Here is a 56378-nt window from a genome sequence, read left to right on the forward strand (position 1 = left end):
GCCGGAGCCCCACACCCGGCGCAGCAGCGGCACGCCGAGGACCAGGACGCCCACGACCACGACCGCCGCCACGACCGCCGCTGCCGTGGCTCGGGTGGCCGGCTCGGACGCACGGTCCCAGATCCCACCCAGGCCGAGGAGTGCGACGACCGCGCCGTAGGGCGACTCGGTGTCCGGCGCGAAGGCCGCGACGCCCGACGCGTCGGAGGTGGACCGCACCGGTCCGGTCAGGGCCGCGACCACCCACGGGAGCTGCAGCACCAGTCCCCCGGTGGCCACCACCGCCGTCCGGCGCAGGTGCGGGGCGCACGCCACGACCAGGCCGGCCACCGCGAGCAGTCCGCCGGTCGGCGTGAGGGACGCGAGCGCGGCCCAGGCGACGGCGGCCGCGAGGTCGACGACGCGGCCGCGGGCCCGGTAGCGCATCGCGGCGGCCACCAGCCAGGGCAGCGCGGCGCACCCGAGCAGCAGGGCCCACTGCCCGAGCGCGAGGCGCTCGACCACGTAGGCGTTCCAGACCGCGAAGCCGGACCCCGCGAGCTGGGCGGTGCGACCGAGCGGGCGCACCAGCCGGGCGACGCCCCACCCGAGCAGGGCGAGGGTGAGCGGGAGGACGACCCGGGCGAGCACTCCCCCGTCGACCACGTGGGTGAGGGCGGCGACGGCTGCGTCGAGCGGCACGGCGCGGGGCGCCACGTCACCGAGTCCCCACGTGGCGTCGGTGAAGGGCTGGCGGGGCACGAAGACGAGGTCGCGCGCGAGCGGGTGACCCCCGCGGAGGTAGAGCGGGAGGCAGAGCAGCAGGGCCAGCGCGAGGGGCCACGCGAGCACCGCCCGGTCCTGCCACGAGGGCGCCGCCGGTGCTGCCGTTCCGGGGGTCGACGCCACGGCGCCAGCCTATGCTGTGCCGGATCCCTGACCCCGCCCGACGAGGACGCACGTGCCAGACCCGACCCTGCCGGTCCTCGACCTCGAGGCTGCGTGGGCGGCCGCGCAGCAGGTGCCCGGCTGGCTCACCGAGGCCCAGGCCGCCGACCTCTACGCCACCGCGCGGGCGGTCGCGCCCGCGCGCGTGGTCGAGATCGGGAGCCACCTCGGCCGGTCGACGGTCGTGCTGGCCGCCTCGGGCGCCGCGGTCACGGCGATCGACCCGTTCCCGGGCGACTGGCGCTACGGCCGCCCCGACACCGAGGCACGCCTCCGGGCCAACCTCGCCGCAGCGGGGGTCGCCGAGCACGTCGACGTCCGCGTCACCACCAGCCGGCAGGCGCGCGAGCAGTGGGACGAGCCGGTGCGGATGGTCTACGTCGACGGCAAGCACGACGTGTGGTCCTGCCTCGACGACCTGCGCTGGAGCAGGTTCCTCCAGCCGGGCGACGTGGTGCTGGTCCACGACGCCTTCTCGTCGCTGGGCGTCACCCTCGCGGTGCTGCGCGACGCCGTCGGCGGCAGCCGCCACCGCTACGTCTCCCGCACCGGCTCGCTCGCGCGCCTCGAGGTCGGCCGTCCCCGGCTCGCCGACCGCGCACGTGTCCTGCGCGAGCTGCCGTGGTTCGCCCGCAACCTCGTCGTCAAGGTGCTGCTGCGCCTGCGGGCGCGCCCGCTCGCCCGCCTGCTGGGGCACGACGACACCGCCGACCCCTACTGAGCGGACCCGTCCGGTGAACCTAGGATGCCGTTCGTGACGGCCCCGAGCAGCGCAGCCACGCGCCGCACCTTCGACGGCGGCGCGGTCGCCGTCGCCACGAGCGTGATGAACGTGGCGACCTACGGCTACACGATGGTGACCGCGCGGCTCGTCGGCCCGAAGGAGTACGGCGCGTTCGTCGCCTGCCTCGGGCTGACCCTCGTGGTGCAGGTCGTCGCCTACGGCCTGCAGGCCGCCGCCGCGCGCCGGATCGCCGTCGACGGGGCGAACGTCGCCGCGATCGAGCGGGTCGTCCTCGCCCTCGGGGCGAAGGTGTCCGTCCTCGTCGGGGTGGTCCTGCTGGCCGCCTCGCCGCTCGTCGGCCTGCTGCTCAACCTCGACGACCCGGTGCTCGCGGCGCTCGTCGGCCTCGCCGCCGTCCCGCTGACCTTCGCCGGAGCGCAGGCGGGAGTGCTCCAGGGCGAGAAGCGCTGGGGTGCGCTCGCGGCGTTCTACCTGGCCAGCGGTCTCCCTCGACTGGTCATCGGCACCGGCATCGTGGTCTGGCGTCCCGACGCGACCAGTGCGTTCCTCGGCGTGGTGGTCGGGCTCTGCTTCCCGGTGGCCGCCGGGTGGTGGGTCCTGCGCGGGCGCCGCACCGGACCGACCCCGCCCGACACCGAGCACTCGGCGAGGGCCGTGCTGGTCGAGGCGGCCCACAACATGCAGGCGCTCCTGGCCTTCTACGCGCTCTCGAGCGTCGACATCATCCTGGCCCGCCAGGTCCTGACCGAGCACGACGCCGGCCTCTACGCCGCCGGCCTGATCGTGACCAAGGTGATGCTGTTCCTCCCCCAGTTCGTCGTCGTGCTCGCCTTCCCGGACATGGCGACGGCCGACGGCCGCAACCGCGCCCTCGTGCGCAGCCTGGCGGTGGTCGGCGGGGTGGGAGTCGTCGCGGTCGCCGGGGCGAAGGTGCTGTCCGGCGTCGCGATGGTCTTCGTCGGCGGCGAGAGGTTCGCCGAGGTCGAGGGCTCCCTGTGGGTCTTCGCGGTCCTCGGCACCGTGCTCGCCATGCTCCAGCTCCAGGTCTACGCCGCGATCGCCCGCCAGGGGCGACGCGCCGTCGTCCTCGTCTGGGCCGCGCTGGTCGTGGCCGTGCTGGTCGGTCTCCGGGCCACGACGCTCGTCGAGCTGGTGGCGACCGTCGCCGCCGTCGACGCGGTCCTCCTGCTGGCCCTCGGCCTGCTGGGCTCGTGGGCGGGACGGCGTACGGCCACCACCGCCACGGTGCCGGTCCGGTGAGCACCTCCCGCGTGCGGGGCCTCCTCTCCGGCACCGGCGGCATCGTCGTCGGCACCGCCGTGATGAACGTGTGCACCTTCGGGTTCACCATCGTGGCGGCCGGGATCCTCGACACCGGGTCCTACGGTGCGTTCTTCGCCCTGCTCAACCTGCTCATGGTGGTCTCGGTCGTCAACATGGGGCTGCAGGCCACCGCCGCCCGTCGCATCGTCGCCGACCCGGCGTCGGTCGCGACCGTCGAGGCCTCGATCCTGCGCGTCGCCTACGCCACCTCGCTGGCTGTAGGGGCGGCGCTGCTGGTGCTGTCCCCCGCCGTGACCTGGCTGCTCCAGCTCGACTCGGTCGTGCCGGCGATCGTCCTGTCGGCCCTCGCCGTGCCAACCACGCTGATGGGTGCCCACGTCGGCATCCTCCAGGGCGAGAAGCGGTGGGCCGAGCTGTCGTGGGTCTACGTCCTGGCCGGCGTCCCGCGGATCCTCGGGCTGGCGGTGCTGTGGTGGCACCCGACCGAGAGCATCGCGCTGTTCGGCAGCGGGCTGGGCTACATCGCGCCGGTCGTGCTCGGCTGGTGGGTGCTGCGCCGGCCGCGGGTCCACGCCGACAGCACGGCGCCGGCGCGGGCGCCACGCGCACGTGAGGTGGTGGGCGAGGCGCTCCACAGCGCCCAGGCGCTGCTGGCCTTCTTCGCGCTGGCCAACGTCGACATCGTGGTCGCCCGGCACGTCCTCGACGACCACGACTCGGGGCTCTACGCCGTCGGCCTGCTGGTCGCCAAGATCATGCTCTACCTGCCCCAGTTCGTGGTGATCGTGATGTTCCCGTCGCTGGCCACCGCGACGCAGCGGCGACGGGCCGTCCTGCGCGGCACCACAGCGATCCTGGCGCTGGGCGCCGTCTGCACGACCGGCGTGGTGCTGCTCGCCGGGGTCGCCGCCGACGTGCTCGACAGCGGGAAGCTGCGCGCGGTCGAGGGCCACCTCTGGCTCTTCGCCGTGCTCGGCACCCTGCTCTCGGTGACCCAGCTCCTGGTCTACGCCACGCTCGCCCGCGAGGGGCGCCGATCGATCCTGCTCGTCTGGGTCGCCCTCGTCGCCGCCGTGGCAGCAGGGGCCGCCACGACCACCCCGACGCAGCTGCTCACCGTGATGATCGCGGTGACGACGGCGCTGACCGGTGTCCTCGTCGTCGCCAGCCTCCGCGCGGACCGCGCGGGCACGGAGCCCGACCGGTCAGTGGGCGGCGTCGTGCCAGCTGCGCCCCACGCCGACTGAGACGTCGAGCGGCACCGCGAGGTCGGCGGCGCCGCCCATCTCGGTGCGGACCAGCGCGGCGAGCGCCTCGGCCTCACCGGGCGCGACCTCGAGCACGAGCTCGTCGTGGACCTGCAGCAGCATCCGCGAGCGCAGGCCCTCCTCGCGCAGCGCCCGCTCGACGCCCAGCATCGCGACCTTCACCAGGTCGGCCGCGGAACCCTGGATCGGCGCGTTGAGGGCCATCCGCTCGGCGGTCTCGCGACGCTGGCGGTTGTCGCTGGTGAGGTCGGGCAGGTAGCGGCGACGCCCGAGGATGGTCTCGGTGAAGCTGGAGCGACGCGCCTCGTCGACGATCCCGCCGAGGTAGTCGCGCACGCCGCCGAAGGTCTGGAAGTACTCCTCCATCAACCCGGCCGCCTCGCCGGTGCTGATCCGCAGCTGCTGGGAGAGCCCAAAGGCGGACAGCCCGTAGGCGAGGCCGTAGTTCATCGCCTTGATCTTGGCGCGCTGCTCGACCGAGACGTCCTCGGCGGCGACCCCGAAGACGCGGGCGGCGGTGATGGAGTGGAAGTCCTGGCCGGAGCGGAACGCCTCGATCAGGAGCTCGTCCTCGGACAGGTGGGCCATGATCCGCATCTCGACCTGGCTGTAGTCGGCCGTCATCAGCGACTCGTAGCCCTCACCGACCACGAAGCCCTCGCGGATCCGGCGGCCGGCCTCGGTGCGGATCGGGATGTTCTGCAGGTTCGGGTCGGTGCTGGAGAGCCGGCCGGTCGCGGCGATGATCTGGTTGTAGGTGGTGTGGATGCGCCCGTCGGAGGCGACGGTCTTGAGCAGCCCCTCCACGGTCTGCCGCAGCCGGATCACGTCGCGGTGGCGCAGCAGGTGCTGGAGGAACGGGTGCTCGGTCTTCTCGAACAGCTGCTGCAGCGCATCGGCGTCGGTCGTCCAGCCGGTCTTGGTGCGCTTGGTCTTCGGCATGTCGAGCTCGTCGAAGAGCACGACCTGCAGCTGCTTGGGCGAGCCGAGGTTGATCTCCTTGCCGATCACGGAGTACGCGTCCTCGGCCGCGGCGCGCACCTGCTCGCCGAACTCGGCCTCCAGGCCCTCGAGGTAGTCGGTGTCGACGGCGATGCCGGTCTGCTCCATCCGCACCAGGGTGGCGATCAGCGGGAGCTCGACGTCGCGCAGCAGCGCGGTGCCACCGTGCTCCTCGACCGCACCGTCGAGGGCGTCGGCCAGGTCGAGCACGGCCCGCGCGGTCAGCATCGCGGCGTCGCTGGCGGTCGTGTCGTCGAGCGCGTCGAAGGTGAGCTGGTCGGCGTCGGCGGTGTCCTGGCGCAGCTCGCGCTTGAGGTAGCGCAGGGTGAGGTCGGCGAGGTCGTAGGAGCGCTGGTCGGGCTGGACCAGGTAGGCCGCGAGGGCGGTGTCGACCTCGAGGCCCTCGAGCTCCCAGCCGCGGGCGGCCAGGGCGAGGCTCGGGCCGTTGGCGTCGTGCAGCGCCTTGGGGCGCGCGGGGTCGGCGAGCCAGGCGGCCACGGCGGCGTCGTCGTCGGGACCGAGGTCGGCCGCGTCGATCCAGGCGGCGTCGCCCGACGCGGTCGCGACGGAGAGGGAGTGCACCTCGCCGGTCCCGGCCCGCCAGGTGCCGCCGACGGCCACACCGACGCGTACGCCCGCCGGCGCGTGCTCCTCGAGCCACGCCCCGACCTCGCCGGCGGCGAGCCGGCGGCCGTCGAGCTCGAAGCCCGACTCGGCCTCCACGGCGCCGTCGGGCTCGGGGTCGATCGTGTCGAGCAGGCGGGTGCGCAGCTCGCCGCGGAACTCCAGCTCGTCGAGCAGCTCGAGGCCGACCGTGCGGTCCCACGGCTGACGCCCGAGGTCACGGGGGTGGAGGTCGAGCGGCAGGTCGCGCACCAGCGCGTTGAGCTGGCGGTTGCGGATGACGTCGCCGAGGTGCTCGCGCAGCGCCTCGCCCTTCTTGCCGGTGATCTCGTCCGCGCGGGCGATCACGTTGTCGAGGCCGTCGTACTGGTTGATCCAGCGCGCAGCGAAGCCGGGGCCGACGCCCGGGACGCCGGGCAGGTTGTCGGAGGTCTCGCCGACGATCGCGGCAAGCTCGGGATAACGGTGCGGGGGCACGCCGTACTTCTCCTCGACCGCCTGCGGCGTGAGCCGCGCGAGGTTGCTGACGCCCTGCATCGGGTAGAGCACGGTCGAGCTCTCGGTGACGAGCTGGATGGAGTCGCGGTCGCCGGTGAGGACCAGCACCTCCATCCCCTCGGCCAGGGCCTCGGTGACGAGGGTGGCGATGATGTCGTCGGCCTCGTAGCCGGCGAGGTCGAGGTGGCGGATCGACAGCGCGTCGAGCATCCGACGGATCAGCGGCAGCTGGCTGCTGAACTCGTCGGGCGTCTTGTTCCGCTTGGCCTTGTAGTCGGAGTACTGCTCGAGCCGGAAGGTCTGGCGCGAGCGGTCGAAGGCGACCGCGACGTGGGTCGGGACCTCGTCGCGCAGCACGTTGACCAGCATCGAGGTGAAGCCGTAGACGGCGTTGGTGTGCTGGCCCGTCGCGGTGGCGAAGTTCTCCACCGGGAGGGCGAAGAACGCCCGGTAGGCCAGGGAGTGGCCGTCCAGCAGCAGGAGGCGGGGGCGGGACTCGTCGGTGGTGGGCTCGCTCGTCTCGGGCACCCGGCGACTCTAGCGGCCTCCTCCGACACCGACCGCGCGCAGCCCCGCTCCCCCGCGCGACACCCGGCGCGACACAATGGCGCCATGACCGACACGTCCGCGTCCCGCCCCGAGTCCCTCGCCGACCTCACCGTCGAGGAGCTGATCGCCTTCCTGCCCGAGGGCAACGGCCGGCTCAACGACAAGATGGGCGTCGAGCTCGTCGAGGTCTCGGCCGAGCGGGTCGTGGCCACGATGCCGGTGGAGGGCAACACCCAGCCGTTCGGGCTGCTGCACGGCGGCGCCTCGGTCGTGCTGGCCGAGACGCTCGGGTCGATCGGGTCGGCGATCCACGCCTACCCGCACAAGGTGGCGGTGGGCGTCGACATCAACGCCACCCACCACCGGTCGGCGACGTCCGGCCTCGTGACCGGGGTGGCCACGGCGGTGCACCTCGGGCGCAGCAGCACGTCCTACGAGATCGTCATCACCGACGAGCGTGGCAAGCGGGTGTGCACCTCGCGGATCACCTGCGCCCTGATCGACGCACCCGGCGCCTGACCCGGCACGACGGCCGGGTCAGCCGGCGACGCGCTCCCCGCGCCGCACCCGGCGGGCGGCGAGGACGCGGTCGATGCGCTGCTTGCTGCTCGCCGCCGGCGTCGCCTGGCGCGCCTTCGGCAGTCGGGCGCGCACCGCGCTCGTCGTGGCCGCGCGCAGCATCGCCTGGGGCGCGAAGGAGAGCCGCGCCATGAACCGGTTCGCGTCGCGCGCCTCCGCGGCCGCGGCGGTCTGGATGTGGGTGATGCCGTGCTGCTCGGCGAAGCGGCAGGCCGCCTCCATCAGCGCGCTGCCCACGCCCTTGCGGCGGAACTGCGGGAGGACGTGGGGCGAGACGGCGAGCACGGCCGGCTCGAGGTTGAGCGGGGTGAACGTCGTGGCCTCGAGGAAGACCGCGCCGGCGACCTCGCCGTCGACCTCGGCCACCGCGACCCACTGGTCGTCGCGCTCGGCCGCCGTCGCGACGATCCGGCCCACGTCGGCGAGCTGCTCGTCGAGCCCGCCGCGGCGCAGGATGTCGCTCCACAGCTCACGCAGCGAGGCCACGTCCCCGGGGCCTGCCGCGCGTACGGTCACCGGCGTCCGACTCATCGACCCACCATCCATGCACTCGACCACGTGGCCCCCCACCGGCCTGTCCCGGCGCCACACACGCGGGCGAGGATAGCGCCCGCGTCCCCCTCAGGCTACGCCGAGGTAGGCCTCCCGCACCGACGGATCGTCGAGGAGGTCGGCACCCGTGCCCGACTTCACGATGTTGCCGGTCTCGAGGACGTAGGCCCGGTCGCTGCGCGAGAGCGCCTGCTTGGCGTTCTGCTCCACCACCAGGATCGTGGTGCCCTGCTGCGAGATCTCGGTGATGATGTCGAAGATCTGCTGGATCAGCATCGGCGCCAGGCCCATCGACGGCTCGTCGAGCATGAGCAGCTTGGGCCGCGACATCAGCGCGCGCCCGATGGCGAGCATCTGCTGCTCACCACCCGACATCGTGCCGGCGACCTGCTTCTTGCGCTCGAGCAGCCGCGGGAAGAGACCGAACACCCGGTCGTAGTCCTCGTCGATGGCCGCCTTGTCCTTGCGGGTGTAGGCGCCCATGTTGAGGTTCTCGGTGACCGTCATGCCGGGGAAGATCCCGCGGCCCTCCGGGCACAGCACCAGGCCCTTGCGCAGCCGCTGGTCGGCGCGCAGCTTCGTGACGTCCTCGCCGTTGAACACGACCGAGCCCGCCGCGAGCCCGCGCACGCCGGAGAGCGCGCGCATCGTCGAGGTCTTCCCGGCGCCGTTGGCACCGATCAGCGAGACGACCTCGCCCTCGTTGACCTCCACGGTGATGCCGTGGAGGGCCTGGATCTTGCCGTAGTTGAGGACGGCGTCCTTCATCTCAAGCAGCATCGTCGGGCTCTCCCAGGTAGGCGGCGATGACCTTCGGGTTGCGGGCGACCTCGTCGGGGGTGCCCTCGGCGATCTTCTGGCCGAACTCGAGCACCACGATGCGGTCGGTCACGCCGAGGACCAGCTTCATGTCGTGCTCGATCACCAGGACCGTGTGCCCCAGGTCGCGGATCCGGCGGATGAGGCCCATCAGGTCCTCCTTCTCCGCCGGGTTGAAGCCGGCTGCCGGCTCGTCGAGGCAGATCAGCTCGGGCTCGGTGGCGAGCGCGCGGGCGATCTCCAGCCGACGCTGGTAGCCGTAGGGCAGGTTGCGCGCCAGCTCGTGGGCCCGGTCGGCGATGCCGACGAAGCGCAGCAGCTCCATCGAGCGCCGGCGACCGGCCCGCTCCTCGAGGGTGTGCCGGCTGATGCCGAACACCTTCGCCAGCGAGCGCCGCAGACCGCCCTCCGGCAGCTCCTCCTCCGACGGGCGGACCCGGTAGAGGCGGAACAGCACGCCGGGCACGCTGGAGCGGTGGCGGGCGTCGCATCCCACCATCACGTTCTCCATCGCCGACATCTCGGGGAAGAGCCGGATGTTCTGGAACGTACGGGCGATGCCGAGGTGGTTGATCTTGTGCGGCTTGGTGCCGGCGATCTCCTTGCCCTTGAACCGGATCTTGCCCTCGGTGGGGGTGTAGACGCCGGTCATCGCGTTGAAGCACGTCGTCTTGCCCGCACCGTTGGGCCCGATCAGGCCCAGGATCTCGCCGCGGCGGATCTGGAAGTTCACGTCGTTGAGCGCGACGACACCGCCGAAGCGCAGGGTGACGTGGTCGACCTCGAGCAGGGTCTCCCCCACCTCTCCCGAGGTCTCGATCGCGATCTGGTCGTGGTCGGACGTGTCGGGCAGCACCTCGGCGCCCTCGATCGTCGTCTGGCTCTGCTCAGACATCGGCCGCAGCCTCCTCCGCCTCGTGGCGTCGATCCTCGAACTCCCTCGCCCTGCGTCTGCTGGGCACCAGCCCCTGCGGACGCAGGATCATCACCAACACCAGCGCGACGCCGAAGGCGAAGGGCCGCCAGTCGACGAACTCGCGGAAGCGCTCGGGGAGGTAGGTGAGCAGGAACGCACCGAGCAGGGCGCCGTAGATGTTGCCGGAGCCGCCGATGACGACCATGGCGACGAAGAGGAACGACAGCTGCACCATGAACGCGTTGGGCTCGACGTACTGCTGCTTCGAGCCGAACAACAGGCCGGCCAGGCCGCCCAGGGTGGCGCCGATGGCGAACGCCCACAGCTTGAACTTGAAGCCGGCGACGCCCATGACCGCGGCCGCGTCCTCGTCCTCGCGGATGGCGAGCCACGCGCGACCGACCCGGCTGTTCTCCAGGCGGCGCGCCAGCCAGATGATGAGGATGAGGATCGACAGCGCCAGCCAGTACCAGCGCTCGGCGTCGATCGTGTTGAAGAACGCGCGACCGTCGATCTCCGGGCCGGGAGGCGTGGGCACGTTGATGATGCCCTTGGCGCCGCCGGTCACGTCGTCGAGGTTGCGCGCGGTGATGCGGATGATCTCGCCGAAGCCGAGCGTCACGATCGCGAGGTAGTCACCGCGCAGGCGCAGCGTCGGCGCCCCGAGGAAGACGCCTGCGACCAGCGACATGCAGATGGCGATCGGGATGCAGGCCGCGAACGGCACCGCCCACTCCTCCGACAGCCCGAACTTGCTCTGCATCGCCTGGACGACCGGCGACTCGGTCGAGCCGAACAGCGCGATCGAGTAGGCGCCGAGGGCGTAGAAGCCGACGTAGCCGAGGTCGAGCAGGCCGGCCAGGCCGATCACGACGTTGAGGCCGACCGCCACGATCATGTAGACGACGACGAGGAACAGCACGCTCGCCCAGTCCGAGCCGCTCGAGGTGAGGTCGGTGCGGATGTAGGCGAACGGCAGGATGTTGAGGTAGGGCAGGTAGAACGCGAAGGCGACCACGAGCAGGGTCGCCAGCCAGTGGAGCGGCTTCGGGGCGCTGTCCCACCGGTCGCGGATCCGGAGGCCGCGGTAGGCGGCTGCGATCTGGCTCATGCGCGTGCCTTTCCGAGGGACTCACCGAGCAGGCCGGTCGGACGGAACATCAGGATCACCACGAGGACCACGAACGCGTAGACGTTGGTCCAGCTGGAGTCCCAGACCGCCGAGGCGTAGACCTCGACGATGCCGAGGAACAGCCCACCCACGAGGGCGCCCCGGAGGTTGCCGATGCCGCCGAGCACGGCGGCCGTGAAGGCCTTGAGCCCGATGATGAAGCCGATGTCGAACTTCGTGATGTCGTACTGGACGGTGTAGAGCAGCGCGGCCACGCCGGCCATCGCACCGCCGAGCACGAAGACCAGCATGATCACGCGCTCCTGGTTGACGCCCATGAGCGACGCGGTGTCGGGGTCCTGCGCGACGGCGCGGACGCCGCGACCGAGGCGGCTCTTGTTCACGAACGTGTCGAGGGCGACCATCATCACGACGGCGCCGACGATGATCAGGATCCGGGTGTTGCTGACCGCGAGGTCGAGGCCCGGGATGGTGAAGACCGTCCTCGTCTCGAGGACCGACGGGATGTTGACCGTCACGCGGCCGAACGGCGGACCGAAGATCGCGCGCAGCACCTGGCCGAAGGTCTCGACGAGGACCATCGAGCAGCCGATGCCGGTGATCAGGAAGATGAGGGGCGGGGCGCCCTTCTTGCGCAGCGGGCGGTAGGCGATGCGCTCGACGGCGAGGGCGGTGCCTGCCGAGGCGAGCATCGCGGCCAGCAGCGCGAGGAGCGTGGCGGCGATGACCGTGCCCAGGCCCATGCCGGCGGTCGCGCCGATCACGGTGTAGACGCCCAGCACGGTCCAGGTGCCCACCATGAAGACCTCGGAGTGGGCGAAGTTGATCAGCTTCATCACGCCGTACACCATGGTGTAGCCGAGCGCGACGAGCGCGTAGATGGACCCGCGGGTGATGCCGTCCAGGGTGTGACGGTCCAACCCGCTGATCAGGGCGTCGAAGTCCACTCAGGGCCTCCCAGTCGTGGCCCCGTGGGGCCATGGAGCGGGGGCGGCCGGTCTCGGCCGCCCCCGCGGTGGTCGAACAGGTGCTGGATCAGCCCTCGGGCTTGACCTCGACCTCGGGCGTCAGCGTGCCGCCCTCGTTCTTGTAGGCCCAGTAGGAGACCTGGTCGGCGGGAACGTCGCCGTTCTCGTCGAAGGCGATCGACTTGCTGAGGCCGTCACCGGTGTAGTCGTTGACGAACGCCAGGACGTCCTCGCGGGTGCGGGCACCGTCGTCGAGCGCGGCCAGGAAGACGTTCATCGCGTCGTAGCCCTCGGCGGCGTAGGCGCCGGGAGCTCCGCCGAACTTCTCCTCGAAGTCGGCGGCGAAGGTGCTGTCGGCCTCGATCGGGGCGCAGGGGCACATCACGACCGCGCCCTCGCCGGCGTCGCCGACGGCCTTGCCGAAGTCGGCACCGTAGAGACCATCACCACCGACGAACGGGGCGTCGATGCCCGCGTCGCGGATCTGCTTGAGCAGCGGCGCGGCCTCGGCGATGTAGCCGCCGTAGAAGATCGCGTCGGGCTGGGCCGACTCCATCTTCGAGATGGTCGGGGCGAAGTCGGTCTGGCCGACCTCGGTCTTGTCGCGCTGCACCATCGCGTCGCCGAGGGTCTCCTCGACGCGGTCCGCGAGGGGCTCGCCGTAGGCCTCGGAGTTGTCGACGACGAAGACCTTGGAGGCGCCGACCTCGTCGAGGAGGTACTTGCCGATGGCCGCACCCTGGTAGTCGTCGTAGGGCACGAGACGGTGGAAGACCTCGACCGGGTCGTCCTGGGTGAGGTCGGTCGCGGTGGCCGACTGGCTGATCATCGGGACGCCGCCGTCCTGGTAGATCGTCTTGGTCGCGCGGGTCTCACCGGAGAACGCGCCACCGATGACGCCGATGAAGTTGTCGTCGCCGGCGATCTGGGTCGCGACCGGGGTCGCCTTGGCCGGGTCACCCTCGGTGTCGAACCGCTGCAGGGTCACGTCGCACTCGTCGTTGTCCCACTGGTCGAGCGCGAGCTCCGCGCCGTCGACCGACGGGATGACGATGCTGGCGTTCGCGCCGGACAGCGCGCCCATCGCCGCGATCTTGAAGTTGCAGTCGCCGCCGTCGGCGTCGCTGCCCCCGTCGGTGTCGGTCGTGCCGCAGGCGCTGAGCGCCAGCCCGGCCACCGCCGTCAACGCGACAGCCTGCCACGTCCTGGTCGAGCGGATCATGGATCCCTCCATAGCACTATGGGCTGTCCACCTCGGCAGCCTCGTGGCGGGAACCTAACACCCGCAATGTGGCGTGGGACACGAATAACGCCGCCGAATCGCGTGCCGTTGCCGTTTCGTGATCATCCGGTCTGTACCGGAAACGCAACCGAAACACGGCGTCACACCCGTGGAATCGTCGCGGAACGGGAGCGAACGGCGGAAAACGGGCTCGACCGGGCGGCTCGAGGAACGTCCCGGCTCCGAACGGCTCAGCCGCGCGTGGCACCGCCGAGGCCGGCCACCCCGTGCTCGACGACGCCGTCGGCGACCTGGCGCATCGACAGCCGCAGGTCCATCGCGGTCTTCTGGATCCACCGGAACGCGTCGGGCTCGCTGAGGCCGAGCTGCTCCTGCAGGACGCCCTTGGCCCGGTCGACCGACTTGCGGGTCGCCAGCGACTCCTGCAGGTCCGACACCTCGCTCTCGAGCACCGTGATCTCGGCGAACCGGCTCACGGCCATCTCGATGGCCGGCACCAGGTCGCCGCGCTGGAACGGCTTGACGAGGTAGGCCATCGCGCCCGCGTCCCGGGCGCGCGCCACCAGGTCGCGCTGGGAGAAGGCGGTGAGGATGACGACGGGTGCGATCCGCTCCCCCGCGATCACCTCGGCGGCGGCGATGCCGTCGAGCCGGGGCATCTTCACGTCGAGGATCACCAGGTCCGGCCGCAGCTCGCGGGCCAGCTCGATGGCACGCTGGCCGTCGGCGGCCTGGCCCACGACCTCGTAGCCCTCCTCGCCGAGCATCTCGGCGAGGTCCATCCGGATCAGCGCCTCGTCCTCGGCGATCACCACGCGGCGTACGGCGTCGGGGGCGGTGCTGGCGTCGGCGGGCTGGGTCACGGGCGCAAGGCTAGTTCGGATAGGGTTCCGACGCCGATTCCGCCCCGGTAGCCCAACGGCAGAGGCGATGCTCTCAAACAGCATTCAGTGTGAGTTCGAATCTCACCCGGGGCACTGTCAGACCTCGACGAGCGGTGCCCCAGCCACATTCCGGGCGCGCAGAACGTCGCTCAGCCACCGCCCACCCGCGCGCCGTACGCCGACACGCCCGTGGGCGGTGTCCCAGCCACGGTCCGGGCGCGCAGAGCGTGGCTCAGCCACCGCTCGAAGCGGGACTCGTCAGCGCCGGCGGTAGGCCGGGGCCACCTCGTTGATCGCGTCGCCCATCTTGTGGATGCGCATCGCGTTGGTCGAGCCGGGCAGCCCGGGCGGGCTGCCGGCGATCAGGACGACCAGGTCGCCCTCCTTGACCCGGCCGATGGCGAGCAGCGCCTCGTCGACCTGGCGCACCATCTCGTCGGTGTGCTCGACCTCGCCGGTCTTGAAGGTCTCGATGCCCCAGGTCAGCGACAGCTGGGAGCGGACCCGGTCGGTCGTGGTGAAGGCCAGCGCCGGGATCCTGCCGCGGTAGCGGGCCAGGCGGCGCGCGGAGTCGCCGCTGGCGGTGAAGGCGACGATGTACTTCGCGCCGACCGACTCGGCGACCTCGGCTGCGGCCTTGGCGATGATGCCGCCGCGGGTGCGGGGCGACCACGTGACGGCAGCCATGTGGGAGAGGCCGTGGTCCTCGGTCGAGGCGATGATGCGGGCCATCGTGGCGACGGCCTCGACGGCGTACTCGCCGACCGACGTCTCGCCCGACAGCATGACCGCGTCGGCGCCGTCGAGGACGGCGTTGGCGACGTCGGAGGCCTCGGCGCGCGTCGGGGCCGGCGCGGAGATCATCGACTCCAGCATCTGGGTCGCGACGATCGCGGGCTTGGCGTTGGCGCGGGCCTTGTCGACGAGCAGCTTCTGGTGGACCGGGACGTCCTCGAGCGGGCACTCCACGCCGAGGTCGCCGCGCGCGACCATGATGCCGTCGAAGGCGTCGATGATCGCGTCGATGTTCTCCAGCGCCTGCGGCTTCTCGATCTTGGCGATGATCGGGACCGAGACGCCCTCCTCGCGCATGATCGCGCGGACGTCCTCGGCGTCGGAGGCATGACGGACGAAGCTGAGGGCGACGAAGTCCACACCGATCCGCAGCGCCCAGCGCAGGTCCTCGGTGTCCTTCTCCGACAGTGCCGGCACGGAGACGGCCACGCCGGGCAGGTTGATGCCCTTGTTGTTGCTGACCTTGCCCGCCACGACGACCTCGGTCACCACGTCGGTCTCGTCGACCGACACGACCTTCAGCCGCACCTTGCCGTCGTCGATGAGGATCGGGTCGCCCTCGGAGACGTCGCCGGGCAGGCCCTTGTAGGTGGTGCCGCAGATGGTGCCGTCGCCCGGCACGTCACGCGTGGTGATGGTGAACTGCTGACCCCGCTTGAGCTTGTGCGGGCCGTCGGCGAACGTCTCGAGCCGGATCTTGGGGCCCTGCAGGTCGGCGAAGATGCCGATCGCGTGGCCCGAGTCGTCGGAGGCCTGGCGGACCATCCGGTAGACCGCCTCGTGGTCGGCGTACGACCCGTGGCTCATGTTGAGCCGGGCGACGTCCATCCCGGCGTCGACGAGGGCTCGGATCCGCTCGGGGGTGTTCACCGCGGGACCCATGGTGCAGACGATCTTGGCTCTACGCACGGGTCCACCCTAGCGGACGTTGGATCGTTCCAAGCAAGGGCTTCCCGCCGCGCCGGCAGCTGTGCCGGCGCGGCGGAACGCCTCAGACGGTCAGCGGGCGCTCGTGCGGCTTGATCGGCGCGGGGAGCGTCGTCGAGCCGGTGAGGAACGCGTCGACCGCGGCGGCCGCGCTGCGCCCCTCGGCGATCGCCCACACGATGAGGGACTGGCCGCGACCCACGTCGCCGGCGACGTAGACGCCGGGGACCGACGAGGCGTAGGAGGAGTCGCGGCGCACGTTGCCGCGCTCGTCGAGCTCCACGCCCAGCTGCTCCACGATGCCCGGCTGCTCCGGACCGGTGAAGCCCATCGCGAGCAGCACCAGCTGGGCGGGGATCGTGCGCTCGGTCCCCTCCACGGGCTGGAACTTCGCGTCGACCTCGACCAGGCGCAGCTCGGCCACGTTGCCGTCGGCGTCGCCGACGAACTCCTGGGTGGAGACCGCGTAGACCCGGTCGCCGCCCTCCTCGTGGGCCGACGAGACCTTGAACGTCATCGGGTACGTCGGCCACGGCTGGCCCGACGGCCGGTCCTCGCCCGGGCGCGGCATGATCTCCAGCTGCGTGATCGAGCGCGCACCCTGGCGGATCGAGGTGCCGAGGCAGTCGGCGCCGGTGTCGCCGCCGCCGATGATCACCACGTCCTTGCCGGTGGCGAGGATCTGGTCCTCGACCGTCTCGCCCAGCGACGCCCGGTTGGCCTGCGGCAAGAACTCCATCGCCTGGTGGATGCCGCCGAGCTCGCGGCCAGTGACGGGCAGGTCGCGCGCCTGGGTGGCGCCCATCGCCAGCACGACGGCGTCGTAGCGGGCGAGCAGCTGCGCGCCGGTGAGGTCGCCGCCGACGTCGACGCCGGCACGGAACACGGTGCCCTCGCGGCGCATCTGGTCCAGCCGTCGGTCGAGGTGCTTCTTCTCCATCTTGAACTCGGGGATGCCGTAGCGCAGGAGGCCGCCGATCCTGTCGGCGCGCTCGTAGACGGCGACCGTGTGGCCGGCGCGGGTGAGCTGCTGCGCGGCGGCGAGGCCGGCCGGGCCCGAGCCGACGACCGCGACGGTCTTGCCCGAGAGCCACTCCGGCGGCTGGGGGCGGACGTAGCCCGAGCCCCAGGCGCGGTCGATGATCGAGACCTCGACGTTCTTGATCGTCACCGGGTCCTGGTTGATGCCCAGCACGCAGGCGGTCTCGCAGGGCGCCGGGCAGAGCCGACCGGTGAACTCCGGGAAGTTGTTGGTCGCGTGCAGCCGGTCCATCGCGCCGTCCCAGTCGTCCCGCCAGACCAGGTCGTTCCACTCCGGGATGATGTTGCCCAGCGGGCACCCCTGGTGGCAGAACGGGATGCCGCAGTCCATGCAGCGCGCGGCCTGGGTGTTGATGATCGGCAGCAGGGCGCGCCCGATGCCGTCGGGGTAGACCTCGTCCCAGTCCTGCACCCGCTCGGCGACGTCGCGGCGCGAGGCGACCTCGCGGCCGTGCTTGAGGAATCCCTTGGGGTCAGCCATTCTCGGCACCTCTCTCCACGGGCGAGCGCCCGGAACTGCCCATCGTCGTGGTGTGGTCGCGCTCAGCCATGGAGGACCTCCATGATGCGAGCGTTCGCCTGGTCCTCGTCGAGACCGTCCGCGAGCGCGGCGGCGCGCGCCTCGAGGACCCGCTTGAAGTCGCGCGGCATCACCTCGGTGAAGCGCGGGAGCGACGTCGCCCAGTCCGCGAGCAGGGCCTGCGCGACGGCCGACCCGGTCTCCTCCGCGTGCTGGCGGACGAGCTGCTCGAGCTCCTCGGCCGCCTCGCCCTCGACGGGCGCGAGCTCGACGAGCTCGCGGTTGACGAGCGACTCGTCGAGGTCGAGCACGAAGGCGTAGCCGCCCGACATGCCGGCCGCGAGGTTGCGGCCGGTGGGGCCGAGGACGACCACGACGCCACCGGTCATGTACTCGCAGGCGTGGTCGCCCACGCCCTCCACGACGGCGCTGGCGCCGGAGTTGCGCACGCAGAACCGCTCCCCCGCGCGACCGCTGAGGAAGATCTGGCCCGACGTGGCGCCGTAGCCGATCGTGTTGCCGGCGATGATCTGCTCGGCGGCGTCGAACGTCGCGGCCCGGTCGGGACGCACGACGATCCGCCCGCCCGACAGGCCCTTGCCGACGTAGTCGTTGGCGTCGCCCTCGAGGCGCAGCGTGATGCCGCGCGGGACGAAGGCACCGAACGACTGGCCGGCCGAGCCGGTGAGGGTGATGTCGATCGTGCCGTCCGGCAGTCCCTCGCCCTTGTAGCGCTTGGTCACCTCGTGGCCGAGCATCGTGCCGACGGTGCGGTTGACGTTGCGGACCGTGACCTGCGCCCGCACCGGCTCGCCGGTCTCGAGCGCCGGGGCGGCGATGGCGATCAGCTCGTTGTCGAGCGCCTTGTCGAGCCCGTGGTCCTGGGCCTTGGTGCACCGCAGGTCCTGGTCCTCGAACTGCCCGAACTCACCGTGCGCCGAGGCCTGGTGGAGGATCGGCGTGAGGTCGAGGCCGGAGGCCTTCCAGTGGTCGACGGCCCCGGCGACGTCGAGCGTGCCGACCTGGCCGATCGCCTCGTCGAGGCTGCGGAACCCGAGCTCGGCGAGGATCTCGCGCACCTCCTGGGCGATGAACTCGAAGAAGTTCACGACGTAGTCGGCCTTGCCGCTGAACCGCTCGCGCAGCACCGGGTTCTGCGTCGCCACGCCCACCGGGCAGGTGTCGAGGTGGCAGACCCGCATCATGATGCAGCCGCTGACGACCAGCGGGGCGGTCGCGAAGCCGTACTCCTCCGCGCCGAGCAGCGCGGCGACGACCACGTCGCGGCCGGTCTTGAGCTGGCCGTCGGCCTGCACGACGATCCGGTCGCGCAGGCCGTTGAGCAGCAGCGTCTGCTGGGTCTCGGCGAGCCCGAGCTCCCACGGACCACCGGCGTGCTTGAGCGAGGTGAGGGGCGAGGCGCCGGTGCCGCCGTCGTGGCCGGAGACCAGCACGACGTCGGCGTGCGCCTTGGACACCCCCGCCGCGACCGTGCCGATGCCGACCTCCGAGACCAGCTTGACGTGGACCCGTGCCGACGGGTTCGCGTTCTTGAGGTCGTGGATCAGCTGGGCCAGGTCCTCGATCGAGTAGATGTCGTGGTGCGGCGGCGGGCTGATCAGGCCCACGCCCGGCGTGGAGTGCCGAGTCTTCGCCACCCACGGGTAGACCTTGTGGCCGGGCAGCTGACCGCCCTCGCCGGGCTTGGCGCCCTGCGCCATCTTGATCTGGATGTCGTCGGCGTTGGTGAGATACTCCGACGTCACGCCGAAGCGGCCCGAGGCCACCTGCTTGATCGCCGAGCGCCGCTCCGGGTCGTGCAGCCGGTCGGGGTCCTCGCCGCCCTCACCGGTGTTGGACTTGGCGCCCAACCGGTTCATCGCGATGGCGAGCGTCTCGTGCGCCTCCTGGCTGATCGAGCCGTAGGACATCGCGCCGGTGGAGAACCGCCTGACGATCTCCGAGACCGGCTCGACCTCGTCGATGTCGACGGGCTCGCGCCCGGATCCGGCGGCGTCCTTGAAGGTGAACAGTCCGCGCAGGGTCATCAGCCGCTCGGACTGCTGGTTGACGCGGTCGGTGTACTGCTTGAAGACGTCGTAGCTGCCCGAGCGGGTCGAGTGCTGGAGCCGGAAGACCGTCTCGGGGTCGAACAGGTGCGGCTCGCCCTCGCGGCGCCACTGGTACTCGCCACCGATGGTGAGCTCGCGGTGCGCCGGCGAGATGCCGCCACGGGGGTACGCCACGGCGTGCCGGCGCGCGACCTCCTCGGCGATCGTGTCGAGCTCGATGCCCCCGAGCTTGGAGGTGGTGCCGGTGAAGTAGCGGTCGACGACCGTCTGGGACAGCCCGACCGACTCGAAGATCTTGGCGCCGGTGTAGGACGCGACCGTCGAGACGCCCATCTTGGACATCACCTTGAGCACGCCCTTGCCGAGCGCCTTGATCAGGTTGGCGACCGCCTTTTCCGGGTCGACCTTGACGTAGTAGGCCTCCCGCGCGAGGTCCTCGACCGACTCCATCGCGAGGTACGGGTTGACCGCGGCCGCGCCGTAGCCGACGAGGAGCGCCACGTGGTGGACCTCGCGGACGTCGCCCGCCTCGACCAGCAGGCCGACCTGGGTGCGGGTCTTCTCGCGGACCAGGTGGTGGTGGATCGCGCCGGTGAGCAGCAGCGACGGGATGGGCGCGAGCTCGGCGGTGCAGTGGCGGTCGGAGAGCACGATGATGCGGGCGCCGTCCGCGATCGCGGCCGACACCTCGGCGCACAGCTCGTCGAGGCGCGCCTCGAGCGCGGCTCCCCCGCCCTCGACCTCGTAGAGGCCGCGGACGATGTGGACCTGGAAGCCCGGCATGTCGCCGTTACGGTTGATGTGGCGGATCTTGGCGAGGTCGTCGTTGGAGAACACCGGGAACGGCAGCACGATCTGACGGCACGACGCGGGCGTCGGCTCGAGCAGGTTGGCCTCCGGGCCGATCGAGCCGGCCAGCGAGGTGACCAGCTCCTCGCGGATCGCGTCGAGCGGCGGGTTGGTGACCTGCGCGAACAGCTGGGCGAAGTAGTCGAACAGCAGCCGCGGCTTGTCGCTGAGCGCCGCGATGGGCGTGTCGGTGCCCATCGAGCCGATCGCCTCGGCGCCGGTGGAGGCCATCGGGCTGAGCAGCACCCGCAGCTCCTCCTCGGTGTAGCCGAAGACCTGCTGGCGCCGGGTCACCGAGGCGTGGGTGTGGACGATGTGCTCGAGGTCGTCGAGGTCGTCGAGCTGGATCAGCCCGGCGTGCAGCCACTCGTCGTAGGGGTGCTCCGCGGCGAGCTGGCCCTTGATCTCCTCGTCCTCGATGATCCGGTGCTCCTCGGTGTCGACGAGGAACATCCGGCCCGGCTGCAGCCGGCCCTTGCGGACGATCGTGGCGGGGTCGAGGTCGAGCACGCCGACCTCCGAGGCCAGCACGACGAGCCCGTCGTCGGTGACCCAGTAGCGGGAGGGGCGCAGGCCGTTGCGGTCCAGCACGGCGCCGATCTGGGTGCCGTCGGTGAAGACCACGCACGCCGGGCCGTCCCACGGCTCCATCAGGGTGGAGTGGAACTCGTAGAACGCGCGCCGCTGCGGGTCCATGTCGGCGTGGTTCTCCCACGCCTCCGGGATCATCATCAGCACGGCGTGCGGCAGCGAGCGGCCGCCGAGGTGCAGCAGCTCGAGCACCTCGTCGAACGACGCGGAGTCGGACGCGCCGGGCGTGCAGATCGGGAAGAGCCGCTCGAGGTCGCCGGGGATCAGGTCGCTCTCGAGGAGGGCCTCGCGGGCACGCATCCAGTTGCGGTTGCCCATGACCGTGTTGATCTCGCCGTTGTGGGCGATGAACCGGAACGGGTGCGCCAGCGGCCAGCTCGGGAAGGTGTTGGTGGAGAAGCGGGAGTGCACGACCGCCATCGCCGAGGCGACCCGCTCGTCGGTGAGGTCCGGGAAGACCTGGTCGAGCTGGTCGGTGGTGAGCATGCCCTTGTAGGCGAGGGTCCGCGAGGACAGCGACGGGAAGTAGACGTCGGTCTCGGACTCGGCGCGCTTGCGCAGGCAGAACGCGAGGCGCTCCAGCGCCATCCCGCTGACGCGGGCGCCCTTGCCCGCGACGAACAGCTGGGCGAACGCGGGCATCACGCTCTTCGCGGTGGCGCCGAGGGTCGAGTCGTCGACCGGCACCTCGCGCCAGCCGAGGACCGCGAGGCCCTCCTCGTCGGCGATCTCCTCGATCCGCTGGCGGGTCTTGGCGACCGCGTCGGCGTCGCCGGGCAGGAACGCCGTGCCGACCGCGTACGAGCGGGCCGGCGGCAGCTCCATGCCGGCGTCGCGGGTGACCTCGCGGAGGAACGCGTCGGGCACCTGCAGGAGGATCCCCGCACCGTCGCCCGAGTTGACCTCGGCGCCGGCGGCGCCGCGGTGGTCGAGGTTGCGCAGCGCAGTGAGCGCCTTGACCACGATGTCGTGGCTGGCCTCACCGGTGAGCGTCGCCACCATGGCGACGCCACAGGCGTCCTTCTCGTGGCGCGGGTCGTAGAGCCCCTGCGGAGGAGGGAAGCTCGGCGGGAACGCGTGCATCGACACTGGTTCTCCCGTCGTCAGTCTCGCCTCCGGTCCACGCGGGACCGGGGGGGCGAGGGGTGGGCACATCCGCTGGGGACGACGTTGGCCCGAGCACTGCGCAACCTATCACCGGCGCGACCGGCCGGCGCGCGACGTTTCAGGCCGTGGGATCGGCGGTCGAGCGCTCCTCCGCCTCGTCGGCGGCGGGCTCCTCCCCGAGCGGCGGCTTGGTCCGCACGACGTCCTCGCGGCCGGGGTGGCGCCGCGTCGACCAGAGGAAGTACGCCGTGGCGAGGACGAACAGGACGATCGAGGTCCAGACGTTGAGCCGCAGCCCGAGCACGTCGTTCATCTGCACCTCGTCGATGCGCATGTTCTCGATCCATCCGCGACCGGCGGTGTAGAGCATGACGTAGAGCGCGACCACCCGTCCGTGGCCGAGCCGGAAGCGACGGTCGAGCCAGATCAGCACCGCGAAGGCGGCGAGGTTCCACAGGCACTCGTAGAGGAAGGTCGGGTGGTACGTCGCGACGTCGAGGTAGCGCGCCTCGCGGTGCGCGACGTCGATCTCGAGCCCCCACGGGAGGTTCGTCGGCCCGCCGTAGAGCTCCTGGTTGAACCAGTTGCCCCACCGGCCCATCGCCTGCGCGACCAGCACGCCCGGGGCGAGCGCGTCGAGCAGCGGGAGCACCTTGATCCCGCGTGCGCGACAGCCCAGCATCACGCCGACCGCGCCCAGGGCGATCGCGCCCCAGATGCCGAGGCCACCACGCCAGACGTAGAGCGCGGTGACCGGGTTCTTGCCCTCCCCGAAGTAGAGCTCCCAGTCGGTCGCGACGTGGTAGAGCCGGCCACCGACCAGCCCGAACGGGACCGCCCAGATGGCGAGGTCGCTGACCTCGCCGGGCGCTCCGCCGCGCGCGACCCAGCGCTTCTCGCCGATCCAGATGGCGGCGACGATGCCGAGGATGATGCACAGCGCGTAGCCGCGGATCGGGAGCGGACCGAGGTGCCACACGCCCTGCGACGGGCTCGGGATCGACATCAGGGTCACCAGCGGTGAGGTCATGGGCAGCATCATCCCTCGTCGAGCAGCACGGTGACGTCGTGGGCCAGCTGCGCCTGCGAGACGTCCTGGTCCCACATCATCGGCGACTCGTCGTCGCCGTCGACGGCGTAGATGCGCGTGCCGTGGGTGACGTCGTAGCCGCCGCTGGGCATCTTCTCGCCCTTGTCGATCCCGACGGCGAGGCTGTTGCCCACGGTGACGATGTCGCCCAGCGCGCCGGTGAGCCCGATGATCGAGGGGTCGAAGGCGTCGACGTAGCGCTCGACCGTCGCCTCGTCGTCGCGCGCGGGGTCGGTGGTGACGAAGACGACGTCGAGGTCGTCGAGCTCGGCGTCGTCGAGCCGCGCGAGGGTGCCGGCGAGGGTGGCCATCACCTGTCCGCAGATGTCGGGACAGTTGGTGTAGCCGAAGAACACCAGCGTCAGCGGCTTGTCGGTGTCGTCGGTGAGGCTGTAGGAGTCGCCGGCGGTGTCGACGAGCGGGGTCGACGACACCTCGAACGGCGGGTCCAGGACGGTGCCGTTGAGGTCGGTCCCCTGCGCCGAGCCCGCGCCACCGCAGGCCGCGAGGAGCGGCAGCAGCGCCGCCAGGACGAGCGCGCGCCGCCTAGCCACGACGTACGCCGCCGGCGAGGTCCTCGGTGAGCGCGCGCAGCGCAGCCAGTCCCGCGGCCTCGTCGCCGGGGTGGTCGAGCAGGGCGCGCACGAAGGCGGAGCCCACGATCACGCCGTCGGCGTAGCCGGCCACCTCGGCGGCCTGGTCTCCGTTGCTGACCCCGATGCCGACCGCGACCGGGATGTCACCGGTCGCCCGGACGCGCTGCACCAGCGGTCCGGCGAGGTCGGACGTCGCGTCGCGGGCGCCGGTGACGCCCATGACGGCCGCCGCGTAGACGAACCCGCGGCTGGCCGCCGCGGTCATCGCGATCCGCTCGTCGGTCGAGCTCGGGGCGACGAGGAAGACCTTGTCGAGGTCGTGGGCATCGGCCGCCTCGACCCACTCACCGCCGTGGTCGGGCGTGATGTCGGGCGTGATCAGGCCCGCGCCGCCCGCGCCGGCGAGGTCGGTGGCCCACCGCTCCACCCCGTAGCGCTCGACGGGGTTCCAGTAGGTCATCACCAGGGTCGGGACACCGGTCTCCGCGACCGCCTGCACGACGTCGATGACGTCACGGGTGCGGGTGCCGGCGTCGAGGGCCTGCTGCGCGGCTGCCTGGATGGTCGGGCCGTCCATCACCGGGTCGCTGTAGGGCAGACCGATCTCGATGGCGTCGCACCCGGCCTCGACCATGGTGCGCAGCGCTGCGATCGAGCCGTCGACGCTGGGGAACCCGGCGGGGAGGTAGCCGATGAGCGCGGCGCGGTCCTCGGCACGGGCCTTCTCGAAGGCGGTGGTGGTCGACGCCATCAGGCCTCCTCCCCCGGCGCCGTCGCGACGACGGGCTCCGCCTCGCCCTCGGCGTCGCCGAGACCGAACCACTCGATGGCGGTGCCCATGTCCTTGTCGCCGCGTCCGCTCAGGTTGATGATCACCGTCGCGTCGGGGCCCTTCTCCTCGCCGAGGCGGCGGGCCACGTCGAGCGCGCCAGCGACCGCGTGGGCGGACTCGATGGCCGGGATGATGCCCTCCGTGCGGCTGAGCAGCGCCATCGCGTCCATCGCCTGCGTGTCGGTGATCGGCGTGTAGTGGGCGCGGCCCGAGGCAGCCAGCCACGAGTGCTGCGGGCCCACGCCGGGGTAGTCGAGGCCGGCGGAGATCGAGTGCGACTCGACCGTCTGCCCGTCCTCGTCCTGCAGGACGTAGGTGCGCGCGCCGTGGAGCACACCGGCCTCGCCGGCGTGGATGGTGGCCGCGTGCCGTCCGGTCTCGACGCCGTCGCCGCCGGGCTCGAAGCCGTGGATCTCCACGCCCTCGTCCTCGAGGAACGCGGTGAAGAGGCCGATCGCGTTGGACCCGCCGCCGACGCACGCCGCGACCGCGTCCGGCAGCACGCCGTACTGCTCGAGGCACTGCTCGCGCGCCTCGTCACCGATGCCGCGGCAGAAGTCGCGGACCATGCTCGGGAACGGGTGCGGGCCGGCGGCCGTCCCGAAGAGGTAGGCCGTGTGGTCGACACTGGCGACCCAGTCGCGCAGCGCCTCGTTGATGGCGTCCTTGAGGGTCGCGCTGCCGGACTCGACCGGGACGACCTTGGCGCCGAGCAGCTGCATGCGGGCGACGTTGAGCGCCTGGCGTCGGGTGTCGACGGCGCCCATGTAGACGGTGCAGTCGAGGTCGAACCACGCCGCGGCCGTCGCACTGGCGACACCGTGCTGGCCGGCGCCGGTCTCGGCGATCACGCGCGTCTTGCCCATCCGCTTGGTGAGCAGCGCCTGGCCCATCACGTTGCGGATCTTGTGGGCGCCGGTGTGGTTGAGGTCCTCGCGCTTGAGCAGCACGCGCGCGCCGACCTGCGCCGACAGCCGCTCGGCGTGGTAGAGCCGGCTTGGCGTGCCGGCGTAGTCGCGCAGCACCCGCTCGAACTCGGCGACGAAGTCCGCGTCGGCCATCGCGTCCTGCCACGCGACGGTGAGCTCGTCGAGGGCCTTCACGAGGGCCTCCGGCATGAACCGGCCGCCCCAGGTCTCGCCGAAGTAGCCCCGCTCGTCGGCCTCGTAGCGGATCGGGCTGGTGGGGCTGCTCTGGCTGGTGGGCACGCTCACGGTGCGGTCACTCCTGTCATGGCTCGTACGGCGGCCTCGGGGTCGCCGTCCTTGACCAGCGCCTCGCCGACCAGCACGACGCCGGCCCCCTCCGAGACGAAGCGCTGCACGTCGCCGACCCCGGTGATGCCGCTCTCGGCGACCTTCACGACGTCGGCATGGATCTGCGGGGCGAGACGCCCGAACACGTCGGGGTCGACCGCCAGGGTCTTGAGGTTGCGGCTGTTGACGCCCACCAGCTCGGCGTCGAGGGCCAGGGCCCGCTCGACCTCGGCCTCGTCGTGGACCTCGACCAGCACGGTGAGGCCGAGCTCGCCGGCCTCGTCGTGGAGGCGGCGCAGGGTGTCGTCGTCGAGCGCCGCGACGATCAGCAGCGCGAGGTCGGCGCCCGCGGCGCGGGCCTCGACGAGCTGGTAGGTCTCGACGATGAAGTCCTTGCGCAGCAGCGGCGTCTCGACCGCGGCGCGGACGGCGCGCAGGTCGGCCAGGCTGCCGCCGAAGCGGCGCTCCTCGGTGAGGACCGAGATGGCGGCCGCTCCCCCGCGCTCGTAGGCGCGCGCGAGGTCGGCCGGGTCGGGGATCTCGGCGAGGTCGCCCTTGCTGGGGCTACGCCGCTTGACCTCCGCGATCACGCTCGACCCGCGGGCCCGGAAGTGCGGCATCGGGTCCCGCGGTGCGGGCGCCTCCGCGAGGTGGGCGAGCAGCTCGTCGAGCGGGAGCGCGGCCTCGCGGCGGGCGAGGTCCTCACGCACCCCGGCGACGATGTCGTCGAGGACGGAACCGGACGCAGGCATGGGTCCAGCCTCTCACCCGGCGCCAGTGCTCCCGGCACCGGTGCCCAGCCGACGGACAGCCGCCGGCGGGGCCGGCGGATCAGTGGTCGGAGGTGTTGAAGCCGAGCTTCGAGAGCACCAGGAACAGCGGGAAGGCCACGACCGCCACGATGATGCCGATCCACAGCAGCGTCTTCTGCGTCGGGACCTGGAGCAGCGCGACGCTGCCCAGGACGAAGCCGAGCATCGCGACCGAGACAGCGGTCCAAGCAGCGGGGGTGTTGCCGTGGCCACCAGCCATGGTTGAGCTCCTTCGTCGATCCGGTGCGTGCGGGCCGCAGTCTAGGCGGTCGGGTCCCGACCCTCGTCGAGGGCCTTCCAGATGTCGATGTTCTCGGCCGGCACCTCGCCCGGCCCAGCGTCCGCGGGCCCCGCCCCCTCGCCGCGGCCGCCGGTCGGCGCGTCGTACTTGCTGCCCATCTCGGGCCAGCTGCCGACCAGGCGCACGGCGGCGACGGTGGCCAGCACGCAGAGCAGTGACGCCACGACCGCGGCGGCGTACCAGCCGGTGAACGAGGTGCTGACCGCGTCGCTCCCCGAGGCCTCGGTGAGTGCGTCGGCGAGCTTGGGCGGCAGGCTGCGTGCCGCCTCGACCGTGACGACGGCCGTGCCGAGCGACGCGACCAGCGCGACGACGGCCACCACGCGCCGGAACCGGCCCCGGGTCACCAGCAGCACGCCCCAGCAGGCCAGGACCACCAGCGCGAGCGCGCCGGCGAGCGGCGCGTCGCGCGCCGAGTCGAGGGAGAGCACCGACGTCATCGAGGCGCCCTGGTCGGTGTCGAGGGCGCCCGAGCTGCCGGACACCCACGGCTTGGTGCCGGCGGTGGCGGCGAGCCCCGCCGACGCGAGGCCGACGAGGACCACGGGCCCGAACGTGCGGCGCGCGGTCGCCTCAGCCATCGAAGCGGTGCACGAGGTCGGCGTCGAAGCAGGTGTGGTCGCCGGTGTGGCACGCGGCACCCTCCTGGTCGACCAGGAAGAGGAGGGTGTCGCCGTCGCAGTCGAGGCGCACCTCCTTCACGTGCTGGACGTGGCCCGAGGTGTCGCCCTTGACCCAGTACTCGCGGCGCGAGCGCGACCAGTACGTCGCGCGCCCCGTCGCGAGCGTGCGGGCGAGCGCCTCGTCGTCGACCCAGGCCAGCATCAGCACCTCGCGGGTGTCGTGCTGCTGCACCACGACCGGCACCAGGTCCTCCGCCGTGTGGCGCATGCGCGCGGACACGGTCGGGTCGAGGGAGGACTCCGTGGGGTTCACCGGGGTGTTCACGGCTCCATGCTCCCAGCCTCGCGGTCGGCCCACGTCGCCGCGCACCGCTCGGTCACCGGACCGGGCGCCGGCAGGTCGCGGTCGTCCCAGCGCGAGATGGCCTGCACGTCGCGGGTCGTGGACACCAGGAAGGCCTCGCTCGCCCGGTCGCGCACGTCCGCGAGCGGCTCGTCGACCTCCCGGGCACCGCACCACTCCACGACCAGGTCGCGGGTGATCCCGGCCAGGCAGCCCGAGGCGAGGCTCGGGGTGCGCAGCTCGCCGTCGAGGACGTAGAAGACGTTGGACCCGGTGCCCTCGCACAGGTGGCCGGCGGTGTTGGCGAGCACCGCCTCGCTGCCGCCGTGGCGCTGGGCGTGGGCGAGGGCGATCACGTTCTCGGCGTACGACGTGGTCTTGAGACCGGCGGTCGCGCCGTTCTCGTTGCGGGTCCACGGCACCGTCACCACGGTGGTCGACCGCGGCGCCGGCTCGATGGCGCTGTAGGCGACGACGAGCGTCGGCGGTCCGCCGCCGCGGCCCGAGCCCATCGGGTGCGGCCCGGCCGTCCAGGTGATGCGCAGCCGCCCCATCGCGTCGACGTCCGCGCCGTCGGCGAGCACCGCCGCCACGCCCGCCCGTACGTGGTCGAGGTCGGGCGCCGGGAGACCGAGCCCGGCCGCGCTCCGCTCCAGCCGGGCGAGGTGACGGGTGAGCGCGAAGGGCGTCCCGTGGATCGTCTTGACCGCCTCGAAGACGCCGTCCCCGACGGTGAAGCCGTGGTCGGTCACCGCGACCGCTCCCTGCCCCGGGTCGGCCAGCAGGCTCCCGTCGATCCATGCGCGCATGCGGCCACTCTAGGGGCCCCGCGAACACGCCCGGGGGGACCCGATTTTGGACCCGCGCGAGCCATGTACTACTGTTCCACTCGTTCCAAGGAGCGGTCAGCCGCTCCGGGGAAACAGGCGGACATAGCTCAGTTGGTAGAGCGCAACCTTGCCAAGGTTGAGGTCGCGAGTTCGAGTCTCGTTGTCCGCTCTGAGGGGTCTCCCATCACACGTGGGCCTCCACGGTGGGTTGGCCGAGAGGCGAGGCAACGGACTGCAAATCCGTCTACACGGGTTCAAATCCCGTACCCACCTCGCACACAACTCAACACGGGCGATTGGCGCAGCGGTAGCGCGCTTCCTTGACACGGAAGAGGTCACTGGTTCAAACCCAGTATCGCCCACCAGCACCGAAGGGCCCCGGAGAGATCCGGGGCCCTTCGGTTATTTCCGGCTCCCGCTGGTCGAGGAGATCGCGCTGACTCCCGCTGGTCGAGGAGGTCGCGCTGACTCCCGCTGGTCGAGGAGGTCGCGCAGCGACCGTCACGAGACCCCGGACCACCACGCCCGAGCGTGGTCGTGGAGCCGTCATGCCACCTGGTGGCTCGAGAGCACCACGATCCGCTCGGTCCCCCTCAGGACTTCTTGCCGCGCGGGACGACGACCGTGGTGCGCTCGACGGCGGCGCGGACCACGTCGGTGCCGGCGTAGCGCACGACGACCTTCTTCGTGCCGGGCTTGAGGTCGCGGAGCACCAGGCGCACCCGCCCGTCGACGACCTCGCCCTGCCACGTACGACCACCGACGCTGATGGTGATTGCCCCGGCCGGCTTGCGGGCGCCGACGGCCTTCACGCGGACGTCGACGGCGACCTTGCGCCGCGTGGCAGCTGCCGTGACGCGCACCTTCGGGGTGGTCATGACAGCGGGCACGGCGATCGTCTCGACGTTGTCGCGGAAGTGGCGGCGGCTGTAGGTGACCTCCACCGACATGGCGTGGCCGAGGTCGCCCTTGCGGATCGTGTAGGTGTCGTGGGTCGCCTTCGCGACCGGCTTGCCGTCTCGGAGCCAGCGGTACGTCGTCGTGGCGCCGGTGGGCCTGGTGGTGCCCGGTCGCACGCGGAGCCGCTGGCCGACCTGCGCCGTGCCCCTGACCCGCGACCCCGTGCTGATCGCGACCTGCTTGGCGAGCACCGGTGCGGTCGCCGCGGCGGTGGAGCGCGACTTCTTGTAGCCCTTCGCGCTGGCGATGACGCGCGCGCTGATCGAGGCGCCGATCTGGTCGCGGGTGAGGGTCAGGCTCGACGTCGTGGCGCCGTCCAGCGGCTTGCCGTCGGCGTACCACTGCGTCTGGGTCTTCGCGGGCTGCGGCGTCCACGACGAGGCGGTGAGCGACAGCGTGGAGCCCACCTCGGGGTTGCCCTGGATCGCCGGCACCTCCGCCCGCGTGAACGTGCCGGGCGCGACGGGCGCGGTGGCGAGCGTGGCCTCGCCCGGGGTGTAGCCGCTCAGTGCAGCCGTGACCTCGGCCGTGAGGGTCTTGCCCTTGACGTCCGGGGTCGGGACGTACGCCGGCCCGGTGGCACCGGGGATGGCCGTGCCGTCCGCGAGCCAGCGGTAGCTCACGCTGGTCGGCGCGGGCGTCCACGCCCCGCTGGCCACCTCGAGCGGCGCGCCGACCATCGGCGAGCCCGAGATGGTGGGCGGCGTGGTCGGCGTGACCACGCGGTCGTTGAAGTGGATGAAGCCGGTCGGCCAGCCGCCGCCAGTCTTGGTCACCCGGCGCCAGTAGAAGTCGCCGCCCCAGTAGTCCTCCGAGACGATGATCTCGGTCGGGGAGATGACCTGCTCGACGTAGGCGACGTGGCCGTTGGAGCCGGCCGGCGTCACGTGCGGCTTGTACCAGGCGACCGACCCGACCGCCGGGGTCTGGTCGGTGATCGAGGCCATCGCCGCACCCCAGTTGGAGGCGTTGCCGTCGCCCGACCACGGGCGGGTGGTCGGCATCCCGTTCTGGATCAGCCGGTAGGCCACGTAGTTGGTGCAGTTGTGCCCCGCGTACATCCGCCAGTACATCGACGAGGACGCCTGTCGGTAGCCGCTGTTGCCGTAGCCGGCGTCCTGGCAGCCCTGGTAGCCGGTGCACAGGTAGGTCGACGTGGCCAGCTCGAGCGGGGTCGTCGTCCGCGGCACCACCGCGACCAGCAGGCCCAGCACACCGGTGGCCAGCAGCGTCGAGCGGATCGCCCGGCGCGCGACGTGGCCGACAGCGGACAGGGCAGCGACACGCCACTGTGACGTGTGGGGTTCGTGTGGCCTTTGGTGCACGATTGGCGATCGTAGGGTGCGGAAGTCAAGCGCGCCACGCCGTTGGATGAATAACAATCGTGTAATTCGCCCGGCCCCCGCCGGTGCGGGTGGGGCGGCTCAGAACTCGTAGCCGAAGTGCCGGATCGTCTGGGCGAACCGCTCGGCCACGATCTCGGCGTCGCCGGGGCCGTAGAGCTCGCGGTAGTGCGGCCCGCTCCCCTGCTTCGCGTGCGGCAGGTCGAGCTCGAGCCCGAGGCGCGAGGACAGGTCGGCCACGGCGGCCGGCAGGTCCTCGTAGCGGTAGACCTCGTCGACGACGATCCGTCCGCCGAGGCGGTAGAGCCGCTCGTTGAGCGCGAGCCGCTCCATGCGCCGCGGCGTGCGGACGAACTCGGCGAACGTCTTGGTGAAGGTGGGCTTGCGGGCGCTGTAGCGGTAGGACGAGGCGACCACGTCGAACGGGTTCCGCTCGACGGCGAAGGTGAAGTAGGCGTCCCAGGTCTCGCGGCCGATCACCTCGATCACCCGCCGCGCGCCCATGTGGGCATACGACGAGGGGCTGGTGTCGTCGTGCTGCGGGCCCACTCCCCCGGCCGCGGCGCGCAGCACCTCGTCCTCCGGGCTGATCCGGGTGACGAGGTCGTCGGGGCCGCAGTGGCGCGACAGCGCGATCTCGAGGCTGGTGCCGGCGGTCTTGCGGGTCTTGACGAAGACGAAGCGGTGGCGGTGCGAGCAGATCACGGAGCGGTGCCCACTCAGTCGTCCTCGTCGGAGGTGTCCTCGCCGTGGGTGCCGGGGCGCGGCGCCCACGGGAGCTCCTTGGCCGGACGGACGACGATGAGCCGGTCGCCGCGGGCCAGCAGGGACACCACGGGGTCGAAGTAGCGGTAGACCTTCTCGTCGCGGATGACCGCGATGACCTGGTCGGGCAGCCGCTGCGGCTGCTTGCCGACCTCGTTGACCAGCAGGTCGCGCTCGGCGACCTCGAGGCCCTCGCCGTAGGTCATCAGGTCCTCCATCACCGAGCCGAGCATCGGCGACATCGACGAGAGCCCGAGCAGGCGCCCGACCGCGTCGGAGGAGGTGATCACGGAGTTCGCGCCGGACTGGCGCATCAGCGGGACGTTCTCCTGCTCGCGCACGGACGCGACGATCCAGGCGTCCGGGTTGAGCTGGCGCACGGTGAGCGTGACGAGCACGTTGGAGTCGTCGCGGTCGGTGGTGATGATGACGTGGGTCGCCTTCTCCACACCCGCCTGGCGCAGCACGCCCCGGCGGGTGGCGTCGCCGGCGATCCCGACCAGCTGGTCGCGGTTGGCCTCCTCGAGGGCGACGGGGCCGGGGTCGACGACGACGATCGCGGAACGGTCGTAGCCGTTGCTCACGAGGGTCTCGATCGCGCTGCGGCCCTTCGTGCCGTAGCCGATCACGACGACGTGCTCGTCCATCTTCTTCCTCCACCGGGAGACCCGGAACATCTCGCGGCCCTGCGAGGCGAGGACCTCGAGGGTGGTGCCGATCAACAGGACCAGGAACCCGATGCGGGCCGGGGTGATCACCAGCGCGTTGACCAGCCGCGCTCCGTCGGAGACCGGGGCGATGTCGCCGTAGCCGGTCGTGCTGAGCGTGACGGTCGTGTAGTAGAACGCGTCGAGCAGGCTGAGCGTGTTGGTCGGGTCGTTGCCGTCGCGGTAGCCGTCACGGTCGAACCAGACCAGCAGCCAGGTCCCGATGAGGATCGCCAGGGCCAGCAACACGCGGCGTCCGAGCTCCCACCACGGCGACCGGGTGCGCTCCGGCAGGGACACCCGACCCACGCTGGCGGGGTTGCTCGCGACGTGCACGGTCAGGAGTCTTTCACGCCCATGCGGGTGCGGAGCCGCTGCACCAGCTCGCGCCGGGCGCGCGCCGTGTTCTTCTGCGGGAAGACGGTGTCGAACGCCGCGTTGACCGCCGCGCCGATCAGCACGGCGAGCGCCAGCAGGTAGAGCCACAGCAGCACCGCGATGGGAGCGGCCAGGGGGCCGTAGATGGTGCGCGACTCCGCGGCCGTGACCGTCAGCACCCAGCGCAGGACGTACGAGCCCGCGATCCAGCAGACCAGCGCGAAGGCCGCCCCCGGGAGGTTGAAGCTCCAGCTCGTCCGCACCGGCACGGACACGTGGTAGAGCGTGGCGAGGAAGCAGATGCAGACCGCGAGCACGACCGGCCAGTAGAGGGCGTTGAGGAAGTCGAGGCGTGGTGGGAGCACCCGGTCGACCAGGGTCGGGCCGGCCACCACGAGCGGGATGCTCACCGCGCCGGTGACCATGGCGAGGACGTAGAGCACGAACGACAGTGCCCGGGTGGCGACGATCCCGCGGTGGCCGCCCAGCCCGTGCATGATCGTGATGGTGTCGACGAAGACGTTGAGCGCGCGGCTGCCCGACCACAGCGCGAGGATGAAGCCGATCGAGATCACGTCGTAGCGTCCGCCGTCGAGCACGGTGTCGATGGTCGGCCGGATGATGCTGTTGACCGCCCGCTCGGTGAGCGCCTGCCGGGAGATCTCGAGGACGGCGTTGCGCACGTCCTCCACCTGGGTGTCGGTGAAGCGCTCGCTCACGAAGCCGACCGCGCCCGCGAGCGCGAAGACCAGCGGTGGCACCGACAGGACCGCGAAGAACGCCGCCTCCGCGGCCAGGCCGGTCACCCGGTGTCGCAAGCAGGAGCCGACCGTGGTGACGATGACGCGCCACAGGTGCTCGCGCCAGCGCCGCACCAGGACCTCGACCCGGCGCGGGGCAGGGATGTCCTCGCGCGCCTCGACCACCAGGCCACGCTACCGAGGGTCGGCCCCCTCCCGGCGAATCCCGGCCGTGCGTCGCGGCCCCGCCTACGGTGTGCCCATGACCTCCCCCGACCTGCGCACGGCCACCAACCAGGTCCCGCCCCTCGTGGGCCACGACGTCGTCGGCTCCGACCTCGCGCTGACCGAGGCGCTCGTGCGGCACGGCTCCGCCGACCTGGTCGACGACCTGGCGCCCCTGGGCCGCGAGGCCGGGTCGGAGGAGGCGCGCGAGCACGGCGTGCTCGCCAACCGGCACCACCCGACGCTGGTCCCCTACGACCGCTGGGGCAACCGCGTGGACGAGGTCGAGTTCCACCCGTCGTGGCACTGGCTGATGGGGCGGGCCGTCGCCCACGGGCTGCAGGCCGCGCCCTGGGAGCAGCAGGAGGCCGGCGACCCGCACGCCCACGTACGCCGCGCGGCCGGGTTCCTGGCCTGGTCGCAGACCGAGCCCGGCCACGGCTGCCCGATCTCGATGACCTACGCGGCCGTGCCCGCGCTGCGGGTCGACCCGGCGGTCGCGGCGGAGTGGACGCCGCTGCTCGCGGCGCGCTCGTACGACCCCGGCGTGCGGCTCGCGTCCGGCAAGTCCGGCGCGCTCGCCGGCATGGGGATGACCGAGAAGCAGGGCGGCTCGGACGTGCGCGCCAACGTCACGCGCGCCCGGCCGACCGCCGACGAGGGGTGGTACGCCCTGCACGGCCACAAGTGGTTCACCTCGGCCCCGATGAACGACGTCTTCCTCGTGCTCGCCCAGGCAGACGGCGGGCTGACCTGCTTCGTCGTGCCGCGCGTGCTGGCCGACGGCACCCGCAACCGGATCGACGTGGTGCGGCTCAAGGACAAGCTCGGCAACCGGTCCAACGCTTCCGGGGAGCTCGAGCTCGACGGCACCCTCGCCCGGCGCCTCGGCGACGAGGGCAGGGGCGTGCGGACCATCATCGAGATGGTGGCCGCGACCCGGCTCGACTGCGTCCTCGGCTCGGCCGCGCTGATGCGGCACGCGCTGGCGGAGGCGTCGTGGCACGTCGCGCACCGGTCCGCGTTCGGCGGGCTGCTCGCCGACAAGCCCCTCATGCAGAACGTCGTCGCCGACCTCGCCGTCGAGTCCGAGGCGGCGACGGCGCTCGCCCTGCGGCTGGCCGCCGCGGTGGACCGCCCCGACGACCCGCACGAGGTGGCGCTGCGGCGCATCGCGCTGCCGCTCGCCAAGTTCTGGGTGTGCAAGCGCACGCCCGCGATGGTGGCCGAGGCGCTCGAGTGCCTCGGCGGCAACGGCTACGTCGAGGAGTCGGGGCTGCCGCTGATGTTTCGCGAGTCGCCGCTCAACTCGGTCTGGGAGGGGTCCGGCAACGTCAACGCCCTCGACGTGCTGCGTGCCCTCGGCCGCGAGCCGGAGGTGCTGCAGGCGTGGATCACCGAGGTGGGTGCGGCCCGGAGCGCGGACGGCCGGCTCGACCGCGCCGTCGACGACACCCTGGCGCTGCTCGGCGAGACCGGCGCGATGGAGGCCGGCGCCCGTCGGCTCGCGGGCCGGATGGCGGCGTGCCTGCAGGGCTCGCTCCTGGTGCGGTACGCCCCCGCCGAGGTGGCCGACGCGTTCTGCGGCAGCCGGTTCGACGCAGGCTACGGCGGGACCTACGGGATGTTGACGAGCGGTGGCCTGCGGGCGGTCGTCGAGCGCGCGACGCCGCGCGTCTGACTCCGCCGTGACCCGAACGGGCCATGTCGGGGCGACGTTCGGTCACGATCGGGCCAAGTCCACGTGGCGAGGGACCACGGCGACCTAGGGTGGTCGGGATTCTGAGGGGGATCCACCTTGAGCCAGTCCAGCACCCTGTTCACCGTCGGCACCCTGCTGCGCCACGCCCAGGACGCCGCCGCGCCGGTGCGGGTGCTCGTCTCCGGCACCTGGCTCGACGGCGTCATCGTCGGCGCCGACGGCCTCGGTGTGATCCTCGACGACGGCAACGGCCACCAGGTCCTGGTCCGCCTCGACTCGATCGTGGCGGTGAGCTTCTCCCGCGCCGCCATCGACGGCGACCCGCAGCCGGAGCCCGACGACGCCCGCGCCCACTGGGGCGCCGAGCGCCAGCCGATCGAGGCGGGCCCGGTCGGCGGCTACTGAGCCGCCCGGCGCTCAGCCCAGCGCAGCGGCCACCACGTCCCGCGCCTCGGCCTGCACCTCGGCGAGGTGGTCGGGGCCGCGGAACGACTCGGCGTAGATCTTGTAGACGTCCTCGGTCCCGCTGGGCCGTGCCGCGAACCACGCCGACTCGGTGGTCACCTTGAGCCCGCCGATCTTCGCGCCGTTGCCGGGCGCCTCGGTGAGCTTGCCGGTGATCTCCTCCCCCGCCAGCGTGGTCGCCGCGACCGCGTCGGGCGAGAGCGCCGCCAGCCTGGCCTTCTCCTCGCGCGAGGCCGGTGCGTCGATACGGGCGTAGGCCGGGTCGCCGTGCTGCGCCACCAGGTCCGCGTAGTGCTCGCTCGGGGTGCGGCCGGTCGCGCCGAGGATCTCGCTGGCCAGCAGGGCGAGCAGCAGCCCGTCCTTGTCGGTCGTCCACGTGGACCCGTCGCGGCGCAGGAACGACGCGCCGGCCGACTCCTCGCCGCCGAAGCCGAACGAGCCGTCCATCAGGCCCGGCACGAACCACTTGAAGCCGACCGGCACTTCCACCAGAGGCGTGCCGATGGACGCGGCGACCCGGTCGATCATCGAGCTCGACACGAGCGTCTTGCCGATCCGGGCGGACTCGGGCCAGCCCGGTCGTGCGCCGCCGAAGAGGTGCTGGATCGCCACGGCGAGGAAGTGGTTGGGGTTCATCAGGCCGGCGTCCGGCGTCACGATGCCGTGCCGGTCGGCGTCGGCGTCGTTGCCGGTGGCGATCGCGTAGTCGTCCTTGCGGTCCACGAGCGAGGCCATCGCGTGCGGCGACGAGCAGTCCATCCGGATCTTGCCGTCCCAGTCGAGCGTCATGAAGCGCCACGTGGGGTCGACGAGCGGGTTGACCACCGTCAGGTCGAGGCGGTGCCGCTCGGCGATCTCGCCCCAGTAGGCGACGCTGGCGCCACCGAGCGGGTCCGCGCCGATCCGCACGCCGGCGTCGCGCACGACGTCGAGGTCGAGGACGCTCGGCAGGTCGTCGACGTAGTGGCCGAGGAAGTCGTAGGTGCCGACCGCCGCCCGTGCCTTGGCGAACGCGACCCGCTTCACGCCGGCGATGTTGCCGCGGATCAGCTCGTTGGCGCGGGCCGCGATCACCGATGTCGCGTCGGAGTCGGCCGGACCGCCGTGGGGCGGGTTGTACTTGAACCCGCCGTCGGACGGCGGGTTGTGCGACGGCGTGACGACGATGCCGTCGGCGAGCCCGGCGCCCGTCGTACGTCCCTGGTTGGCGCGGATGATCGCGTGGCTCACCGCGGGGGTCGGGGTGAAGCCGTCGCGGTCGTCGACGAGCACGGTCACGTCGTTGGCGACCAGCACCTCGAGCGCCGTCGCCCAGGCCGGCTCGGACAGGGCGTGGGTGTCGCGGCCGATGAACAGCGGCCCGTCGTAGCCCTGCTCGCGGCGGTAGTCGCAGATCGCCTGCGTGGTGGCGGCGATGTGCACCTCGTTGAAGGAGGTGGTGAGCGAGGTGCCGCGGTGCCCGCTCGTGCCGAACGCGACCTGCTGGGCGACCTCGTCGGGATCGGGCTCGAGGTCGAAGTAGGCGGTCACGAGGTGGGCGACGTCCACCAGGTCCTCGGTGCGGGCGGGCTGTCCGGCTCTCTCGTGGTTGGCCATGGCCCCATCTTGGTGGGTCCGGGCACGCGCGTCGAGAAACCTCGGGGTGGGGTGTCGATCCGTGCCCGGGTCGTCCGTCACAGTGGTGAGGCCGCACCCGCGGCCCGCGACGACGAAGGAGCTCGACACCGATGAGCCGCTACCTGATCCTCCTGCCCGCCCCCGAGGCGGAGTGGGCGGACCTGCCGCCGGAGGAGCACGAGAAGGGGATGCGCTCGCACGCGCAGTTCCAGGAGGACCTGAGGACCGGTGGCCACGAGCTGCTGGTCGCGGGGCCGCTCGATCCGTCGGCCGACGCCACCTCGATGCGACCCGACGGCGCGGGCGGCACGCTCGTCAGCGACGGGCCGTTCACCGAGTCCGTGGAGCAGGTCGTGGGGTTCTACCTCGTCCGCTCGGACGACGAGGCCGACCTGCGCGCCGCGTGCGAGCGGTGGTCGAGCCGTGGTGAGCTCCTCGAGCTCCGTCGCATGGTCGAGTGAGAGGACCGACATGAGCGACTACATCGTGCTGCTGTACGGCGACACCGAGGCGTGGTGGGACACCCCCGAGGCGGAGAAGAAGGCGACCTACGACGTCCACGAGCGCTTCACCGCGGAGCTCGAGCGACGTGGCCACACGGTCGTCGGCGGCGCGGAGCTGCCGCGGGCCTCGGAGTCACGGACGATCGCGCCCCACTCCGACACCGTCACCGAGGGACCGTGGACGGAGACCACCGAGCAGCTCGGTGGCTACTACGAGGTCCGCACCGAGGACCTGGACGACCTGATGGACGTCTGCAGGATCCTCTCGGCCACGGGCGACGCCGTCGAGGTGCACCGCAAGATCACCGGTGAGGAGGCGTCGTGAAGTACCTGGTGCTCCTGATCGGCGACGGCGAGCTCCCGCCGTGGTCGGAGCACACCCCCGAGGAGCAGGCGGCCGTGATGCAGCAGTTCGAGGCGTTCCACGCCGCCGTGGCCGAGCGGGAGGGCGTCGAGATCCTCGCGGGCGAGGCGCTCGCCGGTCCCACCCACGCCACGACCGTCCGCACCCGCGGCGGCACCACCACGCTCACCGAGGGTCCGTACGCGGAGGTGATCGAGGGCATGGGCGGCTTCTACCTGGTCGAGACGCCCGACCTCGACGTGCTGCTCGAGCTGCTGCAGATCCTCCCGCCGTACGACATGCAGCTGTCGCCCGCCGTGGAGACCAGCTGAGCGTGCAGCCGGCCGACGGGGCGCTCGAGCAGGTCGTGCGCGAGGAGTGGGGCCGCCTGGTGGCCCTGCTCCTCGCACAGTTCCGCCGGCTCGACCTGGTCGAGGACGCGCTGGGCGACGCGGTCGAGGCAGCCAGCCGGCACTGGCCGACGGAGGGCGTGCCCACCAACCCGGCGGGCTGGTTGATGACCGCGGCCCGGCGACGGGTCGTCGACCGGCTGCGCACCGAGGAGGTGTCGCGGCGCAAGCAGCCGCTGCTGGTCACCGAGGCCGAGCAGCGCGAGGAGGGGGCGCGCACCATGGCCGACGCCGGCAGCCTGGTCGAGGACGACGTGCTGCGCCTGGTGCTGATGTGCGCCCACCCGGCGCTGGCGGCGGAGTCCGCGAGCGCGCTGAGCCTCCGGCTGGTGATGGGCGTGCCGACACCGGACATCGCGCGCCTCTTCCTGGTGCCGGAGCCGACCATGGCCGCGCGGATCACCCGCGCCAAGAAGCGCATCGTCGGCGCCGGCATCCCGTTCGCGGTCCCCGACGCCTCCGCGCTCCCCGACCGCCTCGACACGGTCGCCCAGACCGCCTACCTCGCCTTCACGGCGGGCTACGCTCCCGGCACCGGACCCGACCTGCTGCGCGCCGACCTCGCCGGTGAGGCGATCCGGCTGGTCCGCGTGGTGCTGGGGCTGCGTCCCGACGAGCCGACGCTCGTGGCGCTGCTCGCCCTCACCCTCCTGCAGCACTCGCGCCGCGACGCCCGCGTGCGCGACGGACGGCTGGTGCTGCTCGCCGACCAGGACCGCACGCGCTGGCACCACGACGAGGTGGCCGAGGCGATGCGGCTGCTCACCGGTCCGGTGCTGACCGGTCCGATCGCCCCGCTCGCGGCGTCGTACGCCCTGCAGGCACGGATCGCGGCCGAGCACGCCACCGCCCCGACCGCCGCGGACACGCGCTGGGACCGGGTGGTCGGCTGGTACGACCTGCTCCTCCAGGTCTCCCCCAGCCCGTCCGCGCGACTGGCCCGCGCCGTCGCCGTGGCCGAGGACCGCGGCACCGCCGCCGGCCTCGCGGCGCTGGAGGGACTGGAGATCCCCGACAGCCACCGCCCCGCGGCGGTGCGCGCCGAGCTGCTCACCCGCGCCGGCGACACCGACGCGGCGCGGGCCGCCTACGACCAGGCGATCGCGGCCTGCCGCAACGACGTCGAGCGGGCCTTCCTCACCGAGCAGCGCGCGAGCCTGGGCTGAGTCCCCGCGGTGGGGGTCAGCCCTCCGGGACGTGCTGCTGCTTGGCGAGCACGGTGAGGCCGTCGTCGACCACGAACCCGCGCGCGCGGTCGGCGTCCTGGTCGACACCGATCTGCACGCCCGGCGGGATCACCACGCCCTTGTCGATGATCGCGTTGCGCACGACCGCGCCCTCGCCGACCCAGACGTTGTCCATGAGGACCGAGTCGGACACCTCGGCCCCGTCCTTGACCCAGACGGCCGGTGACAGGACGGAGTGGTTGACGGTGCCGCCGCTGACGACCACGCCCGGCGACAGGATCGAGTTGAAGGTCGACACCCGCTCCCCGCCGCCGCCCTCGACGAGCTTCGCCGGCGGGTGCGGGCCGTAGCTGGTGTAGATCGGCCACGCGGTGTTGTAGAGGTTGAAGACCGGCAGCGGCGAGACCAGGTCCATGTGCGCGGCGTAGTAGGACCGCATGGTCCCGACGTCGCGCCAGTAGCCGCGGTCGCGGTCGGTCGCGCCGGGCACCTCGTTGTCCTTGTAGTCGTAGACCGCCGACTCCGACTTGTCGACGAACCACGGGACGATGTCACCGCCCATGTCGTGCTTGGACTGCTCGCGGGCGGCGTCGCGGGTGACGGCGTCGCGGAGCGCATCGGCGTCGAAGACGTAGTTGCCCATGCTCGCCAGCACCTCCTCCGGCGAGTCCGGCAGGCCGACGGGGTCGGTGGGCTTCTCGAGGAAGGCGCGGATCCGCTGGGGGCTCGACGGGTCGACGTCGATGACGCCGAACTGGTCGGCGAGGCTGATCGGCTGCCGGATCGCCGCGACCGTGCAGCCGGCGCCCGACTCGACGTGGTCGGCGACCATCTGCGCGAAGTCCATCCGGTAGACGTGGTCGGCGCCGACCACCACCACGATGTCGGGCTGCTCGTCGGTGAGCAGGTTGAGCGACTGGAAGATCGCGTCCGCGCTGCCGAGGTACCACCGCTTGCCGACGCGCTGCTGGGCCGGCACCGGGGTGACGTAGTTGCCGAGCAGCTGCGACATCCGCCACGTCGTGGTGACGTGCCGGTCGAGGCTGTGCGACTTGTACTGCGTGAGCACGACGACCTTGAGGTAGCCGGAGTTCACGACGTTCGAGAGCGCGAAGTCGATCAGGCGGTAGATGCCGCCGAACGGCACCGCGGGCTTGGCCCGGTCGGCCGTGAGGGGCATCAGTCTCTTGCCCTCACCCCCGGCCAGGACGATGGCGAGGACCTTCTTGCGACGGGGGGTGGCTGCCATGCGACGAAACTAGCCGTCCCACCGGCACCCGGTCGACCACCCACACGCCCTCGATCGGGACTAGGTTCGCCCCATGCGCATCGACGTCCTCAGCAAGGAGTACCCGCCGGAGGTCTACGGAGGGGCCGGCGTGCACGTCGCGGAGCTGGTCCGCGCACTGCGCGTGCTGCCCGACGTGGACGCGCGCGTGCGGTGCTTCGGCGCCCCGCGCTCCGAGCCCGGCACCACCGCGTACGCCGAGCCGGCCTCGCTCGCCGGCGCCAATCCGGCGATCCTCACCCTCGGCGTCGACCTCGCGATGGTCGACGACTGCGCCGGCGCCGACCTGGTCCACTCCCACACCTGGTACGCCAACATGGCCGGCCACCTCGCGTCGCTGATGCACGGCGTCCCGCACGTCGTCAGCGCCCACTCGCTCGAGCCGATGCGCCCGTGGAAGGCCGAGCAGCTGGGTGGCGGCTACGCGCTGTCGAGCTGGGCGGAGCGCACGGCGTACGAGGGGGCCGCGGGGATCATCGCCGTCAGCGCGGCGATGCGCGAGGACGTGCTGCGCTCCTACCCCGCCGTCGACCCGGCCCGGGTGCACGTCGTGCACAACGGCATCGACACCACGCAGTGGTCGCCGATCGTCAACCCCGACCGGGTCCGCGAGCTCGGCGTCGACCCCGACCGCCCGAGCGTCGTCTTCGTCGGCCGGATCACCCGCCAGAAGGGCCTCCCGCTCTTCCTGCGCGCCGCCGCGGCGCTGCCGCCCGAGGTCCAGCTGGTGCTCTGCGCCGGAGCACCCGACACCCCCGAGATCGAGGCCGAGGTGCGCGGCCTGGTCGACGACCTCGCCGCCACCCGCTCCGGCGTCGTCTGGATCGCCGAGATGCTGCCGCGACCCGACGTCGTCGCGCTGCTCACCGCGGCCACCGTGTTCGCCTGCCCGTCGATCTACGAGCCGCTCGGCATCGTCAACCTCGAGGCGATGGCCTGCGAGACCGCCGTCGTCGCGACCGCGACCGGCGGCATCCCGGAGGTCGTCGTCCACGGCGAGACCGGCTGGCTGGTCCCGATCGAGCAGGCCACCGACGGGACCGGCACCCCGCTCGACCCCGAGCGCTACGTCGCCGACCTCGCCGCGGCGCTGGTCGACGCCGTCTCCGACCCCGAGCGCGCCCGCGCCTTCGGCGTCGCCGGGCGGCGTCGCGCCGAGGACGCGTTCAGCTGGGGTGCGATCGCGCAGCGGACGGTCGACATCTACGGCTCCCTCTGACTCCGTTCGGGGCGTAGACGCGCAGGCATTGGTCGGCCGGCCCGAGCGGGCCGAGCGTGGGGCCTGGTGCGTGCGTGGGACCCATGCCTGCGCGTCTCCGGCCTGTGGAGAGAGCCTGCAGCCAGACCTCCGGTTCGTCGATGCTGGAGCGATGGACGTCGTGGACGTGATCGAGCGCATGGGCGGGTTCGCGACCCGCGCTGCACTCGTCCGCGCGACGTCGCGGGCAGAGGTCGACCGGGCGCTCGCCGCCGGCGCGGTCGTGCGCCAGGGTCAGGGCCGCTACACCCTGCCGACGGTCGACACCGCCGCGGCGCTGGCGCACGCCATGAACGGTGTTCTCTGCCTGTCCAGCGCTGCCTTGCGACACGGCTGGGAGGTCAAGGTCGTGCCGGAGAAGCCGCACGTGCTGGTGCCCAGGAACCGCAACGTCCCACGGCGCTACCGGGAGGCGGTGGTGCTGCACAGCGCGGACCTGGGGCCGGACGACGTCGCAGCGCAGGCCACGAGCCGCGAGCTGACCCTGACCCAGTGCCTGCGCCTCCTGCCCTACGACGAGGCGCTGGTCATCGCCGACTCCGCGCTCCGCGCCGGCGAGCACGCCACGCTGCGCAGGGCGGCCGCACTGGTGCGAGGCCGCGGGCAGGCCAACGCCGCCCGCGTCACCTCGACGGCGTCGGACCAGGCCGCCAACGCCTTCGAGTCGGTCGCGCGGGCCATCTGCAACGACGTGCCCGGCCTTCATGTGGAACCGCAGCTGGTCATCTCGTCGCCGCACTGCTGGGCCCGACCCGACCTCGTCGACCGCGACCGGCGCCTCGTCGTCGAGTGCGACTCCTACGAGTGGCACGGCAACCGCGCCGGGTTCCGCAAGGACGTACGCCGCTACACCCTGCTTGCTGCCGAGGGGTGGACCGTCCTCCGCTTCACGTGGGAGGACGTCATGTTCCGGCCGCAGTGGGTGCGGGAGGTCCTGGTCCGCGCCATCAGCGGAGACGCGCAGGCATTGGTCTCCGCACGGGTGGTCGCCGCCGCGTGACGGGTGCACGCCCGAGCGACCAATGCCTGCGCGTCTCCGATCCCTCCCAGATGCACGAGCGCCCCGGACCGTCGTGGTCCGGGGCGCTCGTCGGGGCGCCGGTCAGTGGGTGGCGGCGGGCTCCCGCTCGACCGGCCCGTGGCCGTGGTCGTCGTCGACCATCGTGGACTCGTCGAACCGGTCCTCGCCGGCGAGCACCCGGTCGAGCTGGGCGCGGTCGAGGGTGCCGGTCCAGTGGCCGATGAGGACGGTGGCGACCGAGTTGCCGGCGAAGTTGGTGACCGCGCGGGCCTCCGACATGAACCGGTCGATGCCGACGATGAGGCCGACGCCGTCGAGCAGCTCGGGGCGGTGCGAGGACAGGCCGCCGGCGAGGGTGGCCAGGCCGGCGCCGGTGACGCCCGCGGCGCCCTTCGACGCGATCACCATGAACAGCAGCAGCGAGATCTGCTCGCCGATGCTCAGCGGCTTGTCGAGCGCGTCGGCGATGAAGATCGACGCCATGGTCAGGTAGATCGCGGTGCCGTCGAGGTTGAACGAGTAGCCGGTCGGGACGACGACGCCCACGGTGGTCTTCTCGACGCCCGCGTGGTTCATCTTCGCGATCAGTCGCGGCAGGGCCGACTCGGAGGACGAGGTCGAGACGATCAGCAGGAACTCGCGGCCGAGGTACTTCAGCAGGCTCCAGATGTTGATGCCGGTGGCGAGCTTGAGGATCGCGCCGAGCACGCCGAAGACGAAGAGGAAGCAGGTGATGTAGAAGGCGATCATGATCGTCGCCAGGCTCTTGAGCGCGTCGACGCCGGTCTCGCCGACCACCGCGGCGATGGCGGCGAAGGCACCGACCGGGGCGGCCCACATGATCATCGCGAGGACGCGGAACACCAGACGCTGGATGTGGCCGATGGCGGTGAGGATCGGCTCGCCCGAGCGGCCCATCGCCTGCAGCGCGAACCCGACCAGCAGCGCGACGAGGAGGGTCTGCAGGACCTCGCCGGAGGTCAGCGAGGACAGCAGCGAGTCGGGGACGATGCCGGTGATGAACTCGGTGGTCGAGCCGTGCGCCTCGGCCGCCTGCTCCTTGCCGATGCCCGCGACGTCGTCGGAGAGGTTGAGGCCCTTGCCCGGGTCGAGCAGGTTGCCGACGACCATGCCGATCGCCAGCGCGGCGGTCGACATGGTGAGGAAGTACGCGAGGGCGAGCCCGCCGACCTTGCCGACGCTGGCGGCGCTGCGCACCGAGCCGACGCCGAGGACCAGGGTGCAGAAGATGACCGGCTGGATCATCATCTTGATCAGCGCCACGAAGGTGGTGCCGATCCACTTCAGCCCGACGGCGAAGTCGGGGAACACCAGGCCCACGATCGCGCCGAGGACCACCGCAGCGATGACCGCGATGTAGAGGTAGTGCGTCCGGTCGCGACGTACCGGTGCTTCCGGTGTCGCGGGCTGGGTCGTGCTCATGGGGGTCCTCCTCGCTCGGGGTGCCGGCGTGCACCGGCCACGCCCCACATCGTGGTCGGACGTGTGAACGTCGTCACCCTTTCGTTCGTTGTGTTCGCCGTCACAGGTGCCCCGCGCGGTGAGGCACAATGCGCCCATGACGCGACGCGCCGACGGCGAGAGCCCGGTGGCCCGCCAGATCCTGCTGCTGCAGGTCGGCGTCGTCGTCGTCCTCGTCGTCGTGGCTGTCGCGCTGGCGGGCCTCGACGCGCGCCGGGACCTGCGCGACGCGGCCCGCGACCAGGCGACCGCCGTCGCCCGCTCGGTCGCCGACTCCCCCTTCGTGCGCGAGGAGGTCCGCTCGGCCGACCCGACCGCCGCCCTGCAGCCGTTCGCCGAGGAGGTCCGGGTCGACACCGACACCGACTTCGTCGTCATCATGGACCGCGACCGGACCCGCTGGACGCACCCCGACCCCGCGCAGATCGGGGGCCGCTTCGTCGGCGGCATCGGCGACGCCCTCCAGGGTCGGGTCTTCACCGAGGTCTACGCCGGCACCCTGGGCCCGTCGGTCCGCGCCGTGGTGCCGGTCCTGGCCGACGGGCGGGTGGTCGCGCTGGTCGCGGTCGGCATCACCGTCGACCGCATCGACGAGCGCCTGCTCGACGACCTGCCGGGGATCCTCGTCGCCGCGGGCGCCACGCTGCTGGCCGGCCTGCTCGGCGCCTGGCTGATCGCCCGGCGCCTGCGACGCCAGACCCACGGGCTCGGCGAGCGCGAGATCACCCGGATGTACGAGTACTACCGCGCCGTGCTCAGCGCGGTGCGCGAGGGCCTGCTGCTGGTCGACTCCGACCTGCGGGTCCAGCTGGTCAACGACGAGGCCGCCCGGCTGCTCGCGCTGCCGGCTGACGTCGAGGGGCGACCGCTCGCCGACCTCGGGCTCCCCCCAGGCCTCGTCGCGGCCGTCGAGCGGCGCGCGGCCGTCGCCGACCAGACCTTCGTGCTCGGCCAGCAGGTGCTGGTGCTGAGCACGTCGCCGGCCTACTGGGGCCAGGACGAGGTGGGCGCGGTCGTCACCGTCCGCGACCGCACCGAGCTGCAGGCGGTCACCGGCGAGCTCGACCTCGTGCGCGGGCTGACGGAGTCGCTGCGGGCGCAGAACCACGAGGCCGCCAACCGGCTGCACACCGTGGTGTCCCTCGTCGAGATGGGACGTCCCGAGCAGGCCGTCGAGTTCGCCACCGCGGAGCTGCAGGTCGCCCAGGACCTCGCCGACGAGCTGGTCTCCGCCGTCGAGGAGCCGGTGCTCGCCGCCCTGCTGCTCGGCAAGACCGCGCAGGCCGCCGAGCGCGGCATCGCGCTCGAGATCGAGGGCGACCTGCCGGCCGTCCTGCCGCTGGAGGGCCGCGACCTGGTCGCGCTGGTCGGCAACCTCGTCGACAACGCCTTCGACGCCGTCGCCGAGACCCGGCGCGAGCGCCCGCAGCGGGTGCGGGTGGCGCTCGCCGGCGACGCCGGCCACCTCCGGATCGCGGTCGACGACTCGGGGCCGGGCGTGGCGCAGGAGGACCGGCAGCACGTCCTGGACCGCGGCTGGTCGAGCAAGGCCGACGAGGGCCGCGGGCTGGGCCTGGCGATCGTCGCGCAGGTCGTGTCGCGTCACGGCGGCAGGCTCGAGCTCGCGGACTCCCCCCCTCGGCGGAGCGCGGTTCGTGCTGACCGTCGAGCCGGCGGACGAGCCGGACGCGACGGGGGCGGTCCGGTGAGCGTCCGGGTGCTCGTCGTGGAGGACGAGGAGCTGGCCGCGGAGGCGCACGCCACCTACGTCGGCCGCGTCCCGGGCTTCGAGCTGGCCGGCGTCGCCCACTCGGCCACGGACGCGATGCGGCTCCTGCAGCGCGACGACGTCGACCTGGTGCTGCTCGACATGCACCTGCCCGACGGCCACGGGCTCGGCCTCCTCCAGCGGCTCCGCGCCGAGGGCCGCACGGTCGACGTCATCGCCGTGACCTCCGCGCGCGACAGCGAGGTCGTGCGGCGCGCGGTGTCGCAGGGGGTCGTGCTCTACCTGCTCAAGCCGTTCACCTTCGCCGCCTTCCGCGGCAAGCTCGAGCAGTACGCCGAGTTCCGCGCGCGGCTGGAGAGCGCGCCCGGCGACGTCGTGCAGGACGACGTCGACCAGGTCTTCGGGGCGCTGCGCAGCCGGCCGACCGGCGAGGCGGTCCCCAAGGGGATGAGCCTGGACTCGCTGCGCCAGGTCGTCGAGGCCCTGCGCGACGCACCCGACGGGCTGTCGGCCGCGGAGGCCGCCGCCGCGATCGGGGTCTCGCGGGTCACCGCCCGGCGCTACCTCGAGCACCTCGCCGACGAGGGCCGGGTCACCCGGTCACCGCGCTACGGCGGGACCGGGCGACCCGAGGTCGGCTACGTCTGGCTCCGCTGAGTCCTCGGCACGACTCAGCCGAGGACGAGACCGGGGTAGAGCGGGTGCTTGTCGAGCATCTCGGCCGACTGCGCGGTGACGCGGTCGGCGACGCCGTCGGCCAGGACGTACGACGCCTTGCTCGGACCGCCGGCCTTCGTCGTGCCGGCCTCGGTGTTGCTGAGCACGTCGACGATCAGCTCGGCGACCTTGTCGAACTCGTCGTGGCCGAAGCCGCGGGTGGTGAGCGCGGGGGTGCCGAGGCGGATGCCGGAGGTGTACCACGCGCCGTTGGGGTCGGCCGGGACCGAGTTGCGGTTGGTGACGACGCCCGCGTCGAGGAGCGCCGACTCGGCCTGGCGGCCGGTGAGCCCGAAGGACGACACGTCGAGCAGCACCAGGTGGTTGTCGGTGCCGCCGGTGACGAGCGTGGCGCCGCGGGTCAGGAAGCCGTCGGCCAACGACTTCGCGTTGTCGGCGATGCGCTGGGCGTAGCCCTGGAACTCCGCGGTGCGGGCCTCGGCGAAGGCCACGGCCTTGGCGGCCATCACGTGCGACAGCGGACCGCCGAGGACCATCGGGCAGCCGCGGTCGACGTCGCCGGCGAACTCCTCCTGGGCGAGCACGAGGCCACCGCGCGGGCCACGCAGGGACTTGTGGGTGGTCGAGGTGGTGACGTGGGCGTAGGGCACCGGGTTCTCCTCGCCGGTGAACACCTTGCCGGCGACGAGGCCCGCGAAGTGGGCCATGTCGACCATCAGCACGGCGCCGACCTCGTCGGCGATCTCGCGCATCTTCGCGAAGTTCACCCGGCGCGGGTAGGCGGAGTAGCCGGCGACCAGCACGAGCGGGCGGAACTCGCGGGCCTTCGCGGCGACCGCGTCGTAGTCGAGCAGGCCGGTCTCCGGGTCGGTGCCGTACTGCTGCTGGTGGAACATCTTGCCGCTGATGTTGGGACGGAAGCCGTGGGTGAGGTGGCCGCCGGCGTCGAGCGACATGCCGAGCAGGCGCTGGTTGCCCAGCTCGCCACGCAGCGTCTCCCAGTCGGCCTCGGACAGCTCGTTGACGTTCTTCGCGCCGAGCTTCTCCAGCGCGGGCGTCTCGACCTTGTTGGCGAGGATCGACCAGAACGCGACCAGGTTGGCGTCGATGCCCGAGTGCGGCTGGACGTAGGCGTAGGGCGCACCGAACAGCTCGCGGGCGTGCTCGGCGGCCAGCGACTCGACGGTGTCGACGTTCTGGCAGCCGGCGTAGAAGCGGTGGCCGACGGTGCCCTCGGCGTACTTGTCGCTGAACCAGGTGCCCATCGTCATGAGCACGGCGGGCGAGGCGTAGTTCTCCGAGGCGATGAGCTTGAGCGAGCCGCGCTGGTCGGCGAGCTCCTGGCGGGTCGCCTCGGCGATCCGCGGCTCGACGGAGGCGATGACCTCGAGGGCCTGGGAGTACGCGCTGCTGATGAGGGAGTCCGTCATGGCCGACAGCCTAGAGGTCGTCCGGCGTGCCGCGCGGGCTGGACCACCGCGCGTGGACGGGTGTGACCTGGACCGCACCGACGGGCTCTCGCCCGCCTGCTCACGCACCGTTGTCTCACATCGTGGCGCTCCGTCTCAGGATACAAGATTTCGTCTTGTGGAACGGGTGTCCAACCCCTGAGACTTCTTGACATGGTCACCGCTTCCACCCACACGCACCTCGTGGTCCGACGTCACGTCGACCTCATGCGTGTGGGCAGCGCGACCTGTTGGCATCGCTGACGCCGCCCGAAGTCCCCCACCGCGCTCACCGTCGCGCGCGGCACCCCCTCAGCGAACAGGATCCTCCTGACCATGCCTGACCTCCGGTTCAAGCCCCAGGCCGCCCAGCAGACCGAGATCCCCCGCCCCAAGCGGGCGGAGGGCCAGTGGGCGCTCGGCTACACCGAGCCGCTCAACAAGAACGAGCAGTCCAAGAAGGACGACGACCCGCTCAACGTCCGCGACCGGATCCTGTACACCTACTCGCGCCGCGGCTTCGACTCGATCGACCCCGCCGACCTGCGCGGCCGCTTCCGCTGGATGGGCCTCTACACCCAGCGCGCCCCGGGCTTCGACGGCGGCAAGACCGCCCAGCTCGAGGAGGAGGAGCTCGACGACCGCTTCTTCATGATGCGGGTCCGCACCGACGGCTCGGTGCTCGACGCGGCCGCGCTGCGCGCGCTCGGTGAGGTCTCGACGGCGTACGCCCGCAACACCGCCGACATCACCGACCGCAACAACATCCAGTACCACTGGATCGAGATCGAGAGCGTCCCGGCGATCTGGGAGAAGCTCGAGGCAGTCGGCCTGACCACCCTCGAGGCGTGCGGCGACAGCCCGCGCCCGTTCCTCGGCTCCCCCGTGGCCGGCATCGCCAAGGACGAGATCATCGACGGCACCGCGGCGCTCGAGGAGATCAAGCGCCGCATCCTCGGCAACCCGGACTTCTCGAACCTGCCGCGCAAGTTCAAGACGGCGCTGACCGGTCACCCCAGCCACGACGTGGCCCCCGAGGTCAACGACGTGTCCTTCGTCGGCACGGTCCACCCCGAGCACGGCCCCGGCTTCGACCTGTGGGTCGGCGGCGGGCTGTCCACCAACCCGATGCTCGCCCACAAGCTCGGCGTCTGGATCCCGCTCGACGAGGTCGCCGACGCCTGGGAGGGCGTGGCCGGGATCTTCCGCGACTACGGCTACCGCCGGCTGCGCTCCAAGGCGCGGCTGAAGTTCCTCCTCGCCGACTGGGGCAAGGAGAAGTTCCGCGAGGTCCTGGAGAACGAGTACCTGCACCGCGCCCTCGTCGACAACCCGTCGCCCGAGGCGCCGGTCACCGCGGGCGACCACATCGGGATCCACGAGCAGAAGGACGGGAAGTTCTACGTCGGCGCCGCGCCGGTCGTGGGCCGGATCGACGGCACCACGCTGAGCGCCCTCGGCGACCTCGTCGAGCGCTACGGCGCCCGCGGCGCGCGCCTCACGGCGTACCAGAAGCTCGTGGTGATCGGCGTTGCCGCCGACGACACCGAGGCCTTCGCCGACGACCTGGAGAAGATCGGGCTCACCGCCCGACCCAGCAACTGGCGCCGCTCCACGATGGCCTGCACCGGCATCGAGTTCTGCAAGCTCGCCATCGTCGACACCAAGGAGCGCGCACGTCGCCTCGTCTCGGAGCTGGAGAAGCGCTTCCCCGACCTCGACACCCAGATCTCGGTCAACGTCAACGGCTGCCCCAACGCCTGCGCCCGCACCCAGGTCGCCGACATCGGGCTCAAGGGCCAGCTGGTCATGGACGAGGACGGCCGCCAGGTCGAGGGCTTCCAGGTCCACCTCGGCGGCTCGCTCGGCCTCAACCCGGCGATGGGCCGCAAGCTGCGCGCCCACAAGGTGACGAGCGCCGGCCTCGACGACTACGTCACCGCGGTGGTCTCGGCGTACCTCGCCGACCGCACCGAGGGCGAGCGGTTCGCCGCCTGGGTCACCCGCGCCGACGAGGTGCTGCTGCGCGGGGAGCCGGTGGCGTCCTGATGTCCGAACGCGCGCAGCCCTTCCACTGCCCCTACTGCGGGGACGAGAACCTCTTCCCGCAGGAGGGTGCGGGCGCCTGGGAGTGCCGCTCGTGCCTGCGTGCCTTCACCGTCAAGATGACCGGGATGATCCGGCCGCCCTCAGCGGGAGGCCCGGCATGAGCGCCCCGACCCGCGCCGCGCGGGAGTTCAAGGGCACCCACACCGAGGGGCGTACGTCCGAGGAGCTGCGCGAGCTGGTGTCCCACGTCGGCGCCGAGCTCGAGCTCGCCCCGGCCGAGGTCATCGTGGAGTGGGCGGTCGCCACCTTCGGCGACCGTTTCGCGATCACCTCGTCGATGGGCGACGCGGTGCTCGCCCACCTGGCGTCGAAGGTCGCGCCCGGCATCGACGTGGTGTTCCTCGACACCGGCTACCACTTCGTCGAGACCATCGGCACCCGCGACGCCGTCGAGGCGACCCTGCCGGTCAACCTCCGCACGGTCAGCACCCCGCTCACCGTCGCCGAGCAGGACGCGCAGTACGGCAAGGACCTCTACAAGACCGACCCCGACCTGTGCTGCGCGCTGCGCAAGGTCACGCCGCTCGCCGACACGCTCGCCGACTACGACGCCTGGGCCACCGGCCTGCGGCGCGCCGAGACCCACAACCGGGTCATCGCCCCGGTCGTCGGCTGGGACGCCCGCAAGGGCAAGGTCAAGGTGTCCCCGCTCGCCCGCTGGAGCGACGACGACGTCGACCGCTACATCGCCGAGAACGGCGTGCTGGTCAACCCGCTGGTCCACGACGGCTACCCCAGCATCGGCTGCTGGCCCTGCACCCGCCGCGTCGCTCCCGGCGACGACCCGCGCAGCGGCCGCTGGGCCGGCACCTCGAAGACCGAGTGCGGCATCCATGCCTGAGTCGACCCCCATCCCCTGTTCCCGCGACACCGTCGTCGCGCCCACGAAGAACCGCTCCACCACACACGATCGGAGGCACCCCTGATGGCTGCTCCTGCTCTGGTTGCCCTGGCCCACGGAAGCCGGGACCCGCGTTCGGCCGCGACGATCAAGGCGCTCGTCGCCGAGGTCAAGGCCATGCGTCCCGACCTCCGCATCGAGACGGCGTTCCTCGAGCTGTCCAAGCCCGGCTTCGACACGGTCGTCGACCGGCTCGTGAAGGCCGGCCACGAGGAGATCGTGGTGGTGCCGCTGCTGCTCACCGAGGCCTACCACGCGAAGGTCGACGTCCCCCGCGCGATCGAGGCCGCGATGGCCCGCCACGAGGGTGTGCGAATCCGCGCGAGCCGGATCCTCGGCATGGAGGCCGCGTTCCTCGAGGTCCTCGACCTCCGCCTGCGCGACGCGCTGAAGGCCGCGCGGGTGCGCGAGCTCGACGCCCTCGTCCTCGCCGCCGCCGGCTCCTCCGACCCGCTGGCCAACCAGTCGGTCGCCCGGATCGCCCGCGCCTGGGGCAACCGCCACCACCTGCCGGTCACCGCGGCGTTCGCGTCGGCCGCTCCCCCGGCCACCGGCGAGGCGGTCCGCGCCTTCCGCGCCGAGGGCAAGCGCCACGTCGCCGTCGCGTCGTTCTTCCTCGCCCCCGGCAAGCTGCCGGACCGGGCCGCGGAGCTCGCGCTCGAGGCGGGCGCGGTCGCGGTGTCCGACCCGCTGGGCGCGCACCCGTCGGTCGCCCGGGCGATCCTCGCGCGCTACGCCGTCGGCGCGGTGGAGCTGGTCCCGGTCTGAGCCCTCGCTCGTACGGGCGGTGTCCCACCCACGTTCTCCTGGCCGGGAAGGTGGGTGGGGCACCGCCCGTCGGCGTGTCCGCGTACGGCGCGCCGGTCAGCGGTGGCTGACCCACCGTCCGCGCGCGCGGAACGTGGGTGGGACACCGCTCGTCAGGGAGCGGGAGCCCGGAGGCCGAGCACGTTGCCCTCCGGGTCCACGAGGTCGCAGCGGACCTCCCCGCGGTGGGTCCAGCGTGCGTCGACCGGGTCGGCCACCGCACCGAGCGCGGTCGCCACGTCGGCGGTCGCGTCCAGGTCGGTCACCGCGAAGACCGGCTTGACCGCCGTGTCCGAGCGACGCGGCGCCGGGTCGGACGGCGGGACCGCCTCGGGGCTGCGGACGAGGGTCAGCACCCAGTCGTCCGACTCCATCGTCGCGAAGCCGGGCTCGTCGTCGACCCGCGCCAGGCCCAGGACTCGGGTGTAGAAGGCGACCATCCGGTCGAGGTCGCCGACGTAGATCGCTGCGTGGCCCGGCATCCCGCCACGCTAGCGGCCATGCATTGCCCCCGACCCGACGGTCTGGACCGGGTGGCGGTGGAGAGCGTTCAGCCGAGGTGCTTGAGCGCCTCGCGGCGCGAGAGCCCGCTGAGCCGGGCGTCGTACGTCCGCACGAACCGTCGCACCCAGTCGGGGTCGGTCCGCGCGTGCTGGCGCAGCGCCCAGCCGAGCGCCTTGCGCACGAAGAACTCGCGACCGAAGGCGGTGTCGTCGAGGTTGGCCGCGAGGACCCGCTCGAGCAGGTCGGTGTCGGTCTGCTCGCGGTGGCGCAGCTGGGCGAGCATCGCGGTGCGGCGCACCCACAGGCTGTCGGGGTCGACGGCCCAGGCGTCGACGACCGCCGTCGCCTCCGAGCGGTGGTCGAGCAGCACCTGGCCGACGACGTGGCCGGCGATCTCGTCGACCACGTCCCACCACGCGCCGTCGCGCACCAGCTGCTCGAGCAGCGGCAGCAGGTCGGCGTCGAGCCACGGGCCGTACGCACGGTGGCGCAGGAGCGCGACCGCGGCGTACCACTCCTCACGGTGGGTCGCGTCGTCCCACAGCTCGAGGACCGCCGCCTCCCACTGCGCCCGGTCGACGAACCGGTGGTCGAGCAGCACCGGCTTCAGGACGGCGGACAACGCCGGCGCGCCGAGGCCGACGAACGGCAGCGCCGACTTCATGTAGGCCTGCTGCTGGGCGGCCCTGGCCGGGTCGCCCGCCTCAGCCAGGGCTGCCCGGACCGCGGCGACGTAGGTCAACGGACCGCCCTCACCCCACGAGACGTTCGCGCAGGTGCGCCAGCTGGCGGGCCGGGTCGTCGGTCGTGCCGCCGTGCACCGGGCCGGGCTGGAGCACCGTGCTGCGCGGGGCCTTGAGGAAGCCGAAGCGCTGCCCGAGCGGCTGGCGCGCGGCCTCGCCCGCCCGCTCGTCCCCGTGGCACACGCGCTCGACGAAGCCGAGCGCCTCGCACACCTGGTCCACGTCGAGCTGCCGGTCGAGGGCGAGCAACCGGTCGCGGTCGCACGACCAGTCGACGTCGAGGAAGTCGGCGGACTGGCAGTGCAGCACCACGCCGACGTTGAGGAACTCCTCGCGATCGGGCCGCGGCACGCAGCGCAGGACGACGTACTGGTAGGCCAGCCGCGCGCTCACCGGGAGGCCTCCGGCAGCCACTGGCGGGTGCCCAGGCGGGCGGTGAGGAAGTCGACGTAGGCCGCCCGCAGCTCCGCGGCGGTCTCCGCGCCCGGGACCGGCTCCAGCCACTCGTCGGGGACGTCGGCCAGCACGTCGGCGAACATCTCCCGCCCGAGGAGCGCGCCGATCTCGTCGTCGAGCTCGCGAGCCCCGGCAGCGCACGTCTCGAAGACGTGGCCCGAGGAGTCCCACGGCTGCGCGGCGAACCGGGCGGGGTCGGTGACGCCGGAGCGCCAGCCGTGGTGGAAGTAGAGCGACGCGCCGTGGTCGATGACCCAGAGGTCGCCGTTCCACAGCAGCAGGTTGGGGTTGCGCCAGGACCGGTCCACGTTGGCGGTGAAGGCGTCGAGCCACAGCACCCGGGCGCCCTCGTCGTCGGCTGCCGCGACCTGGCCGTCCACGCCGAACGACCCGGGGAGGAAGTCGATGCCGAGGTTGTGGCCCACGCTCGCGTTGAGCAGGTCCTGGACCTCCTCGTCTGCCTCGTAGCGGGCGATCTCGGGATCGAGGTCGAGCACCACCAGACGCGGGGTGCGCAGCCCGAGCCGGGTGGCCAGACCGCTCACCACGACCTCGGCGACCAGCACCCTGGCGCCCTGCCCTGCTCCGCGGAACTTGCAGACGTAGGTCCCGAGGTCGTCGGCCTCGACGACGCCGGGCAGGCTGCCGCCCTCGCGCAGCGGCGTGACGTAGCGGGTGACGGTGACGGAGGGGAGACCGGCGCTCACTGGACGGGGGCCTCCTGCGCCAGGCGCTCCTGCTCCGCCTCCACGTCGAAGTCGGCCTCGGGCCACGTCAGGTCGAGCCCACGCAGCGTCTCGAGGAGCAGCTGGCCGATGGCGAGGTTGCGGAACCACTTCTTGTCCGACGGGACGACGTACCACGGGGCGAGCTGGGTGCTGGTGCGCTCGAGCACCACCTCGTACGCCTCGCGGTAGGCCGACCAGTGGGCGCGCTCGTCGAGGTCGCCCGGGTTGTACTTCCAGTGCTTCTCGGGGTTGGCGAGGCGCTCGGCGAGCCGGGCCTTCTGCTCGTCGGCGCTGATGTGGAGCATGCACTTGATGATCGAGTAGCCCTCGCCGACCAGACGGGCCTCGAAGTCGTTGATGGCGCCGTAGCGGCGCTCGATCTCCTCGGGCTCGGCGAGGCCGCGCACCCGGGCGATCAGCACGTCCTCGTAGTGCGAGCGGTCGAAGACACCGATGAACCCTGCGGGCGGCAGGCCCTTCTCGATGCGCCAGAGGAAGTCGTGCGCACGCTCCTCCTCGGTCGGCGCCTTGAACGAGGTGATCCGCACGCCCTGCGGGTCGACCAGGCCGATGGTGTGGCGCAGCACCCCGCCCTTGCCGCTGGTGTCCATCCCCTGCAGCACCAGCAGGATCCGCTGCTCGGAGCCGACCGTCCGCTGCGCCCACAGCCGCTCCTGCAGGTCGGAGAGCTCGTCACCCATGGCGAAGAGCGTGTCCTTGCCGTCGCTCTTCGAGCCGTCGAAGCCCGGAGCGACGTCGGTCTCGATCGTGGTCAGGTCGACCGGGCCGGCGGGAAGCCTCAGGGCCTCGGTGATGGCGGACGTCGTCATGGGCACATCATGTCCCACGTCACCGACGGCCTCAGGCCAGGACGCGGCGCACGTCGAGCGAGCAGCCCACGACCGTGTGCGTCGAGCCGTCCGCCTGGGGCTGGTCGAACCAGGTGCCGGGCTCGAAGCCGGCCTTGGCGAGGACCCGGAGCGAGGCGGTGTTGCGGTAGTCGGGCGCGGCGAAGTACGTGGTCACGTCCGGGTAGCGCGAGCGGGCGTGCTCGGCCCACGACCACAGCACCGCGGCGCCCAGCCCGCGTCCGCGCCACGCGTCCTCGCCGATCGCGTAGTCCACCCCGACGGCGCCGGGGTCGGGGACGAGCACCGCGTGGTCCGGGTAGTCGGAGATCCGGTAGTCCTGCACGAAGCCGGCCGGGCGCGCGTCCACCTCCACCACCCACATCCGCGTCGGGCTGCGGCCGTCCACCCGCTCGGCGTACATGTCGTGGATCTGCTCCGGCGTCTGCTCGCGTCCC

At 72.2% G+C, this 56378-nt stretch carries 53 protein-coding genes and 4 tRNA genes (2 of these 57 cut by a window edge); 22 read left to right on the top strand and 35 right to left on the bottom strand.

Translation table 11 applies throughout. From position 1 onward, the window contains the following. Positions 1 to 888: the 5' portion of an MmpA family trehalose lipid delivery protein gene (locus tag KDN32_RS10725; protein WP_211731954.1), read on the bottom strand. It extends 867 nt beyond the left edge of the window; only the first 888 of its 1755 coding nucleotides appear in the window; its start codon is at positions 886 to 888; its stop codon lies beyond the left edge, outside the window. Positions 889 to 940: 52 nt separating this feature from the next. On the opposite strand from KDN32_RS10725, the gene KDN32_RS10730 reads away from it, so the two are divergent. Genes KDN32_RS10730 through KDN32_RS10740 form a run of 3 tightly spaced genes read left to right on the top strand, consistent with a single transcriptional unit; the run spans position 941 to position 4203 of the window. After that, positions 941 to 1648 (top strand): class I SAM-dependent methyltransferase, encoded by a 708-nt coding sequence (locus tag KDN32_RS10730; RefSeq protein WP_211731955.1) that lies wholly within the window; start codon positions 941 to 943, stop codon positions 1646 to 1648. A 24-nt stretch (positions 1649 to 1672) separates the two neighbouring features. Then, positions 1673 to 2932 (top strand): oligosaccharide flippase family protein, encoded by a 1260-nt coding sequence (locus KDN32_RS10735; RefSeq protein WP_211731956.1) that lies wholly within the window; start codon positions 1673 to 1675, stop codon positions 2930 to 2932. Beyond that, positions 2929 to 4203: a lipopolysaccharide biosynthesis protein gene (locus KDN32_RS10740; protein ID WP_211731957.1), complete on the top strand. Its 1275-nt coding sequence runs from the start codon at positions 2929 to 2931 to the stop codon at positions 4201 to 4203. Before KDN32_RS10735 ends, KDN32_RS10740 begins: the two co-directional genes overlap by 4 nt. Here KDN32_RS10740 and polA read toward each other — a convergent pair. Then, the gene (polA, locus tag KDN32_RS10745) at positions 4162 to 6876 is read right to left on the bottom strand and encodes a DNA polymerase I (protein WP_211731958.1); all 2715 of its coding nucleotides are present in this window, start codon (positions 6874 to 6876) and stop codon (positions 4162 to 4164) included. The genes KDN32_RS10740 and polA overlap by 42 nt on opposite strands. Before the next feature lie 84 nt (positions 6877 to 6960). On the opposite strand from polA, the gene KDN32_RS10750 reads away from it, so the two are divergent. Beyond that, a complete protein-coding gene (locus KDN32_RS10750; protein WP_211731959.1) occupies positions 6961 to 7416 on the top strand; it encodes a hotdog fold thioesterase in 456 nt (151 codons plus the stop codon). 18 nt (positions 7417 to 7434) lie between these two features. Here KDN32_RS10750 and KDN32_RS10755 read toward each other — a convergent pair whose 3' ends face one another. The 7 genes from KDN32_RS10755 to KDN32_RS10785 form a co-directional block, all read right to left on the bottom strand. Beyond that, positions 7435 to 8007 carry a GNAT family N-acetyltransferase gene (locus tag KDN32_RS10755; protein ID WP_211731960.1) on the bottom strand — a complete coding sequence of 191 codons (573 nt, stop codon included), beginning with the start codon at positions 8005 to 8007 and terminating at the stop codon, positions 7435 to 7437. 90 nt (positions 8008 to 8097) lie between these two features. Next, on the bottom strand, positions 8098 to 8808 hold the full coding sequence (locus KDN32_RS10760) for an ABC transporter ATP-binding protein (RefSeq protein ID WP_211731961.1): 711 nt from the start codon (positions 8806 to 8808) through the stop codon (positions 8098 to 8100). Further along, entirely contained in the window at positions 8798 to 9742 is a 945-nt protein-coding gene (locus tag KDN32_RS10765; protein WP_211731962.1) for an ABC transporter ATP-binding protein, read from the bottom strand. The genes KDN32_RS10760 and KDN32_RS10765 overlap by 11 nt, the downstream gene beginning before the upstream one ends. Beyond that, positions 9735 to 10874, bottom strand: a complete 1140-nt coding sequence (locus tag KDN32_RS10770; RefSeq protein ID WP_249216407.1) for a branched-chain amino acid ABC transporter permease — start codon at positions 10872 to 10874, stop codon at positions 9735 to 9737. The genes KDN32_RS10765 and KDN32_RS10770 overlap by 8 nt, the downstream gene beginning before the upstream one ends. Beyond that, on the bottom strand, positions 10871 to 11842 hold the full coding sequence (locus KDN32_RS10775; RefSeq protein WP_307853944.1) for a branched-chain amino acid ABC transporter permease: 972 nt from the start codon (positions 11840 to 11842) through the stop codon (positions 10871 to 10873). Before KDN32_RS10775 ends, KDN32_RS10770 begins: the two co-directional genes overlap by 4 nt. 88 nt (positions 11843 to 11930) lie before the next feature. Further along, entirely contained in the window at positions 11931 to 13085 is a 1155-nt protein-coding gene (locus KDN32_RS10780; RefSeq protein ID WP_211731963.1) for a branched-chain amino acid ABC transporter substrate-binding protein, read from the bottom strand. 251 nt (positions 13086 to 13336) lie between these two features. Continuing rightward, positions 13337 to 13969: an ANTAR domain-containing response regulator gene (locus tag KDN32_RS10785; protein ID WP_307853946.1), complete on the bottom strand. Its 633-nt coding sequence runs from the start codon at positions 13967 to 13969 to the stop codon at positions 13337 to 13339. A 41-nt stretch (positions 13970 to 14010) separates the two neighbouring features. On the opposite strand from KDN32_RS10785, the gene KDN32_RS10790 reads away from it, so the two are divergent. Further along, positions 14011 to 14083, top strand: a tRNA-Leu gene (locus KDN32_RS10790). A gap of 165 nt (positions 14084 to 14248) precedes the next feature. Here the strand turns inward: KDN32_RS10790 and pyk are convergent. The 12 genes from pyk to KDN32_RS10850 form a co-directional block, all read right to left on the bottom strand. Next, positions 14249 to 15694 carry a pyruvate kinase gene (gene pyk / locus KDN32_RS10795; protein ID WP_211731964.1) on the bottom strand — a complete coding sequence of 482 codons (1446 nt, stop codon included), beginning with the start codon at positions 15692 to 15694 and terminating at the stop codon, positions 14249 to 14251. Between the two features lie 82 nt (positions 15695 to 15776). Next, positions 15777 to 17234 carry a glutamate synthase subunit beta gene (locus KDN32_RS10800; RefSeq protein ID WP_211731965.1) on the bottom strand — a complete coding sequence of 486 codons (1458 nt, stop codon included), beginning with the start codon at positions 17232 to 17234 and terminating at the stop codon, positions 15777 to 15779. A 62-nt stretch (positions 17235 to 17296) separates the two neighbouring features. Next, a complete protein-coding gene (gene gltB / locus KDN32_RS10805; RefSeq protein WP_211731966.1) occupies positions 17297 to 21868 on the bottom strand; it encodes a glutamate synthase large subunit in 4572 nt (1523 codons plus the stop codon). 142 nt (positions 21869 to 22010) lie between these two features. Beyond that, complete coding sequence (gene lgt, locus KDN32_RS10810; protein ID WP_211731967.1) at positions 22011 to 22922, bottom strand: prolipoprotein diacylglyceryl transferase; 912 nt, start codon at positions 22920 to 22922, stop codon at positions 22011 to 22013. An 8-nt stretch (positions 22923 to 22930) separates the two neighbouring features. Continuing rightward, entirely contained in the window at positions 22931 to 23536 is a 606-nt protein-coding gene (locus KDN32_RS10815) for an SCO family protein (protein ID WP_211731968.1), read from the bottom strand. Continuing rightward, complete coding sequence (trpA, locus tag KDN32_RS10820) at positions 23529 to 24329, bottom strand: tryptophan synthase subunit alpha (protein WP_211731969.1); 801 nt, start codon at positions 24327 to 24329, stop codon at positions 23529 to 23531. The genes KDN32_RS10815 and trpA overlap by 8 nt, the downstream gene beginning before the upstream one ends. After that, on the bottom strand, positions 24329 to 25585 hold the full coding sequence (gene trpB, locus KDN32_RS10825) for a tryptophan synthase subunit beta (protein ID WP_443678616.1): 1257 nt from the start codon (positions 25583 to 25585) through the stop codon (positions 24329 to 24331). The genes trpA and trpB overlap by 1 nt, the downstream gene beginning before the upstream one ends. Before the next feature lie 35 nt (positions 25586 to 25620). Next, on the bottom strand, positions 25621 to 26418 hold the full coding sequence (gene trpC / locus KDN32_RS10830; RefSeq protein ID WP_211731970.1) for an indole-3-glycerol phosphate synthase TrpC: 798 nt from the start codon (positions 26416 to 26418) through the stop codon (positions 25621 to 25623). A gap of 79 nt (positions 26419 to 26497) precedes the next feature. Next, a complete protein-coding gene (locus KDN32_RS10835) occupies positions 26498 to 26698 on the bottom strand; it encodes an HGxxPAAW family protein (protein WP_211731971.1) in 201 nt (66 codons plus the stop codon). Between the two features lie 41 nt (positions 26699 to 26739). Next, positions 26740 to 27360, bottom strand: coding sequence for a Trp biosynthesis-associated membrane protein (locus KDN32_RS10840; RefSeq protein WP_211731972.1), 621 nt, complete (start codon positions 27358 to 27360; stop codon positions 26740 to 26742). Next, positions 27353 to 27727: a phosphoribosyl-AMP cyclohydrolase gene (gene hisI, locus KDN32_RS10845; protein ID WP_211731973.1), complete on the bottom strand. Its 375-nt coding sequence runs from the start codon at positions 27725 to 27727 to the stop codon at positions 27353 to 27355. Before hisI ends, KDN32_RS10840 begins: the two co-directional genes overlap by 8 nt. Then, on the bottom strand, positions 27724 to 28554 hold the full coding sequence (locus KDN32_RS10850; RefSeq protein ID WP_211731974.1) for an aminotransferase class IV: 831 nt from the start codon (positions 28552 to 28554) through the stop codon (positions 27724 to 27726). Before KDN32_RS10850 ends, hisI begins: the two co-directional genes overlap by 4 nt. Positions 28555 to 28671: 117 nt before the next feature. Between KDN32_RS10850 and KDN32_RS10855 the strand changes: the two genes are divergently transcribed. From KDN32_RS10855 to KDN32_RS10865, 3 genes are all read left to right on the top strand, one after another. Then, positions 28672 to 28744 (top strand) — tRNA-Gly (locus KDN32_RS10855). 33 nt (positions 28745 to 28777) lie between these two features. Further along, positions 28778 to 28848: transfer RNA gene (locus tag KDN32_RS10860), tRNA-Cys, on the top strand. Positions 28849 to 28865: 17 nt separating this feature from the next. Next, positions 28866 to 28940, top strand: a tRNA-Val gene (locus KDN32_RS10865). A gap of 228 nt (positions 28941 to 29168) precedes the next feature. Here the strand turns inward: KDN32_RS10865 and KDN32_RS10870 are convergent. From KDN32_RS10870 to KDN32_RS10885, 4 genes are all read right to left on the bottom strand, one after another. Beyond that, positions 29169 to 30860: a CHAP domain-containing protein gene (locus KDN32_RS10870; protein ID WP_211731975.1), complete on the bottom strand. Its 1692-nt coding sequence runs from the start codon at positions 30858 to 30860 to the stop codon at positions 29169 to 29171. 99 nt (positions 30861 to 30959) lie between these two features. Then, positions 30960 to 31583: a hypothetical protein gene (locus tag KDN32_RS10875; RefSeq protein ID WP_211731976.1), complete on the bottom strand. Its 624-nt coding sequence runs from the start codon at positions 31581 to 31583 to the stop codon at positions 30960 to 30962. Between the two features lie 14 nt (positions 31584 to 31597). After that, complete coding sequence (locus KDN32_RS10880) at positions 31598 to 32686, bottom strand: potassium channel family protein (protein WP_307853949.1); 1089 nt, start codon at positions 32684 to 32686, stop codon at positions 31598 to 31600. 2 nt (positions 32687 to 32688) lie between these two features. Continuing rightward, positions 32689 to 33654 (bottom strand): YihY/virulence factor BrkB family protein, encoded by a 966-nt coding sequence (locus KDN32_RS10885; protein WP_307853951.1) that lies wholly within the window; start codon positions 33652 to 33654, stop codon positions 32689 to 32691. A 76-nt stretch (positions 33655 to 33730) separates the two neighbouring features. On the opposite strand from KDN32_RS10885, the gene KDN32_RS10890 reads away from it, so the two are divergent. Next, on the top strand, positions 33731 to 35374 hold the full coding sequence (locus KDN32_RS10890) for an acyl-CoA dehydrogenase family protein (protein ID WP_211731977.1): 1644 nt from the start codon (positions 33731 to 33733) through the stop codon (positions 35372 to 35374). Positions 35375 to 35491: 117 nt separating this feature from the next. Beyond that, positions 35492 to 35800, top strand: a complete 309-nt coding sequence (locus KDN32_RS10895; protein ID WP_211731978.1) for a hypothetical protein — start codon at positions 35492 to 35494, stop codon at positions 35798 to 35800. A 12-nt stretch (positions 35801 to 35812) separates the two neighbouring features. On the opposite strand, the gene pgm is transcribed toward KDN32_RS10895, so the two are convergent. Further along, positions 35813 to 37456 (bottom strand): phosphoglucomutase (alpha-D-glucose-1,6-bisphosphate-dependent), encoded by a 1644-nt coding sequence (pgm, locus tag KDN32_RS10900; RefSeq protein WP_211731979.1) that lies wholly within the window; start codon positions 37454 to 37456, stop codon positions 35813 to 35815. 131 nt (positions 37457 to 37587) lie between these two features. Between pgm and KDN32_RS10905 the strand changes: the two genes are divergently transcribed. Genes KDN32_RS10905 through KDN32_RS10920 form a run of 4 tightly spaced genes read left to right on the top strand, consistent with a single transcriptional unit; the run spans position 37588 to position 39899 of the window. Then, on the top strand, positions 37588 to 37938 hold the full coding sequence (locus KDN32_RS10905; RefSeq protein WP_211731980.1) for a YciI family protein: 351 nt from the start codon (positions 37588 to 37590) through the stop codon (positions 37936 to 37938). A 10-nt stretch (positions 37939 to 37948) separates the two neighbouring features. Then, on the top strand, positions 37949 to 38305 hold the full coding sequence (locus tag KDN32_RS10910) for a YciI family protein (RefSeq protein ID WP_211731981.1): 357 nt from the start codon (positions 37949 to 37951) through the stop codon (positions 38303 to 38305). Beyond that, positions 38302 to 38655: a YciI family protein gene (locus KDN32_RS10915; RefSeq protein WP_211731982.1), complete on the top strand. Its 354-nt coding sequence runs from the start codon at positions 38302 to 38304 to the stop codon at positions 38653 to 38655. The genes KDN32_RS10910 and KDN32_RS10915 overlap by 4 nt, the downstream gene beginning before the upstream one ends. A 2-nt stretch (positions 38656 to 38657) precedes the next feature. Further along, positions 38658 to 39899 carry an RNA polymerase sigma factor gene (locus tag KDN32_RS10920; RefSeq protein ID WP_211731983.1) on the top strand — a complete coding sequence of 414 codons (1242 nt, stop codon included), beginning with the start codon at positions 38658 to 38660 and terminating at the stop codon, positions 39897 to 39899. Between the two features lie 16 nt (positions 39900 to 39915). Here KDN32_RS10920 and glgC read toward each other — a convergent pair whose 3' ends face one another. Continuing rightward, a complete protein-coding gene (gene glgC / locus KDN32_RS10925; protein WP_211731984.1) occupies positions 39916 to 41169 on the bottom strand; it encodes a glucose-1-phosphate adenylyltransferase in 1254 nt (417 codons plus the stop codon). Between the two features lie 73 nt (positions 41170 to 41242). Here glgC and glgA point away from each other — a divergent pair, with 73 nt between their 5' ends. Continuing rightward, positions 41243 to 42427, top strand: coding sequence for a glycogen synthase (gene glgA, locus KDN32_RS10930; protein ID WP_211731985.1), 1185 nt, complete (start codon positions 41243 to 41245; stop codon positions 42425 to 42427). A gap of 151 nt (positions 42428 to 42578) precedes the next feature. Continuing rightward, positions 42579 to 43466 (top strand): DUF559 domain-containing protein, encoded by an 888-nt coding sequence (locus tag KDN32_RS10935; RefSeq protein WP_211731986.1) that lies wholly within the window; start codon positions 42579 to 42581, stop codon positions 43464 to 43466. A 102-nt stretch (positions 43467 to 43568) separates the two neighbouring features. Here the strand turns inward: KDN32_RS10935 and KDN32_RS10940 are convergent, their stop codons facing one another. Next, a complete protein-coding gene (locus KDN32_RS10940) occupies positions 43569 to 44930 on the bottom strand; it encodes a cation:dicarboxylate symporter family transporter (protein ID WP_211731987.1) in 1362 nt (453 codons plus the stop codon). A 136-nt stretch (positions 44931 to 45066) separates the two neighbouring features. Here KDN32_RS10940 and KDN32_RS10945 point away from each other — a divergent pair, with 136 nt between their 5' ends. Continuing rightward, positions 45067 to 47355 (top strand): response regulator, encoded by a 2289-nt coding sequence (locus KDN32_RS10945; RefSeq protein WP_211731988.1) that lies wholly within the window; start codon positions 45067 to 45069, stop codon positions 47353 to 47355. A 14-nt stretch (positions 47356 to 47369) separates the two neighbouring features. On the opposite strand, the gene KDN32_RS10950 is transcribed toward KDN32_RS10945, so the two are convergent. Further along, the gene (locus tag KDN32_RS10950; RefSeq protein ID WP_283093509.1) at positions 47370 to 48815 is read right to left on the bottom strand and encodes a glycine hydroxymethyltransferase; all 1446 of its coding nucleotides are present in this window, start codon (positions 48813 to 48815) and stop codon (positions 47370 to 47372) included. 183 nt (positions 48816 to 48998) lie between these two features. Between KDN32_RS10950 and KDN32_RS23520 the strand changes: the two genes are divergently transcribed. From KDN32_RS23520 to KDN32_RS10970, 5 genes are all read left to right on the top strand, one after another. Further along, complete coding sequence (locus KDN32_RS23520; protein ID WP_372440565.1) at positions 48999 to 49088, top strand: putative leader peptide; 90 nt, start codon at positions 48999 to 49001, stop codon at positions 49086 to 49088. A gap of 72 nt (positions 49089 to 49160) precedes the next feature. Beyond that, the gene (locus KDN32_RS10955; RefSeq protein ID WP_211731990.1) at positions 49161 to 50873 is read left to right on the top strand and encodes a nitrite/sulfite reductase; all 1713 of its coding nucleotides are present in this window, start codon (positions 49161 to 49163) and stop codon (positions 50871 to 50873) included. Further along, a complete protein-coding gene (locus KDN32_RS10960; protein ID WP_211731991.1) occupies positions 50873 to 51034 on the top strand; it encodes a hypothetical protein in 162 nt (53 codons plus the stop codon). Before KDN32_RS10955 ends, KDN32_RS10960 begins: the two co-directional genes overlap by 1 nt. Continuing rightward, positions 51031 to 51774, top strand: a complete 744-nt coding sequence (locus KDN32_RS10965; protein ID WP_211731992.1) for a phosphoadenylyl-sulfate reductase — start codon at positions 51031 to 51033, stop codon at positions 51772 to 51774. Before KDN32_RS10960 ends, KDN32_RS10965 begins: the two co-directional genes overlap by 4 nt. Before the next feature lie 84 nt (positions 51775 to 51858). Continuing rightward, positions 51859 to 52602 carry a sirohydrochlorin chelatase gene (locus KDN32_RS10970; protein WP_211731993.1) on the top strand — a complete coding sequence of 248 codons (744 nt, stop codon included), beginning with the start codon at positions 51859 to 51861 and terminating at the stop codon, positions 52600 to 52602. Positions 52603 to 52754: 152 nt separating this feature from the next. On the opposite strand, the gene KDN32_RS10975 is transcribed toward KDN32_RS10970, so the two are convergent. The 6 genes from KDN32_RS10975 to KDN32_RS11000 form a co-directional block, all read right to left on the bottom strand. Further along, positions 52755 to 53123 (bottom strand): VOC family protein, encoded by a 369-nt coding sequence (locus KDN32_RS10975; RefSeq protein ID WP_211731994.1) that lies wholly within the window; start codon positions 53121 to 53123, stop codon positions 52755 to 52757. Between the two features lie 68 nt (positions 53124 to 53191). Then, positions 53192 to 53887 (bottom strand): DNA alkylation repair protein, encoded by a 696-nt coding sequence (locus tag KDN32_RS10980; RefSeq protein WP_211731995.1) that lies wholly within the window; start codon positions 53885 to 53887, stop codon positions 53192 to 53194. Positions 53888 to 53897: 10 nt separating this feature from the next. Next, a complete protein-coding gene (locus KDN32_RS10985) occupies positions 53898 to 54281 on the bottom strand; it encodes a DUF3037 domain-containing protein (protein ID WP_211731996.1) in 384 nt (127 codons plus the stop codon). Continuing rightward, complete coding sequence (locus KDN32_RS10990; RefSeq protein ID WP_211731997.1) at positions 54278 to 55051, bottom strand: HipA family kinase; 774 nt, start codon at positions 55049 to 55051, stop codon at positions 54278 to 54280. Before KDN32_RS10990 ends, KDN32_RS10985 begins: the two co-directional genes overlap by 4 nt. Then, positions 55048 to 55902: a PPK2 family polyphosphate kinase gene (locus KDN32_RS10995; protein WP_211731998.1), complete on the bottom strand. Its 855-nt coding sequence runs from the start codon at positions 55900 to 55902 to the stop codon at positions 55048 to 55050. The genes KDN32_RS10990 and KDN32_RS10995 overlap by 4 nt, the downstream gene beginning before the upstream one ends. 31 nt (positions 55903 to 55933) lie before the next feature. Then, positions 55934 to 56378, bottom strand: the 3' portion of a protein-coding gene (locus KDN32_RS11000) for a GNAT family N-acetyltransferase (protein WP_307853953.1). The gene runs 257 nt beyond the window's last position; the window shows 445 of its 702 coding nt (coding positions 258–702); its start codon lies off the right edge, out of view — the gene reads right to left on this strand; its stop codon occupies positions 55934 to 55936.

This window comes from Nocardioides palaemonis, assembly GCF_018275325.1.
Taxonomy (GTDB): domain Bacteria; phylum Actinomycetota; class Actinomycetes; order Propionibacteriales; family Nocardioidaceae; genus Nocardioides; species Nocardioides palaemonis.

Excerpts from the sequence above, each read along its gene's own strand:
- KDN32_RS10735 (WP_211731956.1), top strand. The coding sequence starts at position 1,673 with ATGCCGTTCGTGACGGCCCCGAGCAGCGCAGCCACGCGCCGCACCTTC.
- KDN32_RS10750 (WP_211731959.1), top strand. The coding sequence starts at position 6,961 with ATGACCGACACGTCCGCGTCCCGCCCCGAGTCCCTCGCCGACCTCACC.
- KDN32_RS10755 (WP_211731960.1), bottom strand. The coding sequence starts at position 8,007 with ATGAGTCGGACGCCGGTGACCGTACGCGCGGCAGGCCCCGGGGACGTG.
- KDN32_RS10760 (WP_211731961.1), bottom strand. The coding sequence starts at position 8,808 with ATGCTGCTTGAGATGAAGGACGCCGTCCTCAACTACGGCAAGATCCAG.
- KDN32_RS10765 (WP_211731962.1), bottom strand. The coding sequence starts at position 9,742 with ATGTCTGAGCAGAGCCAGACGACGATCGAGGGCGCCGAGGTGCTGCCC.
- KDN32_RS10770 (WP_249216407.1), bottom strand. The coding sequence starts at position 10,874 with ATGAGCCAGATCGCAGCCGCCTACCGCGGCCTCCGGATCCGCGACCGG.
- KDN32_RS10780 (WP_211731963.1), bottom strand. The coding sequence starts at position 13,085 with ATGATCCGCTCGACCAGGACGTGGCAGGCTGTCGCGTTGACGGCGGTG.
- KDN32_RS10800 (WP_211731965.1), bottom strand. The coding sequence starts at position 17,234 with ATGGCTGACCCCAAGGGATTCCTCAAGCACGGCCGCGAGGTCGCCTCG.
- gltB (WP_211731966.1), bottom strand. The coding sequence starts at position 21,868 with ATGCACGCGTTCCCGCCGAGCTTCCCTCCTCCGCAGGGGCTCTACGAC.
- lgt (WP_211731967.1), bottom strand. The coding sequence starts at position 22,922 with ATGACCTCACCGCTGGTGACCCTGATGTCGATCCCGAGCCCGTCGCAG.
- trpA (WP_211731969.1), bottom strand. The coding sequence starts at position 24,329 with ATGGCGTCGACCACCACCGCCTTCGAGAAGGCCCGTGCCGAGGACCGC.
- trpC (WP_211731970.1), bottom strand. The coding sequence starts at position 26,418 with ATGCCTGCGTCCGGTTCCGTCCTCGACGACATCGTCGCCGGGGTGCGT.
- KDN32_RS10835 (WP_211731971.1), bottom strand. The coding sequence starts at position 26,698 with ATGGCTGGTGGCCACGGCAACACCCCCGCTGCTTGGACCGCTGTCTCG.
- KDN32_RS10840 (WP_211731972.1), bottom strand. The coding sequence starts at position 27,360 with ATGGCTGAGGCGACCGCGCGCCGCACGTTCGGGCCCGTGGTCCTCGTC.
- KDN32_RS10850 (WP_211731974.1), bottom strand. The coding sequence starts at position 28,554 with ATGCGCGCATGGATCGACGGGAGCCTGCTGGCCGACCCGGGGCAGGGA.
- KDN32_RS10890 (WP_211731977.1), top strand. The coding sequence starts at position 33,731 with ATGACCTCCCCCGACCTGCGCACGGCCACCAACCAGGTCCCGCCCCTC.
- pgm (WP_211731979.1), bottom strand. The coding sequence starts at position 37,456 with ATGGCCAACCACGAGAGAGCCGGACAGCCCGCCCGCACCGAGGACCTG.
- KDN32_RS10905 (WP_211731980.1), top strand. The coding sequence starts at position 37,588 with ATGAGCCGCTACCTGATCCTCCTGCCCGCCCCCGAGGCGGAGTGGGCG.
- KDN32_RS10910 (WP_211731981.1), top strand. The coding sequence starts at position 37,949 with ATGAGCGACTACATCGTGCTGCTGTACGGCGACACCGAGGCGTGGTGG.
- glgC (WP_211731984.1), bottom strand. The coding sequence starts at position 41,169 with ATGGCAGCCACCCCCCGTCGCAAGAAGGTCCTCGCCATCGTCCTGGCC.
- glgA (WP_211731985.1), top strand. The coding sequence starts at position 41,243 with ATGCGCATCGACGTCCTCAGCAAGGAGTACCCGCCGGAGGTCTACGGA.
- KDN32_RS10935 (WP_211731986.1), top strand. The coding sequence starts at position 42,579 with ATGGACGTCGTGGACGTGATCGAGCGCATGGGCGGGTTCGCGACCCGC.
- KDN32_RS10940 (WP_211731987.1), bottom strand. The coding sequence starts at position 44,930 with ATGAGCACGACCCAGCCCGCGACACCGGAAGCACCGGTACGTCGCGAC.
- KDN32_RS10945 (WP_211731988.1), top strand. The coding sequence starts at position 45,067 with ATGACGCGACGCGCCGACGGCGAGAGCCCGGTGGCCCGCCAGATCCTG.
- KDN32_RS23520 (WP_372440565.1), top strand. The coding sequence starts at position 48,999 with ATGGTCACCGCTTCCACCCACACGCACCTCGTGGTCCGACGTCACGTC.
- KDN32_RS10955 (WP_211731990.1), top strand. The coding sequence starts at position 49,161 with ATGCCTGACCTCCGGTTCAAGCCCCAGGCCGCCCAGCAGACCGAGATC.
- KDN32_RS10960 (WP_211731991.1), top strand. The coding sequence starts at position 50,873 with ATGTCCGAACGCGCGCAGCCCTTCCACTGCCCCTACTGCGGGGACGAG.
- KDN32_RS10965 (WP_211731992.1), top strand. The coding sequence starts at position 51,031 with ATGAGCGCCCCGACCCGCGCCGCGCGGGAGTTCAAGGGCACCCACACC.
- KDN32_RS10970 (WP_211731993.1), top strand. The coding sequence starts at position 51,859 with ATGGCTGCTCCTGCTCTGGTTGCCCTGGCCCACGGAAGCCGGGACCCG.
- KDN32_RS10975 (WP_211731994.1), bottom strand. The coding sequence starts at position 53,123 with ATGCCGGGCCACGCAGCGATCTACGTCGGCGACCTCGACCGGATGGTC.
- KDN32_RS10995 (WP_211731998.1), bottom strand. The coding sequence starts at position 55,902 with ATGACGACGTCCGCCATCACCGAGGCCCTGAGGCTTCCCGCCGGCCCG.